Here is a 55,901-nt window from a genome sequence, read left to right on the forward strand (position 1 = left end):
CAGGAGCGCCTGTTCGGTGTGCAGCGCCTGCTGGCGGTGCTGGCCGACAACCGCGACCCGGTGCGGTTGTTCGACGAAGTGATGCAGGCCCTGGCGCGCTTTGGCGGGCACCCGCGCGACGACATCAGTTTGTGTGACATCCGCATGTTCGGCGCCGAAGAGCGGGTGCCGGCACCGATGATCTACGCTGATAGCGGTCGCTTCAGCCCGCAGGACTGGTCGCTGGGCTTCGAAGTGCGGGGCGAGAGCCTGAAGTGCTTTAACCCGATTCCTTACCTGGTGCAGTTGTTGCAGGAGATTCATGGGCTTCGTGCGCGTACCGGCAGCTTGCACAGCGTCCTCAGCGAGTTGTATTCCAATGCTCTGGAGCATGGTGTGCTAGGGCTGGACTCGCAGCTCAAACGCGATGTGCAGGGTTTTGCCGACTATTATCAGGAGCGCGCCCGGCGCCTGGGCGTGCTGACAGACGGCTTTGTGCGCATCGATTTCAAGGTTGAACCGCTTGCCGATGGCGGGCGTCTGAGTATCGAGGTCCGCGACAGCGGTGCGGGTTTCGATGTGCAGCGGGTACTGTCGCGGCCTTCGCTGGACCAGGGGCTGAGCGGGCGTGGCCTGAACCTGGTGCGGCGGTTGGCCAGCGATGCGCGCTGGAGTGAAGGCGGGCGTTGCGCGCATGTGGCGTTCGTATGGTGAGCCACTGGCTGGCTCGGGCATAATCTGGCTTGATCAAGGAGTGAGCAAGTGACTGACATGCATATTGACCACAAGGTACTCAGTGACCTGCGTGAGGTCATGGAGGATGGCTACCTGCAGTTGGTGCAGACGTTTCTCGACGATTCCGAGCGGCGGCTGGGCCAGTTACACGCGGCCAAAAGCGCCGAAGAGCTGGGTGCGGCCGCCCACAGCTTCAAGGGTAGCAGCAGCAACATGGGGGCTATTGCCCTGGCCGGCCTGTGTCAGCAGCTGGAAGAGCGTGCACGGCGCCCCCCGCTGTACGGTATCGAAGACTTGATCAGCCGTATCGACCAGGAGTTCGTCGAGGTGCAGCGCTTCTACCGTGGTGAGCAGCAACGTATTTCAGCAGGCTGATACACAACTTGGCGCGAGTCTTGCCTGTTTCTGGGCGGATTATTCTTTTGTTTCTGGCGCGGAGACCGCTCGATGCCTGTCGCACCCAACCCTTTGTTGCAAGCCAACGCCATTGCCAGTGCCTCGCGCTCTGCCACCGCACAGGCGGACAAACCGCTGCAGGCGCTGGGCGACAAGGGCGACGGCTTTGGCCAGGTGATGGCACGGCAGGGGCGTGACAAGGCAGCCTCGCAGGACGACAAAGTCGCCCAGGCAAAGCCCAAGGACAAACCTGAGGCGCCAGCGCACGGCAAGAAAGACCCGGCTGACAAAACGGCTGTTGCCGATGACGGCAACAAATTGCCAGCAGACGATGCGTCCCAGGCCGATACCGGGGTGCGTGATGCCAACCTGGTGGCCGGCCAGGTCACTGACGCCCAGCCCGGTGCGCAACTGATCCAGGCCCAGGCCGAGGCGGTAGCGCCGGTGCTGCAGGCCGCCACGGCGCAGGTTGGCGCGCTGCCCGAGGAGCCTTCCGCCGAAGAGGCTTTCGACCCGGATGCAGACCCTCTGGCCAACCTGCCAACCTTGCGCCTGGCGCTGGAGCAGAGTGCTCAAGCCAAGGGGGCTACATCGGCGCATGCCCTTGACCCTTCCCAGGCGCAGGGGGAGGAGGGCCGGGTAGCCGTCAATACCTTGGCGAATCTGATCGAGAGTGCCGAGGGTGAGGCGGGAGAGTCTGGCGACAAGGCCTTTGGTGCCTTGCTGGAGGATGGCCTGAAGGACACCAAGAGCGCCAGCAGCGACACCCGTGTCGATGACTTCGCCAACCGCCTGGCCAGCCTGACCCAGGCTGCCACGGCCAAGACCGCCAGCGCCGTGCCGGCCAGCGCCAGCCCGTTGCACCAGCCGTTGCCGATGAACCAGGGTGCGTGGGCGGAAGGTTTGGTCAACCGGGTCATGTACCTGTCCAGCCAGAACCTGAAATCTGCAGACATCCAGCTGGAGCCCGCAGAGCTGGGCCGCTTGGACATTCGCGTCAATGTTGCGGCGGACCAGTCGACCCAGGTCACCTTCATCAGTGGCCACGCCGGTGTGCGTGACGCCCTCGACAGCCAGGTACACCGCCTGCGCGAGCTGTTTGCCCAGCAGGGGCTGGCCCAACCGGATGTCAACGTCGCCGACCAGTCGCGCGGGCAGCAACAGCAGCAGGGGCAGGCGCAGGGCAGTAACCTGTCCGGCGTGGCCGCGCGGCGGGGGGAGCAGGGTGGGGGTGAGGTTGTAGACAGCGCCCGTCCTGTGGAGCAACAGGTCGTTATTGGTGACAGTGCGGTCGATTACTACGCCTGATGCAGGGGCACGCCTTGGTTCTTCGGGTGCCTGTGAGATCGAGCGCCGCCCGCGCGGCGCTCGATCTCGCAGGCGACACACCTCCCAAGACGAACCCATGCCGGCCCCACTCTTTCTCAAGCCAAAACTGGCATAACACTTGCTCAAGCCAAGCAATCCTCCCTTGAACCCCCGATGGACGACGGATTATTGGCATGGCGAAGAGCGAAGCAGTCAAAGACCCCGCCACTAAAGGCAAACTCAAGCTGATCCTGCTGGCTGTCGCCGGCCTGTTGCTCGCGATCGGCCTTTCGGTGGGCGCTACCTGGTTCATCATGCACAAGAGCGAGTCGGCCCCGGCCGCCGAGCCTGCGGCCAGCAACGTCAAGCCTGCGGCCATCTACGAGGCGCTGACCCCGGCCTTCGTGGTCAATTTCAACCAGAACGGCCGCCAGCGCTACATGCAGTTGAGCATCACCCTGCAGGCGCGCAACCAGGCCGACCTGGATGCGCTGAAGGTGCACATGCCGGTGATTCGCAACAACCTGGTGATGATGTTCTCCGGACAAGGCTTCGACACCCTGGCCAGCAGCCCGGTCGGGCAGGAGATGCTGCGTCAGAAGGCCACTGCGGTGGTGCAGGAAGTGGCTCAGAAGGAAGTCGGCAAGCCGGTCATTGACCAGTTGCTGTTCACCAATTTCGTATTGCAGTAGGAGTCCGCAATGGCCGTACAGGACCTGCTGTCCCAGGATGAAATCGATGCCCTGTTGCACGGCGTCGACGACGGGCTGGTGCAGACCGAGAGTGCATCCGAGCCTGGCAGTATCAAAAGCTACGACCTGACCAGTCAGGACCGTATCGTACGGGGTCGCATGCCGACCCTTGAAATGATCAACGAGCGCTTCGCCCGTTACACCCGTATCAGCATGTTCAACCTGCTGCGCCGTTCTGCCGACGTGGCCGTGGGCGGTGTGCAGGTGATGAAGTTCGGCGAATACGTGCACTCGCTGTACGTGCCCACCAGCCTCAACCTGGTCAAGATCAAGCCGCTGCGTGGCACCTCGCTGTTCATCCTCGACGCCAAGCTGGTGTTCAAGCTGGTGGACAACTTCTTCGGCGGCGATGGCCGCCACGCCAAGATCGAAGGCCGTGAATTCACGCCGACCGAGCTGCGCGTGGTGCGCATGGTGCTGGACCAGTGCTTCGTCGACCTCAAGGAAGCCTGGCAGGCCATCATGCCGGTCACCTTCGAGTACATGAACTCCGAGGTCAACCCGGCCATGGCCAACATTGTCGGCCCCAGCGAGGCGGTGGTGGTGTCCACTTTCCACATCGAGCTGGACGGCGGCGGCGGCGACCTGCACGTAACCATGCCGTACTCGATGATCGAGCCGGTGCGCGAAATGCTCGACGCCGGTTTCCAGTCCGACCTGGACGACCAGGACGAGCGCTGGGTCAAGGCCCTGCGCGAAGACGTGCTGGACGTGGCGGTGCCCATGACCGCCACGGTCGCCCGGCGCCAGTTGAAGCTGCGCGACATCCTGCACATGCAGCCTGGCGACGTGATCCCGGTGGAGCTGCCCGAGCACCTGGTGTTGCGCGCCAATGGCGTGCCGGCGTTCAAGGCGCGGCTGGGTTCGCACAAGGGCAACCTGGCCCTGCAGATCATCGACCCGATCGAGCGCCGCTGACGGCGTGCCGGTCGCTCATAACGAATTGAATGCCTGTCGAGGAAACCATGGCTAACGAAAACGAGATCACCTCCCCAGAGGACCAGGCGCTGGCCGACGAGTGGGCTGCGGCCCTGGAAGAAACCGGCGCGGCCGGCCAGGCCGATATCGATGCACTGCTGGGCGGTGACACTGGCAGCACCAGCGGCCCGGGCCGCCTGCCGATGGAAGAGTTCGCCAGCTCGCAGAAGCCGAACGAAAACGTCAGCCTCGAAGGCCCGAACCTGGACGTGATCCTGGACATCCCGGTTAACATTTCCATGGAAGTGGGCAGCACCGAGATCAATATCCGTAACCTGTTGCAGTTGAACCAGGGTTCGGTGATCGAACTCGATCGCCTGGCCGGCGAGCCGCTCGACGTGCTGGTGAACGGTACGCTGATCGCCCATGGCGAAGTGGTGGTGGTCAACGAGAAGTTCGGCATCCGCCTGACCGACGTGATCAGCCCCAGCGAACGTATCAAGAAGCTGCGCTGAGTGAAGGGCACAATGCGCGCCCTTGCGGCGTTGGCGGTGCTGCTGGCCAGTAGCGCGTGCCTGGCCGCGGCCACGCCGGCAGCTACCCCGGCGACACCGCCTGGCAGCCTCGGCGGGCAGCTGGCGCAGATGGTTTTCGGCCTGTTGCTGGTGGTGGGCCTGATCTTCTTCCTGGCCTGGATGCTGCGGCGCCTGCAGAGCACGGCAGTGAAGGGCGGGCAGGTGATCGAGATTGTCGGCAGCCGGGCCATTGGCCCGCGTGACCGCCTGTTGCTGGTGCAGGTGGGGAAGGAGCAGATCCTGATCGGCCATACCCCGGGCAGCATCGAGGCCCTGCATGTTATGGCCGAACCCGTGGATGTGCCGGATGGCGCTCGTCAGGCGACGCCGGAGTTTGCTCAGCGGCTGATGGAGCTGATGGGCAAAAACCCTAAGGACAACAAGTGATGAGCGGCGCGCTGCGTACGTTGTTGACTCTGGCGCTGCTGCTGGCTGCGCCGCTGGCCCTGGCTGCCGACCCGCTGTCGATCCCGGCCATTACCCTGTCCAATACCCCGGACGGGCAGCAGGAGTATTCGGTCAGCCTGCAAATCCTGCTGATCATGACTGCGCTGAGCTTCATCCCGGCGTTCGTCATCCTGATGACCAGCTTCACCCGCATCATCATCGTGTTCTCGATCCTGCGCCAGGCCCTGGGCCTGCAGCAGACGCCCTCGAACCAGTTGCTCAACGGCATGGCGCTGTTCCTGACCCTGTTCATCATGGCGCCGGTGTTCGACCGGGTGAACACGGATGCCCTGCAGCCGTACCTGAAGGAGCAGATGACCGCCCAGCAGGCCATCGAAAAAGCCCAGGGGCCGCTCAAGGACTTCATGTTGGCGCAAACCCGGCAAAGCGACCTCGACCTGTTCATGCGCCTGTCCAAGCGCACCGACATCGCCGGCCCCGATCAGGTGCCACTGACCATTCTGGTGCCGGCGTTCGTCACCTCCGAGTTGAAGACCGCGTTTCAGATCGGCTTCATGATCTTCATCCCGTTCCTGATCATCGACATGGTGGTGGCCAGTGTGCTGATGGCCATGGGTATGATGATGCTGTCGCCGCTGATCATCTCGCTGCCGTTCAAGATCATGCTGTTCGTGCTGGTGGATGGCTGGGCGCTGATCATGGGCACCCTGGCCAGCAGTTTCGGCGGCGTCTGACGCCGTCAAGGAGAGACGCCGATGACACCTGAAGTTGCTGTCGACCTGTTCCGTGATGCTCTGTGGCTGACCACTTTACTGGTCGCGGTGCTGGTTGTGCCGAGCCTGTTGGTGGGCCTGATGGTGGCGATGTTCCAGGCCGCCACGCAGATCAACGAGCAGACCCTGAGCTTTCTGCCACGCCTGCTGGTAATGCTGATCACGCTGATCATTGCCGGGCCGTGGCTGGTGCAGAAGTTCATGGAGTACATCACCAGTCTCTACACCAGCATCCCGCAGCTGATTGGTTGACGCAGCGATGCTGGAACTGACCGATACGCAGATCGGCACCTGGGTCGCCACCTTCATCCTGCCGCTATTCAGGGTAACTGCGGTGCTGATGACCATGCCGATTTTCGGCACCCGCATGTTGCCGGCGCGGGTGCGCCTGTACGTGGCGGTGGCGATTACCGTGGTGATCGTGCCGGCATTGCCGCCGCTGCCCGAATTCGACCCGCTTAGCCTGCGTGGTTTGCTGCTGTGCTTCGAGCAGATCATCGTTGGTGCGCTGTTTGGCATGGCCTTGCAACTGCTGTTCCAGGCCTTCGTGATTGCCGGGCAGATTGTTGCGGTGCAGATGGGTATGGCCTTCGCCTCGATGGTCGACCCTGCCAACGGCGTCAACGTCACGGTAATCAGCCAGTTCATGACCATGCTGGTGAGCGTGCTGTTCCTGTTGATGAACGGGCACCTGGTGGTGTTCGAGGTGCTGACCGAGAGCTTTACCACCTTGCCGGTGGGGAGTGCGCTGGTGGTCAACCACTTCTGGGAGCTGGCCGGGCGCATGGGCTGGGTGTTCGGTGCCGGTCTGTTGTTGATCCTGCCGGTGATCGCTGCGCTGCTGGTGGTGAACATCGCCTTTGGCGTGATGACCCGCGCGGCGCCGCAGTTGAATATCTTCTCGATCGGCTTTCCGTTGACCTTGGTCATGGGCATGGCCATTTTCTGGGTCGGCCTGGCCGATATCCTCTCCCACTACCAGGCATTGGCCAGCGAAGCGCTGCAATGGCTGCGTGAATTGGCGAGGGCGCGCTGAGCATGGCGGAAAGCGAGAGCGGTCAGGACAAGACAGAAGAACCCACTGAAAAGCGCAAGCGCACAGCCCGCGAGAAGGGCGAGATCGCGCGCTCCAAAGAGTTGAACACCGTGGCGGTGACCTTGGCTGGCGCAGGTGGCTTGCTGGCGTTTGGTGGGCATCTGGCCGAGACCTTGCTGGCCATGATGCACATGAACTTCAGCCTGACCCGCGACATCATCGTCGACGAGCGCGCCATGGGCGCCTTTCTTCTGGCCTCGGGCAAGATGGCCATCTGGGCGGTACAGCCGATACTGATCCTGTTGTTCGTGATCGCCTTTGTCGCACCCATCGCCTTGGGTGGTTTTCTGTTTTCCGGCAGCCTGTTGCAACCGAAGTTCAGCCGCATGAACCCGTTGTCGGGGATCAAGCGCATGTTCTCGGTGAATGCCCTGACCGAACTGTTGAAGGCGCTTGCAAAGTTTTTCGTGATTCTGGTGGTGGCGATAGTGGTGTTGGTCAACGACCGCCAGGCGTTGCTCTCCATTGCCAACGAGCCTTTGGAGCAAGCGATCATTCACAGTGTTCAGGTGGTCGGCTGGAGCGCGCTGTGGATGGCGGCCGGGTTGTTGCTGATTGCGGCGGCGGATGTGCCGTTCCAGTTATGGCAGGCGCACAACAAGCTGAAGATGACCAAGCAGGAGGTGCGCGACGAGTACAAGGACACCGAAGGCAAGCCCGAGGTCAAACAGCGTATTCGCCAGTTGCAGCGCGAGGCTTCGCAACGGCGCATGATGGCGGCGGTGCCGGATGCGGACGTGATCATCACCAACCCGACGCACTACGCGGTGGCCCTGCAATACGACCCGGAGAAGGGCGGAGTGGCGCCCCTGTTGCTGGCCAAGGGTACCGATTTCATTGCCTTGAAAATCCGCGAGATCGGCGTGGAGCACAAGGTACAGATCCTCGAGTCGCCAGCACTGGCGCGGGCGATCTATTACTCGACCGAAATTGAGCAGGAAATCCCCGCAGGCCTTTACCTGGCGGTAGCGCAGGTGCTGGCCTATGTGTTCCAGATCCGCCAGTACCGTGCGGGCAAGGGCAAACGGCCAGAGCCGCTGAAAGACGACCTGCCGATCCCGCCGGACCTGCGGCGTGATAGTTGACAGGTATTCGCCACAACGCATTCTGTGCCTGTGAAATCGAGCGCCGCCCGCGCGGCGCTCGGTCTGACAGGCGCTAAATCCCTCAAGGCATACAAAGTTGGAAGGCTTCTTGCAAAGCCACGCCCAGGCGCCCCCTGTGCGTCAAAGTTTTGCATCAAGAGGACTCGCGGTGGATCGCACTCAGTTAATCAGCAACGCCCGTAACAACCTGGCCGGGCTCGGCCGGGGCAACCTGGGTGTGCCGCTGTTGCTGCTGGTGATGTTGGCAATGATGATGTTGCCGATTCCGCCGTTCCTGCTCGACGTGTTCTTCACCTTCAACATCGCGTTGTCGATCGTCGTGCTGCTGGTGTGCGTGTACGCCCTGCGCCCGCTCGACTTCGCCGCATTCCCGACCATCCTGCTGGTGGCCACGCTGTTGCGCCTGGCCCTGAACGTGGCCTCCACGCGTGTGGTCATGTTGCACGGCCAGGAGGGTCACGGCGCCGCCGGTAAAGTGATTCAGGCTTTCGGTGAGGTGGTAATCGGCGGCAACTACGTGGTCGGTGCCGTGGTGTTCGCCATCCTCATGATCATCAACTTCGTGGTGGTGACCAAGGGTGCCGGGCGTATCTCGGAAGTGAGTGCGCGTTTCACCCTCGACGCCATGCCCGGCAAGCAGATGGCCATCGATGCCGACCTCAACGCCGGCCTGATCGACCAGGCCCAGGCCAAACACCGCCGTGCCGAGGTGGCGCAAGAAGCCGAGTTCTACGGCTCGATGGACGGTGCCAGCAAATTCGTCCGTGGGGACGCCATCGCTGGCTTGCTGATCCTGTTCATCAACCTGATCGGCGGCATGCTCATCGGCATGCTGCAGCACGGCATGAGCTTCGGTGACGCCGGCAAGGTGTACGCCCTGTTGACGATCGGTGACGGTTTGGTGGCGCAATTGCCATCACTGCTGTTGTCCACCGCCGCCGCGATCATGGTCACCCGTGCCTCGGGCTCCGAGGACATGGGCAAGTTGATCAACCGGCAGATGTTCGACTCGCCCAAGGCCCTGGCGGTGTCCGGCGCGCTGATGATCGTCATGGGCCTGGTGCCGGGCATGCCCCACGTGGCATTCCTCAGCCTCGGCTTGTTGGCCGGTGGTGGCGCCTACCTGGTGTGGAAGAAACAACAGAAGACCAAGTTGCAGGCGCAGCAGGAAGCGCAACGCCAGCAGGACCTGCTGCCCTCGCCTCAGCGTGCGCTGGAGACCAAGGAACTGGGCTGGGATGACGTCACGCCGATCGACATGATCGGCCTGGAAGTCGGCTACCGGCTGATTCCGCTGGTCGACCGCAACCAGGGCGGCCAGTTGCTGGCACGGATCAAGGGTGTACGCAAGAAGCTGTCGCAGGACCTGGGTTTCCTCATGCCCACCGTGCACATTCGTGACAACCTCGACCTGCAGCCCAGCGCCTATCGCCTGACCCTGATGGGGGTGATCCTGGCCGAAGCGGAGATCTATCCGGACCGGGAGCTGGCGATCAACCCCGGGCAAGTGTTCGGCACCCTGAACGGCATTGCCGCGCGCGACCCGGCGTTTGGTCTGGAGGCGGTGTGGATCGACGTCGGCCAGCGTTCCCAGGCACAGTCGCTGGGCTACACCGTGGTTGACGCAAGTACCGTGGTTGCCACCCACCTCAACCAGATCCTGCAGAAGCACTGCCACGAGCTGATTGGCCACGAAGAGGTTCAGCAACTGCTGCAGGTGCTGTCCAAGGCATCGCCTAAACTTGCAGAAGAGCTGGTGCCGGGTGTCATTTCCTTGTCGGGCCTGCTGAAGGTGCTGCAAGCGCTGTTGTCGGAACAGGTGCCGGTGCGCGATATTCGCAGTATTGCCGAAGCCATCGCGAACAACGCTGGCAAGAGTCAAGATACCGCCGCGCTGGTAGCGGCAGTGCGCGTCGGATTGTGTCGCGCCATCGTGCAAAGCATTGTAGGCGTTGAGTCGGAGCTGCCAGTGATTACCCTGGAGCCAAGGTTGGAACAGATTTTGCTCAATAGTCTGCAAAGGGCCGGGCAGGGTCAGGAAGAGGGTGTTCTTCTGGAGCCTAGCATGGCCGAGAAGCTGCAACGTTCGCTGATCGAAGCGGCCCAGCGCCAGGAAATGCAGGGCCAGCCGGCCATTCTTCTGGTCGCCGGCCCGATCCGCGCCATGCTGTCGCGTTTCGGTCGCCTGGCTGTACCGAATTTGCATGTTCTGGCGTATCAGGAAATACCTGACAACAAGCAAGTCACCATCGTTGCCACCGTGGGCCCTAACGGCTGAGGTAGTGGATAATGCAAGTTAAGCGATTTTTCGCCGCCGATATGCGTCAGGCCATGAAACTGGTCCGTGATGAGCTGGGCGCCGATGCCGCGATCATTGGCAACCGCCGTATTGCCGGTGGTGTCGAACTGACGGCCGCGCTGGACTACAAGCTGTCCGCCCTGGCCCCACGCGTGCCCAACGCCGAGCTGGAAGAAGAGCTGCGCAAGACGCACACGCGCATCGCCACCGCTCAGGCCGAGCTGGACCACCGCCAGGACAGCAGTGACAACAACCGCCAATTGTTCGCCGGGCAGTCGCTGACCGCCGCCGAGCCGTTGATCGAGCCGCACGTCGATGCCCCCGAGGCGGCGACTGCTGCCCCGGCCGCTGCGCCAGTAGACCCGCGCCTGTTCGATGCCATGCGCTCCGAGCTGTCGGGCCTGCGCGAGTTGCTGGAAGTGCAGCTCGGGTCGCTGGCCTGGACCCAGTTGCAGGGCAGCAAGCCGCAGCAGGCCAACCTGTGGCGGCGCCTGCAGCGCATCGGCCTGTCCGGCCCGATTGCCCGCGAACTGCTGGACCTCACCACCGAGATCGAAGAGCCACGCCAGGCCTGGCGCATGCTGCTGGCGCACCTGGCGCGCATGATCGAAATCCCGGAAATCGAGCCGATCGAAGAGGGCGGGGTGATCGCCATGGTTGGCCCGGCCGGCATGGGCAAGACCACCACCCTGGCCAAGCTTGCCGCCCGCTACGTGCTCAAGTACGGCGCGCAGAACCTGGCGCTGGTGAGCATGGACAGCTTCCGCATCGGCGCCCAGGAGCAGCTCAAGACCCTGGGCCGCATCCTCAACGTGCCAGTGACCTACGTCGACCCGGGCCAGTCGCTGGCTGCGGCGCTGGAGCCACTGCTGCGCAAGCGCGTGGTGCTGATCGATACCGCCGGCCTGCAGGCCAGCGACCCGGCGCTGCGCATGCAGCTGGAAACCCTGGCCGGGCGTGGCATTGCTGCGAAGAACTACCTGGTGCTGGCCACCACCAGCCAGAAGCAGGTGCTGACCGCCGCCTACCACAGCTACAAGCGCTGTGGCCTGGCCGGCTGCATCCTGACCAAGCTCGATGAAACGGCAAGCCTTGGCGACGTGTTGAGCCTTGCCATCAGTCATGAACTGCCCGTGGCCTACCTCACCGATGGCCCGCGCATTCCTGACGACCTGCACCTGCCGCGTGGTCACCAACTGGTCTCCCGCGCAGTCAATGTGCAGCAGCAGGACGAGCCCAGCGAAGAGGCCATGGCCGACATGTTCGCTGATCTCTACCACAACCCACGGCGAGCGGGTTGACCATGAAGCGTGTGCAAAGTAGCTATGCCAAGGGGTACGCAGAATTGCCCCACGTGTGGCCTGAGTCCCAGCGAGACAAGGTAAAGAACAGACATGGGTAGCATGCATCCCGTACAGGTGATCGCCGTGACCGGTGGCAAAGGTGGCGTCGGCAAGACTAACGTTTCAGTGAACTTGTCCCTGGCGCTGGCCGAGCTTGGCCGCAGGGTCATGCTGCTTGACGCCGACCTGGGCCTGGCCAACGTCGACGTGTTGCTGGGCCTTACCCCCAAACGTACCCTGGCCGATGTCATCGAAGGGCGCTGCGAGCTGCGTGACGTGATGCTGCAAGGCCCTGGCGGTGTGCGCATCGTGCCGGCGGCCTCGGGCACCCAGAGCATGGTGCACCTGGCCCCGGCCCAGCATGCGGGCCTGATCCAGGCGTTCAGCGAAATCGGCGACAATCTCGACGTGCTGGTGATCGACACGGCTGCGGGTATCGGTGACTCGGTGGTCAGCTTCGTTCGCGCTGCCCAGGAAGTTCTGCTGGTGGTGTGCGACGAACCCACCTCGATCACCGACGCTTACGCCCTGATCAAACTGCTGAACCGCGATTACGGCATGAACCGTTTCCGCGTGCTGGCCAACATGGCACAGAGCCCGCAGGAAGGGCGCAACCTGTTCGCCAAGCTGACCAAGGTCACCGACCGCTTCCTTGACGTTGCCCTGCAGTACGTAGGCGCCGTGCCGTACGACGAGTGCGTGCGCAAGGCGGTGCAAAAGCAGCGTGCCGTCTACGAAGCCTTCCCTCGCTCCAAGTGCGCGCTGGCCTTCAAGGCGATTGCCCAGAAGGTCGACAGCTGGCCGCTGCCGGCCAACCCGCGCGGCCATCTGGAGTTTTTCGTCGAGCGCCTGGTGCAGCCCACCAGCGCGGGACCTGTGCTATGAACGCCAGCGGCTTCAAGATGTACAGCCGGGCGGCCAAAGACGCCCAGTGCGAGCTGATCGAGCGTTATGCGCCGCTGGTCAAGCGCATTGCCTACCACTTGCTGGCGCGGTTGCCAGCCAATGTGCAGGTCGAGGATCTGATCCAGGCCGGCATGATCGGCCTGCTGGAAGTGGCCAGCAAGTATGACGCCAGCAAGGGTGCCAGCTTTGAAACCTACGCCGGCATCCGCATTCGCGGGGCCATGCTGGATGAGGTTCGCAAAGGCGACTGGGCACCGCGTTCGGTGCACCGCAACACCCGTATGGTCAGTGACGCGATGCGTGCCGTAGAGGCCAGAACGGGCCGGGACGCTAAAGATCATGAAGTTGCTGCCGAACTCCAGTTGAGTCTCGATGATTACTACGGGATCTTGAACGACACCCTGGGCAGCCGACTGTTCAGCTTTGACGACCTGTTGCAGGACGGCGAGCACGAAGGGCTTCACGAGGATGGTGCCAGTGGCCATATCGAACCTGCGCGTGGCCTGGAGGACGAGCGCTTCCAGGCTGCCCTGACCGAAGCCATTGCCAACCTGCCGGAGCGCGAGCGCCTGGTGCTGGCGCTGTACTACGACGAAGAGCTGAACCTCAAGGAAATCGGTGAGGTGCTGGGTGTCAGCGAATCGCGGGTCAGCCAGTTGCACAGCCAGTGTGCCGCACGTCTGCGCAGCCGCCTGGGGGAATGGCGGGCACGTTGAGCCCGCTGTCGTTGCAGCCGTTTTCCACATGCGTTTTCCATGTTGCACCGAATTGATTGAATGCGCGCTCGGGGCCGAGCGCGTTTGAGACTGCTTGGAGGTCTACTTGAACAAAGACATGAAAATCCTCATCGTTGACGACTTTTCGACGATGCGGCGGATCATCAAGAACCTGTTGCGTGACCTGGGCTTCACCAACACCGACGAAGCCGATGACGGCACCACGGCGCTGCCGATGCTGGAAAACGGCCACTATGACTTCCTGGTGACCGACTGGAACATGCCGGGTATGTCCGGCATCGACCTGCTGCGTAAAGTGCGCGCCAGCGACAAGCTGAAAAGCATGCCGGTACTGATGGTGACCGCTGAAGCCAAGCGCGACCAGATCATCGAAGCGGCTCAGGCCGGCGTCAATGGTTACGTGGTCAAGCCGTTCACCGCCCAGGTGCTCAAAGAAAAGATCGAGAAGATCTTCGAACGCGTCAACGGCTGAGTCACGTCAGGGGGCGCGCCATGGATTCATCACAAACCTCTTTGGGCGAGTTCGAATCGACCCTGAAGAAACATGCCCAGGAGTTGGTCGAAAGCCTGGAGCGCGGCCGCTTCGGCGAGGCGGTGCAGCTGATTCACGAGCTGAACCAGACCCGCGATCGTGGCCTGTACCAGGAAGTCGGCAAGCTGACCCGCGAGCTGCACAGCGCCATCGTCAGCTTCCAGATCGACCCGACCATGCCGCAAGCCGAGGAGGTGTCGCAGATTACCGACGCCACCGAGCGCCTGTCGTACGTGGTCAAGCTGACCGAGGGCGCGGCCAACCGCACCATGGACCTGGTCGAGGAAAGCACCCCGGTGCTCAACGACCTGGCCAGCGAGGCCAAGGCCCTGAGCACCGACTGGCAGCGCTTCATGCGCCGCGAAGTGGCTGCGCCGGAATTCCGTGATCTGGTCAAGCGCGTCGACAGTTTCCTGACGCACAGCGCCGAAGGTAACCGCAAGGTCGCCGGCCACCTCAATGACATTCTGCTGGCTCAGGACTATCAGGACCTGACCGGTCAGGTGATCAAACGCGTCACCACATTGGTGACCGAAGTCGAAAGCAACTTGCTCAAGCTGGTGTTGATGGCCAGCCAGGTCGACCGGTTTGCCGGCATAAAACATGACCACGATCAACTGCGCGCAGAAAAAGATGCAGAAAAACATCCGACTCGGGGTGAAGGTCCGCAGATTCATGCCGATAAGCGTGAAGACGTCGTGTCCGGTCAGGACGATGTCGATGATCTGCTGTCCAGCCTGGGTTTTTAAGGAGCACGTTTGATGAGCTTCGGCGCCGATGAAGAAATCCTCCAGGATTTCCTGGTAGAAGCCGGCGAAATTCTTGAGCAACTGTCCGAGCAACTGGTCGAGCTGGAAAGCCGGCCCGACGATGCCGACCTGCTCAATGCGATCTTTCGCGGTTTCCACACTGTTAAAGGGGGCGCCGGCTTCCTTCAGCTGAACGAGCTGGTGGAGTGCTGCCATATTGCCGAGAACGTGTTCGACGTCCTGCGCAAGGGTGAGCGCCGGGTCGATGCGGAACTGATGGACGTGGTGCTCGAGGCACTGGATACGGTCAACAGCATGTTTGGCCAGGTGCGCGAGCGCGCCGAAGTGACCCCGGCCACCCCCGAGCTGCTGGCGGCGTTGTCACGCCTGGCCGAGCCCGGTGGCACCGAAGTGGCTGCGCCGTCTGCTGCTGTGCCCGAGCCGGTTGCCGAGGCGCCCGCCGCAGCCCCGGTCGAGGACCAGGACATCACCGACAGCGAGTTTGAACAGTTGCTCGACTCGCTCGATGCGGTCAAGGCGCAAGCGGCGGCCGACGAGCAGATGCAGGGCGAGACCATCAGCGGCGAGGGTGACGAAATCACCGATGCCGAGTTCGAGTCGCTGCTTGATCAGTTGCACGGCAAAGGCCAGTTCAGCACCGAGGTGGCAGCCGCGCCGGTAGCCGCGTCTGCCGAACCGCTCAGTGATGAAATCACCGACGCCGAGTTTGAATCGCTGCTCGACCAGTTGCATGGCAAGGGCACCTTCCAGGCTGATGCATTGCCAGCCGCCAAGGCGCCCGCCGTGGAGGGCAACCCCGCAGCGACCAGCGACGAAATCAGCGAACATGAGTTCGAGGCGTTGCTGGACCAGCTGCATGGCAAGGGCAAGTTCGGCGGTGAAGTTGCCGCAGTCGAAGCGCCTGCTGCAGCCAAGGTGCAAGCACCTGCCGCAGCCAAGGCCGACAGCCAGCCGGTTGCCAAGCCTGCCGCTGCAGCGCCGGCCAGCAAGCCAGCAGCGGCACCCCGTGCGCCGGCCCCGGCCGCCGACAAGCATGCTGTCAGCGAAGCGGAAACCACCGTGCGTGTGGACACTGCGCGCCTGGACGAGATCATGAACATGGTCGGCGAACTGGTGCTGGTGCGTAACCGCCTGGTGCGCCTGGGCCTGAACAGCGGCGACGAGGCCATGTCAAAGGCCGTGTCCAACCTCGATGTGGTCACTGCCGACCTGCAGACGGCGGTGATGAAAACCCGCATGCAGCCGATCAAGAAAGTGTTCGGCCGCTTCCCGCGGCTGGTGCGCGACCTGGCCCGCCAGCTGAAAAAAGAGATCAACCTGGAGCTGGTCGGCGAAGAGACCGACCTGGACAAGAACCTGGTTGAGGCCCTGGCCGACCCGTTGGTGCACCTGGTGCGCAACGCTGTCGACCATGGTGTCGAGATGCCTGATGAGCGTGAAGCGTCTGGCAAGGCGCGTACGGGCCGCGTGGTGCTGTCTGCCGAGCAGGAAGGCGACCACATCCTGCTGTCGATTTCTGACGACGGCAAGGGCATGGACCCTAACATCCTGCGTGCCAAGGCCGTGGAAAAGGGCCTGATGGACAAGGATGCCGCCGAGCGCTTGAGCGAGTCGGACTGCTACAACCTGATCTTCGCGCCAGGGTTCTCGACCAAGACCGAGATTTCCGACGTGTCCGGGCGTGGCGTGGGCATGGACGTGGTGAAGACCAAGATCTCCCAGCTCAACGGTTCGATCAACATCTACTCGGCCAAGGGCCAGGGCTCGAAGATCGTCATCAAGGTACCACTGACCCTGGCGATCATGCCCACCCTGATGGTGATGCTGGGCAACCAGGCGTTCGCCTTCCCGCTGGTCAACGTCAACGAGATCTTCCACCTCGACCTGTCGCGCACCAATGTGGTCGACGGCCAGGAAGTGGTGATTGTGCGTGACAAGGCGCTGCCGCTGTTCTACCTCAAGCGCTGGCTGGTCCAGGGCCAGGTGCACGAAGAGCAGCACGAGGGCCATGTGGTGATCCTGTCGGTCGGCACCCAGCGCATCGGGTTTGTCGTCGATCAACTGGTTGGCCAGGAAGAAGTGGTCATCAAGCCGCTGGGCAAGATGCTGCAGGGCACCCCGGGCATGTCCGGGGCCACCATCACCGGTGACGGGCGCATTGCGTTGATTCTCGACGTCCCGAGCATGCTCAAGCGTTACGCCGCGCGGCGTATTTGATTTCGGTGGCGCACCCTGGCGGGCTGCGCCGCCTAATGGAGTGTTTATGGCAGTCAAGGTCCTGGTGGTGGATGATTCCGGTTTCTTCCGCCGCCGCGTCTCGGAAATCCTCTCGGCGGATCCGACGATCCAGGTAGTGGGTACCGCGACCAACGGCAAGGAAGCAATCGACCAGGCGCTGGCGCTCAAGCCCGATGTCATCACCATGGACTACGAAATGCCCATGATGGATGGCATTACCGCAGTGCGGCACATCATGCAGCGCTGCCCGACGCCAGTGTTGATGTTCTCCTCGCTGACCCACGAAGGCGCCCGCGTCACCCTCGATGCCCTGGATGCCGGGGCGGTGGATTACCTGCCGAAAAACTTCGAAGACATCTCGCGTAACCCCGAAAAGGTCAAGCAGATGCTGTGCGAGAAGGTGCACACCATCTCGCGCAGCAACCGTCGCCTGGGCAGCTATGCCCGCACCGCGCCGGTCGCTGTGCCTACGCCGGCCAGCAGCCCTGTGCCGACAAGCAGCTTTGCCAGCCCGACGCCAGCCCGCGCTGCGGCGCCTGCCCGAGCGGCGGCCCCGGCCCCTGGCCCGGCGGCATCGCATTCGCCTGCCCCCAAGCGCAAGCCATACAAACTGGTCGCCATCGGCACCTCCACGGGTGGCCCGGTGGCCCTGCAGCGGGTGCTGACCCAGTTGCCGGCCAATTTCCCGGCGCCGATCGTGCTGATCCAGCACATGCCGGCGGCGTTCACCAAGGCCTTTGCCGAACGCCTCGACAAACTGTGCCGCATCAGCGTCAAGGAGGCCGAGGACGGCGACATGCTGCGTCCGGGCCTGGCCCTGCTGGCCCCGGGTGGCAAGCAGATGATGATCGATGGCCGTGGTACGGTGAAGATCCTGCCTGGTGACGAGCGCTTGAACTACAAGCCATGCGTGGACATCACCTTCGGTTCGGCGGCCAAGTCGTATGGCGACAAAGTGCTGTCGGTGGTGCTCACCGGCATGGGCGCCGATGGCCGTGAAGGTGCACGCCTGCTCAAGCAGGGCGGCAGCACGGTGTGGGCCCAGGATGAAGCCAGCTGCGTGATCTATGGCATGCCCATGGCCATCGTCAAGGCCAACCTGGCCGACGCGGTGTACAGCCTGGACGAAATCGGCAAACACTTGGTGGAGGCCTGCGTCTGATGGACGTCCTCAGCCTGATCGGCCTGATCCTCGCCTTTGTCGCCATCGTCGGTGGCAACTTCCTCGAAGGCGGCCATGTCGGTGCCCTGATCAATGGCCCGGCGGGGCTGATTGTGCTGGGTGGTACCCTGGCGGCCGCTTTGTTGCAGTCGCCGCTTTCATCGTTCAAGCGTGCCTTGCAGATTTTGCGCTGGATCCTGTTCCCGCCACGGGTCGACCTGGCGGGTGGCATTGACCGCGTGGTGAACTGGAGCCTGACCGCACGCAAGGAAGGCCTGCTGGGCCTGGAAGGGGTGGCCGACAGCGAGCCCGACCCGTATGCGCGCAAGGGCCTGCAACTGCTGGTGGACGGCGCCGAGCCGGAAGCCATCCGCAGCATCCTTGAAGTCGACTTTTTGACCCAGGAAAGCCGTGATATCCAGGCCGCCAAGGTGTTCGAAAGCATGGGCGGCTATGCGCCGACCATCGGCATCATTGGTGCGGTAATGGGCCTGATCCACGTCATGGGCAACCTGGCCGACCCGTCGCAGTTGGGCAATGGTATTGCCGTGGCCTTTGTCGCCACGATCTACGGTGTGGCCAGTGCCAACCTGATCTTGCTGCCGGTCGCCAACAAGCTCAAGGCCATTGTCATGCGCCAGTCGCGCTACCGCGAAATGCTGCTCGAAGGTCTGCTGTCGATTGCCGAGGGTGAGAACCCGCGCTCGATCGAGCTGAAGCTGCAAGGCTTCATGGAGTAACTCATGCGTCGCCGCCGTCATACCGAGGAACACGAAAACCACGAACGCTGGCTGGTGTCGTATGCCGACTTCATCACCTTGCTGTTCGCCTTTTTCGTGGTGATGTACTCGATTTCCTCGATCAACGAGGGCAAGTACAAGGTCATTTCCCAGGCTTTGCTCGGGGTCTTCAATGACCCTGAGCGCAGCATGAAGCCGATCCCCATCGGCGATGAGCAGCCGTTGAGCGTGCGCCCGGCAGAGCCGCTGGTGAAGGACAGCGAGCAGACCGAGGCGGGCCTGGCGGCAACCAACGTCGACCCGCTGAAAACCATCAGCGAGGATGTACGGGATGCCTTTGGCGACCTGATCAACAGCAATCAGATGACCGTGCGCGGCAACGAGCTGTGGATCGAGATCGAGCTGAACTCGTCGCTGCTGTTCGGCAGCGGCGATGCCATGCCCAGTGACAAGGCGTTTGCCATCATCGAAAAGGTGGCCAACATTCTCAAGCCGTTCGCCAACCCGGTGCACGTCGAGGGCTTTACCGACAACCTGCCAATCCGCACCGCGCAGTACCCGACCAACTGGGAGCTGTCGTCGGCACGGGCGGCGAGCATCGTGCGCCTGCTGGCGATGGAAGGGGTGAATCCGGCGCGCATGGCGTCGGTGGGCTATGGCGAGTACCAGCCGGTGGCCAGCAACGACACCGCCGACGGCCGCGCGCGCAACCGCCGTGTGGTGCTGGTGATATCGCGCAACCTTGAAGTGCGCCGTAGCCTGACTGGCTCGGGCAGTGCCAATGCCACGCCGGATGCTGCACTACGGCGCGCTGGCACACAAAGTGCACCTGCAACGCCAGCAACGGTGGCGGGGCAGTAACTCGTCAATTCTCCGTCACTGAATTTCACACCGTTCCCGGCAGGGCAGGCGGCCATACCGGGAGGAAGCAACGCACGATGAGAGTCTGGGCAGTAGCCAATCAAAAAGGTGGCGTCGGCAAGACCACCACGACCATCGCCCTGGCCGGCCTGCTGGCAGAGGCCGGCAAGCGCGTGGTCGTCGTCGACCTCGACCCGCACGGTTCGATGACCAGCTATTTCGGGCACAACCCCGATGCTCTGGAGCACAGCTGCTACGACCTGTTCCTGCACAAGGGTGCGGTACCCGAGGGCTTGCCTGGGCAATTGCTGCTGCCCACCAGTGACGAGCGCATCTCGCTGTTGCCGTCGAGCACCGCGCTGGCCGTGCTGGAGCGCCAGTCGCCGGGGCAGAACGGCCTGGGTCTGGTAATCGCCAAGAGTCTGGCGCAGCTATGGCAGGATTTCGACTTTGCCCTGATCGACAGCCCACCCTTGCTCGGCGTGCTGATGGTCAATGCCCTGGCCGCCAGCCAGCAGCTGGTGATCCCGGTGCAAACCGAGTTTCTCGCGGTCAAGGGCCTGGAACGCATGGTCGGCACCTTGGCCATGGTCAACCGCTCGCGCAAGCAGGCGCTGCCGTATCAGATCGTGCCAACCCTGTTCGACCGCCGTACCCAGGCCTCGCTGGGCACGCTCAAGCAGTTGCGTGACAGTTACGGCCAGCAGGTGTGGCAAGGCTACATCCCGGTGGATACGCGCCTGCGTGACGCCAGCCGCAAGGGTGTCACGCCCTCGCAGTTCGACAGCAAGAGCCGTGGGCTGGTTGCCTACCGGGCGCTGCTCAAACACCTGTTGACCTACAAGACTGCGGCGCAGGTGGCCTGATGACCCAGATACAGAAAACCGGCACCCGCCCGCAGTTGGCCTTGCAGTCGTACCTCGATGGCCTGCTTCAGGAGGCTACCGAGGCCGAAGGCCTGTTCGAGCCGCCGGTTGTAACGGACGATTTCGCCGAAGCGGTGCGTGAGGAACAGGCGCGTGATGCCCGGCAACCGACCGTGCCGGCGCCGGCCGAAACTGCCGCAAGCTTCCCGCCGCGGCCTTTTGCCGAGCCAAAGCTGGCGGTGCTGCCTGCCGTCATGCCGGTGGAAGCGCCTGTGGTGACGGTGGTCGAACAAGCGGTAGTCGCCGAGGCCAGTATTCCGGTACTGGTTGAAGAGCAGACCGTGGAGCTGGCGGTTCCGCTGGTGGATGTGCACTTGCCGGCACCGGACCTGCCGGTGCCGCCAGCCAGCGTCGACGGCCGTCCGGTGTGGGCCGCCGAGCCGTTCGAATGCCTGCTGTTCGACGTGGCTGGCCTGACCCTGGCGGTGCCGTTGGTGTGCCTGGGCTCGATCTACAACCTGGCCGGCCAGGAGTTGACGCCGCTGTTCGGCCAGCCCGACTGGTTTCTCGGCATCCTGACCTGCCAGGCGGGTAACCTGAAGGTGCTGGACACTGCGCGTTGGGTGATGCCCGACCGTTATCGCGATGATTTTCGCCAAGGCCTGAATTACGTGATTTCCGTGCAGGGCTACGAATGGGGGTTGGCCGTGCACCAGGTTAGCCGCTCGTTGCGTTTGGACCCGTCCGAAATCAAATGGCGCAGCCAGCGCGGCCAGCGCCCGTGGCTGGCCGGCACCGTAATCGAACACATGTGTGCACTGCTTGATGTCGCCGCGTTGGCCGAGCTGATCGCCAGCGGCGCGGTCAAGCAGATGCACGCTAAACAAAAATGACCGAACACACCGCCAATGGCGGATTTTGAGGGCTAGGGGAATGAAAAAGTCGTCTGCACAAGGTTCCGAAGATCCGATCCTGCAGTGGGTTACCTTCCGTCTGGACAACGAGTCCTACGGCATCAACGTGATGCAGGTACAGGAAGTGTTGCGCTACACCGAGATCGCCCCGGTGCCGGGTGCGCCAAGCTACGTGCTGGGCATCATCAACCTGCGCGGCAACGTGGTGACGGTGATCGACACCCGCCAGCGTTTTGGCCTGATGCCGACCGAAGTCACTGACAATACCCGCATCGTCATCATCGAGGCCGACAAGCAAGTGGTCGGCATTCTGGTCGACAGCGTGGCGGAGGTGGTGTACCTGCGCCAGTCCGAAATCGAGACCGCGCCAAACGTGGGTAACGAAGAGTCGGCCAAGTTCATTCAGGGCGTCTGCAACAAGAATGGCGAATTGCTGATTCTGGTCGAGCTGGACAAGATGATGACCGAGGAAGAGTGGTCCGAGCTGGAGAATATCTGAGTTGATCCTACAGGGTGCTGTCATCTTCCTGGCGCTGTTGTGGGCGCTGAGCCTGTGGTTCTTCCTTAACTACAGCAAGCGCCAGCGCGAGCTGGCTTCGCAGCAGGCCGAAGGCGATGCGCTGCGTGACCAGCGCATCAAGGACCTGGCCAAACGCCTGGACGACTACCAGAACGGTACCGTGCGCATGGGCGAGGCGTTGCACGAGCTGAGCGTGGCGATGGCGCCACTGCCCGACAAGATTCAGCAGCTGGAACAGCGTGACCCCAACAACGTCACCTTCTCTCAGGCCGCCAAGCTGGTGGGCATGGGGGCAAGCGTGGCGGAGTTGACCGAGAGCTGCGGCCTGACCCAGGCCGAGGCGGAGCTGATGAGCAAACTGCACCGCAGCGGGTGAAAGCACAAAGGCGACCATGATGTCGCCTTTCTTTCAGGTGCTGCTTCAGGTAGTTGCCCAGGAATGCATGCCACCCACTCTGGCCACGCGGGACAGTGGCAGGCGCTGGTGCTGTAGCGTCTTGAAAGCGTCCAAGTCAACGTAGAGGAAGCTGTTGATGCGCGGCATCATGTACAGGTTGTGAACCTGCCGCAGGCAGTAGAGGTCTGGCAGCACCCGGTCTACCACGGCATTGAACATTCCCGGGCCGGTCAGCTCGCTGAGCCGGTTGGCGTAGCGATAGAAGCCAGCAGGGTCATCTGCCAGCGTGGGACGTACCTGGTAGAAATCCGCATTGGCCAGATAGCGGGCATGCATTTCTTCGGAAATGGCCAGCAGTGTCGGGTTGCCGGCGTGGCTGCCGATCATGCTGGTGTTGAACTGCGTGTTCATGCCCAGCTTCTCGTTTTGCATGGGTGGGTGTAACAGCAGCCCGTCATCGGTGGCGACCAATTCTACGGTATCGATAGCCGCAGTGTGATGAGCGGCACTCGCAGCCGCACCCAGCAGTTGGTCATCGACATCCATATACAACCCGCCTTCAGCATGCAGCATCGGGTAGCGCAATACATCCGATGCTGAGGAGAAGTTGGTGGCTACACCGCCATTGCCATCGATTGCTGCTTGGTACTGGGCAAAGTACTGGCTTTGTTCGAAAGCGGTGAAGAAAGGCTGGTCTTCCAGTGTTAATACCTGCATACCGGGAACTCTTGCCTCTAGCATGCGCAGGTTTTGCGCAAAGACCTCGGGGTTTGCTTTTGACAGGAATAGCCGATATCGATACGCACTGTCGCGTAGTTTTAGTGCGTTGGCAGCCAGTGTGCCAAGCAGCTCGTCGCTGAGCGTTTTATTGCCGACCCAAAGCGATGAAATCAGCTTGGGGATCGGGTGAGCACCTGGCGGGACGGACACTGGTAAATGTACGGGAAGCTGCACATCGATACCCAGCGCTCGCAGGGACGACATGCGCATCTGGTCTGTTACGTGGCGCCCTTCAGGGTTGACGATGCGCAAGTTACCGGTTCCGGGCTCGGCTTCGTAGTAAACCGGTTCTACCTCATTGGCACCTTCCTCGGTGATGAACAGATCGGCTTCCATGTCGTAGACCAGGTCGAGCACTTCTGCATAGTCGGGCACTGCTTCGTAGTAGCCGATCAGTTGGTCCACATCGCCGTTGTACCGAGGAAAGCGCCTTACCGAGTTGGCCACGACGGCATCAGCGTCCGCCAGGGGCGCTATGCGCGCCGGGCGGTGAAAATAGGGGGCTACTTCCACCTCCGGCAAATGGGGCGGACTTACGGGACTCAGGGGGTATCCCCATTGATCATTGATTTTGCGCGGGAGAACGAAGCCGTCTTCCTGATAGCGAAACAGCGCAGTGCTTTTGATCATGGCCTCAGCGGCCAAGGGGGTTGCATTCAAAAGGCCATAAGCGATATCGCCCAGCCCTTGCTGTTTTTCGCTCAGGGTTTTCCCGTTGATGGCCTGGTCAAGGCCAAGCGCAAGTTGCGCTATACCGCCCAGCGCAAGCAGCGGGGCCAGGCCCGGCACCACGAATGTTAGCGGCGCCACAAGGGTGAGGGTGCTGTTCAGGTAGCTGGCCCATCTGGATTTTGTTATTTGCGCATTGCTGGTAATGAGGAAATCGGCATCGTCGTAACAGCGTTGGCGCTGACGCTCGGCCATGGCCTGGAACAGATCGCCGGTAATACGTGGGTTGTACTTGCCTGGGCGATAGTTGACGTACTTGCGTGGCGGCCATGTACCGTCGTCGTTGAAAAAGCCATGCTCCGGTGGCAGGCGATGGCTGCGCGGGTAAACGCCCAAGCCTTCCAGTGCTGTATCCAGGCCACTGAAGTCTATTCCCTGTGGGCCGTCGGCCAAGCGGAAGTGTTGCTTGAGTGCCTGGCGCCCGGCGGCGTCCTTGCACGTTTTGCCAACCCAGTCTTTCAGCAGGTTTTCGCTGGCGAACTCCAGCAGTGGCGAACTGTTGCCCGGCGCGTAGAGCAGGGTCAGGTCGGTCTTGGTGTCGTTGATGTACAGCAGGTCGGTGGCGGTATAGCCGTAGATGCTCAGCGTGCTCAGGCGTAAACCTTCGCCGCGCGGGATCAGCTCGGCTGCCCGCCAGGCCAGCTTGCGTGCGGCGTCGCTCAGCCTGCCTTGCGCGATCTGTTTGTTGCAGGCCGCGATGAAGTTGAGCTTGCAGCACTGTCGATAGGTTGACAGGTGTTCGTGCCAGTAGGTGTCGAGTGAAGCCCTGTATTCTGTGTGGAAGTCTATTGCCTCGATATGGTGTTGCAAGGTTTCGGCTCGGATGTCGAGCAGCGTGGAGTGATCGTAGCGGGCGGGTGTGGTACGCCTGAACAGGCCATTGAACACCTCGTACCAGGCGCCGTTGTCGTAAATGGGCTGTGGGGGAAAGTGGTCGACCAGCGTGATCGGGCCATCGCCCGGCAACGTGCCGGCCCAGGGTTGCCTGAACAGCCCGCCGAAGAAGTCGTTGCTGGATTGGCCTTGCCAGTTCATCAGCACTGCTTGGGTGAGGCTGACGCGCTGTACGACTTTGGCCTGGTAACTGGCGATGCCTTCAGGGTGAACATGCAGCGTGACGACATCGATCAGGTCTGGGTCCTGGTGTACCCCTTGGGTGGCAAGCCAGGCAGCAATTGCCCGCTTGGCCTCGCGGTCGGGTCGGGGAAGGGTGGCGAGGTGGTTGCGTACGAATTGCACGCCAGCAGCATTGATGTGCGTGGTGGGCATGTGGGTCTCCGTGGGGTGGGAAAACCACAGCATTGACCGACTGCTCGGCAGGGGAGTGGTAAATAGTGCTGGCCCTGAGGCTCAGCCTGGCGGGCCAGTCAGGCGCGCAAGCACCTCTGTCACGTCACGTTCGTCTGTCGGTGAATCATCGAAGCCGTACGGGACTTTACCGCGCAGTTGCCAGGCGAACGCGATGATTTCGGCGATGGTCAGGTACAAAGCCTCCGGGATCTGCTCGCCCAGCTCCAGGCGCGCCAGCAGGCGCACCAGCTCGGCATTCTCGTAGATTGGCACCTCGTGTTCACGGGCCAGGGCCAGGATGGCTTCGGCCAGCGCATCGTCGCCCTTGGCACTGAGGGTGGGGGCCTGCTGGCCGTCGTAGCTCAGGGCAATGGCCTGGCGTGTGTGCTTCTGGCTCATGCGTTTTCATCCACCCAACGTTGTTCTACCCGCGTGCGCGGGCCTTGTGGCGGTGTGCCAGGGTGGCACTCCAGGTCGCCGACGTCCAGGCCACGTGCCAGCAGGCGCTCGCGCAGGGCGCCGAGCTGGGTGTCGATCAGCCTGGCAGTTTGCTCACGCTCTGCCCACAGCTGCCCGCTCAGGCGGCCTTGGCTCAGTTGCGCCTGTACCTGTAGTGGGCCGAGTGGAGACAGGTCGAAGGCCAGCTCGATGCGCCACAGGGCTTGCAGCGGGTCTTGTGCTTCATGCTGGCGGTCGGCTTGCTGCTGCGGGGTTTCTTCGCGCTGCAGTTTGACCTGCAACGGGATAAATTCCTGGCCGTGGCGGATCGGCACTTCGGTTTGCCAGGTGGTCTGCAGGTTGCCGTTTTCCAGCGTTCCGGTCTGTTGCAGGCTGCTCATTGCATGGCTTTGCAGGCGGGAAATTGCCGCAGCGGCAAGGCGCAGCAGTTGTTGCACGTCGCCTTCGTCTTCCAGGGCCTTGAGCAGGCGCGAAGGCAGCGGGAACGCGCCCGGCTGCGGCCTGGGGCTGACCCGTTCGAGCATGCCCAGTGCACTGCGGGCCAGCGCCGGCATGGTCACGGCCAGGCTGGCCGGCGCAAGGTTGGCAGCGCCGGCCGGTGAGATCGAGGCCTGGGCGACCAGCCGCAGCAAATGCGCCTTCAGATCGGTGGCGACGCTGGCAGGAAAGCCACCCAGCAGTTTCGCTTCAAGGAAAGCGCCACTGTTGTTCAAGGCCTGGGCAACCGCTTTCGCATCGCCCAGCTGGCGGGCATCTGGCAGGCTGACCAACAGGCGTTCGGCGCTGGCGCGCAGGTCGCCATCGATGCCAGGGTCCCGGGTCATCTGTTGCAGGGCGTTGAGCAGGCCAGGCAACGACGCTTGGCGGTTCTGCTGGGTTAGCAACTGCTGGGCGATGTTGAGTTGGTCCTGCCTGCCGCTAAGTGGCACGAAACGCAGTGACTGGTCACCCTGCACCAGCGCACTGAGCAGGCTGCCGATAGCCAGTGGGCGGGGGCTGTCCACGGTCAGCGTGGCGCCGGCCTGGGCGCTGTTGAGCAGGCTGATCAGTGCCCGGTAGGCCGCAGGCTGGCCAGCGGCCTGGGGCAGTAGCTGGTTGGTCATGACCTTGCCTTGCAGCAGGGTGCCGACGGGGACCTTGCTGGTGTCCAGGCGGGTGAGGGTGGCGAGCTGGCTGGCGCTGGCCTGCTGCAGCATGATCGCCAGATGATTGCTTTCGGTCTGGCTGACGGTGACCTGGCTGCCTTGGGGCAGGGGCTGGCTGGTGCTGGCTTGCAGTTGGGTCTGAAGGCCGTTGGCCTGCATCAGCCGAAGCACCAGCTGAAAGTCGCTGCCCACCTGCCGCATCGCAACCACTTCTGCCTGTGCGGTCTCGCCAGGGGCCATCAAGCCAGGCTGCGGTTGCGTCAGGCGCAGCAGTTCGCCGGTCATGCCCGCCTTCATGGCTTGGGTATTGACTGCGGTTTGTGCAGCGAGACTATTGATTTCAGTCATGATTGTATACAACCTGTCGAACCCGGCCTCTTGGCAGCGCGGCGGCGCATGTAATAATGCCGAGCGCCCGTGGTTGCCATTATAACGGCAGCGCTGGGGGCGACTTGAGACACAGGGCTTCAGGCGACGCCGCACTGAAGCCCTACAAAGATAAGGCGAAACCGTGACCCTTCACCTCCAAGCCGCAGGCCTGGCCTGCGAGCGCGACTGGCGCCTGCTGTTCGAGCAGCTCGATTTCGAGCTGGGTGCCGGCGACATGCTGCAGATCAGCGGCCCCAACGGTAGCGGCAAGACCAGCTTGCTGCGTCTGCTGGCCGGGCTGATGCAGCCGACGGCCGGGCAGATCCTGCTGGGCGGTAAGCCATTGGCCGAGCAGCGCCATGCCTTGGCCAGCATCCTGTTGTGGATCGGCCACGCTGCCGGCATCAAGGACCTGCTCACCGCTGAAGAGAATCTCACCTGGCTGTGCGCCTTGCACCAGCCGGCCAGCCGCGAGGCGATCTGGGCAGCGTTGGAGGCCGTCGGCCTGCGGGGTTTCGAAGACGTACCCTGCCATACCCTGTCAGCCGGCCAGCAGCGGCGCGTGGCCTTGGCCCGGTTGCACCTGGCCTGCCCGCCGTTATGGATTCTTGACGAGCCGTTCACGGCCCTGGACAAGCAAGGCGTGGCACAGCTGGAAGCACACCTGGCGGCCCATTGCGAACAGGGCGGTACGGTGGTGCTGACCACCCACCACACGCTGGAACGCAAACCCTCCGGTTACCGTGAGCTGAACCTGGGGCAATGGGCGGCATGAGCGTATTCGTCTTGTTGTTGCGCCGCGAAGCGCGCCTGCTGTTCCGCCGTCCGGCCGAGCTGGCCAACCCGCTGGTGTTCTTCGCCATCGTCGTGGCGTTGTTCCCGTTGGCGGTCGGCCCGGAAAGCCAATTGTTGCAAACCTTGTCGCCTGGGCTGGTCTGGGTGGCGGCATTGCTGGCGGTGCTGTTGTCGCTGGACGGCCTGTTCCGCAGTGATTTCGAGGACGGCTCGCTGGAGCAATGGGTGTTGTCGCCGCACCCACTGGCGCTGCTGGTGCTGGCCAAGGTGCTGGCGCACTGGATCTTTTCCGGGCTGGCGCTGGTATTGTTGGCGCCGCTGCTGGCGCTGATGCTGGGGCTGCCGAGCCATTGCCTGCCGGTGCTGCTTGGCTCGCTGCTGCTGGGTACGCCGGTACTGAGCCTGCTGGGTGCGGTGGGCGCGGCGCTGACGGTTGGCCTCAAGCGCGGTGGTTTGTTACTGGCGTTGCTGATTCTGCCGTTGTATATCCCTGTATTGATCCTGGGCAGTGGTGCGTTGCAAGCGGCGTTGCAAAATATGCCGGCAACCGGCCACCTGCTCTGGCTTGCCAGCCTCACGGCCCTGGCCGTGACCCTGGCACCCTTTGCGATAGCGGCCGGCCTGAAGATCAGCGTTGGCGAATAACGAGTCCCGGGCTTTCAAGCCCGGCCAATACCCTGGATGTACCTGATGAAAATAAGCTGGACGTGGTTCCACAAGCTGGGCTCCCCCAAATGGTTCTATGCCATCAGCGGCCGCATGCTGCCATGGCTGGCCGGTGCTGCCGTGCTCCTGCTGCTGCTCGGCATCACCTGGGGCCTGGCCTTCGCCCCACAGGACTACCAGCAGGGCAACAGCTTCCGCATCATCTACATCCATGTGCCGGCGGCAATGCTGGCCCAGTCCTGCTACGTGCTGCTGGCGGTGGCCGGGGTGGTGGGGCTGGTGTGGAAAATGAAAATCGCCGATGTCGCCTTGCAATGCGCCGCGCCGATCGGCGCCTGGATGACTGCCGTGGCGCTGGTCACTGGCGCCATCTGGGGCAAGCCGACCTGGGGCAGCTGGTGGGTGTGGGATGCCCGCCTTACGTCCATGCTTATCCTGCTGTTCCTGTACTTCGGCATTATTGCGTTGGGCCAGGCGATCAGTAATCGTGACAGTGCGGCCAAGGCCTGCGCGGTGCTGGCGATTGTCGGCGTGGTTAACATCCCGATCATCAAGTATTCGGTGGAGTGGTGGAACACCCTGCACCAAGGCGCCACCTTCACCCTTACCGAAAAACCGGCGATGCCCGCCGAAATGTGGCTGCCGTTGCTGTGCACGGCGCTGGGTTTCTACTGCTTCTTCGGTGCCGTGCTGCTGTTGCGCATGCGCCTTGAAGTGCTAAAGCGCGAGGCGCGCGCCAGTTGGGTCAAGGACGAAGTGTTGAACAGCCTGGGGCGGAGGGCCGCACAATGAGCTTTGCCACCTTTGGTGACTTTCTCGCCATGGGCCACCATGGCCTGTACGTGTGGTCGGCCTATGGCATCTGCCTGGCCGTGCTGGCGCTGAACGTTGCTGCGCCGCTGCTGGCCCGCCGTCGCTACCTGCAAGAAGAGGCGCGCCGTTTGCGCCGGGAGAACAACCAGTGAATCCGCAGCGCAAGAAACGCCTGTTGCTCATCGTCGGCCTGCTGGTCGGCGTCGGGGTTGCCGTCGGCTTTGCCTTGAGCGCACTGCAGCAGAACATCAACCTGTTCTACACACCCACCCAGATCGCCAATGGCGAAGCACCGCTGGACACCCGCATCCGCGCAGGCGGCATGGTCGAGAAAGGCTCGGTGCAGCGTTCGTCCGACTCGCTGGATGTGCGCTTCGTGGTCACCGACTTCAACAAGTCGGTACCGATCACCTACCGTGGCATCCTGCCCGACCTGTTCCGCGAAGGGCAGGGCATTGTCGCCCTGGGCAAGGTCAACGCCGACGGTGTGGTGGTGGCCGACGAAGTGCTGGCCAAGCACGATGAGAAGTACATGCCGCCCGAGGTCACCAAGGCCCTCAAGGAAAGCGGCCAGGCCGCCACGGGCGGGGAGGCCAAGCCATGAACGCGGCGCTGATAATCCCCGAACTGGGCCAGCTGGCGATGATCCTGGCCATCTGCTTTGCCGCCGTACAGGCCAGTGTGCCGCTGCTCGGCGCCTGGCGTGGCGACAGCCTGTGGATGAGCCTGGCGCGGCCGGCGGCGTGGGGGCAGTTCGCCTTCCTGGCGTTTGCCTTCGCGTGTTTGACCCATGCCTTCATGACCGACAATTTCTCGGTTGCCTACGTAGCCAGCAACTCCAACAGCGCCTTGCCCTGGTACTACAAGTTCAGCGCTGTATGGGGCGCCCACGAAGGTTCGTTGTTGCTGTGGGCGCTGATTCTCGGCGGCTGGACCTTTGCCGTGTCGGTGTTCTCGCGCCAGTTGCCGCAGGTAATGCTGGCCCGCGTGCTGGCGGTGATGGGCATGATCAGCGTGGGCTTCCTGAGCTTCCTTATCATCACCTCCAACCCGTTCCAGCGCCTGCTGCCGCAAGTGCCCACCGATGGCCGTGACCTCAACCCGCTGCTGCAGGACTTTGGCCTGATCGTTCACCCGCCGATGCTGTACATGGGTTACGTGGGCTTCTCGGTGGCCTTCGCCTTCGCCATCGCTGCCTTGCTCGGCGGACGCCTGGACGCTGCCTGGGCGCGCTGGTCGCGGCCGTGGACCATCGTTGCCTGGGCCTTCCTTGGCGTGGGCATCACCCTGGGCTCGTGGTGGGCCTACTATGAGCTGGGCTGGGGTGGCTGGTGGTTCTGGGACCCGGTGGAAAACGCCTCGTTCATGCCCTGGCTGGTAGGCACCGCGCTGATCCACTCGCTGGCAGTGACCGAAAAACGCGGGGTGTTCAAGAGCTGGACCGTGCTGCTGGCCATTGCCGCGTTCTCGCTGAGCCTGCTGGGGACCTTCCTGGTGCGTTCCGGTGTGCTGACTTCGGTGCACGCCTTTGCCGCCGACCCGTCGCGGGGCATTTTCATCCTGATCTTCCTGCTGTTCGTGGTCGGTGGTTCGCTCACCCTGTTCGCCCTGCGTGCCCCGGTGGTCAAGAGCCAGGTCGGCTTCGCCCTGTGGTCGCGCGAAACGCTGCTGCTGGCCAACAACCTGGTGCTGGTGGTGGCCGCGTCGATGATTCTGCTGGGCACCTTGTACCCGCTTGTGCTCGATGCCCTCACCGGGGCCAAGCTCTCGGTCGGCCCGCCGTACTTCGATGCCTTGTTCCTGCCGCTGATGGCGCTGTTGATGGTGGTGCTGAGCGTGGGCGTGGTGGTGCGCTGGAAGGACACCCCCGGCAAATGGCTGGCCAGCATGATGACCCCGGTGCTGATCGGCAGCGCCATCCTGGCCCCTGTGGCCGGCTTTATCGTCGACGACTTCGACTGGCCGACCCTGACCGCCTTTGCCCTGGCCGCCTGGGTAGTGCTCGGCGGGCTGCGCGACATTCTCGACAAGACCCGCCACAAAGGCCTGCTCAAGGGCCTGCCCGGCCTGGGCCGCAGCTACTGGGGCATGCAGCTGGCCCACCTGGGCCTGGCGGTGTGTGCGTTGGGCGTGGTGCTGTCGAGTAACAACAGCGCCGAACGCGACCTGCGCATGGCCCCGGGCGAAAGCGTGGAGCTGGGCGGTTACCACTTCCTGTTCCAGGGCGCCAAGCACTTCGAAGGGCCGAACTTCATCTCTGACAAGGGCACCGTGGTGGTCAGCCGTGATGGCCGTGAAATCACCACCCTGCACCCGGAGAAGCGGCTGTACACCGTGCAGCAGTCGATGATGACCGAAGCCGGCATCGATGCAGGCTTTACCCGCGACCTGTACGTCGCCCTGGGCGAGCCGCTGGAGAACGGCGCGTGGGCCGTGCGCGTACATATCAAACCTTACGTTCGCTGGATCTGGCTGGGCGGTCTGCTGACTGGCCTGGGTGGGTTGCTGGCGGCCCTCGACCGGCGTTACCGCGTCAAGGTCAAGACCCGGGTGCGTGATGCCCTGGGCGTGTCTGGAGCAGCTGCATGAAGCGTTGGATCATGGTAGTCCCCCTGGCAGTGTTCCTGCTGGTGGCGGTGTTCCTCTACAAAGGGCTGTTCCTCAAGCCCGACGAGCTGCCCTCGGCAATGATCGGCAAACCGTTCCCGGCGTTTTCGCTGGCCTCGACCCAGGGCGACCGTACCCTGACCCAGGCCGACTTGCAGGGCCGCCCGGCGCTGGTCAACGTGTGGGCCACCTGGTGCCCGTCGTGCAAGGTCGAGCACCCCTACCTTAACCAGCTGGCACAGCAGGGCGTGGTGATTCACGGGGTCAACTACAAGGACGACAATGCCGCCGCGCAAAAATGGCTGGCTGAGTTCCACAACCCTTATCAGCTGGATATCCGCGACGAGCAGGGCAGCCTGGGCGTGGACCTGGGCGTGTACGGCGCGCCGGAAACCTTCCTGATCGACGCCAAAGGCATCATTCGCTACAAACACGTGGGCATTGTCGATGCCACGGTGTGGCGCGAACAGCTGGCCCCGCTTTACCAGGGCCTGGTCGATGAGGCCAAACCATGAGGCGTTGGCTGGCGGCTGTCGTGCTGGGCATGAGCCTGGCCGGCGTGGCCAAGGCGGCCATCGACACCTACCAGTTCCGCGACGAGGCCGAGCGCGAGCGCTACCAGCAACTGACCAAGGAGCTGCGCTGCCCCAAGTGCCAGAACCAGGACATCGCCGATTCCAATGCGCCGATTGCCGCCGACCTGCGCCGGGAAATCTTCCGCATGCTCGGCGAGGGTAAGAGCAACCAGCAGATCGTCGACTTCATGGTCGACCGCTATGGCGACTTCGTGCGCTATAAGCCGGCGCTCAGCGGGCGCACCTGGCTGCTGTGGTTCGGCCCGGGGATTTTGCTGGCCGGCGGTTTCGTGGTGTTGGCGGTGATCGTGCGCCGGCGCCGCAGTACGGCTGTGCAGAGCGGCAATGAATTGTCTGCCGAAGAACGCGAGCGTCTCGCCAAACTGCTGGAAAAAGAACAGACCCATGATTGAATTCTGGCTTAGCGCGGGCCTGCTGCTGCTCGCTGCCCTCAGCTTTTTGCTGATCCCTATCCTGCGTGGCCGTCGTCGTCAGCAGGAAGAAGACCGCACCGCCCTGAACGTGGCCCTGTACCAGGAGCGTGTTGCCGAACTGGCCGCCCAGCAGGCGGCTGGCGTGCTTGATGAGGTGCAGATGACCAAGGGCCGTGACGAGGCTGCGCGCGAATTGCTGGCCGATACCGAAGGCGCCGAGGCACCGCGCCAGGGCCACTTGGGCAAGGCCCTGCCGCTGCTGGCGGCTGTGCTGGTACCGCTGATGGCGCTTGGGCTGTACCTGCATTTTGGTGCGGCCGACAAGGTGGCCCTGACCCAGGAATTCGCCGAGGCGCCCAAGTCGATGGAAGAAATGACCACGCGTCTGGAGCGCGTGGTGCAGGCCCAGCCGGATTCGGCCGAGGCCATGTACTTCCTGGGCCGCGCCTACATGGCCGAGCAACGCCCGGCTTATGCGGCGCGCACCTTCGAGCGGGCCGTGGCCCTGGCCGGCCGCCAGCCCGAGCTGCTGGGACAATGGGCTCAGGCCCTGTATTTTGCTGCTGACAAACAGTGGAGCCCGCAGTTGCAGGCGCTGACTGACGAAGCCTTGAAAGCCGACCCCAACGAAGTGACCAGCCTGGGCCTGCGCGGCATTGCTGCCTTCGAAGGTGAGCGTTACCAGGAAGCCATCGACTACTGGAAGCGCCTGCTGGCGCAGCTGCCGGAAGGTGACGCATCGCGTGACGCCCTGCAGGGCGGTATCGACCGCGCTGTCGAGCGCCTGGGGGGGGCTGTGGCAGAAGCTTCACCCGCACCTGCGGCGGCTCGCCTGAAAGTGCGGGTGGAGCTGGCGGCGTCGCTGAAGGACAAGGTCAAGCCGGACGACACCGTGTTCATCTTTGCCCGCGCCAGCAATGGCCCGCCCATGCCGCTGGCGGCCAAGCGGGTGACGGTGGCGCAGTTGCCGATCGAGGTGGAGTTGTCTGATGCTGACGCGATGATGCCGCAGATGAAACTGTCGCAATTTGCCGAAGTCCAACTGGTTGCACGTGTATCGCGCGCTGGCCAGCCTACTCACGGCGAATGGATTGGCCAGGGTGCCCCACTGCCCAGCGCCACCCAGGCTACCCAGCGCCTGACCATCGACAGCCCCGACCAGTAAGAGAGCAATGCCATGCACAGCACCGTCCGCCTGACCCTGATTACCCTGGCCCTGGGTTTGTCTGCGTGTACGGTGCATCAGCCGTATGAGCAGCCTGAACCCCCGATTGAACGCGTGCCGCCACAGGGACCGGTGGTCAAGCCGTTGCCGGGCGGGCAGCCATCGACCCAACCGAGCAAGCCGGCGGCGATTCCCAAACCGATGCCGCGTACCTCGGCCAGCTTTGCGCCACCGCCTGGCGGGGCCAGCCATTGGGACCCGAAGCTGGGTGTTTATGTATTGGAGAAACAGCCCAATACCTTCTACCGGCAGCGTACTTATTACCGGTTCAACAACGGCTGGAGCTGGTCGCTGAGCCCGAATGGTCCTTGGCAAGAAACGGATAGCAGTGGTGTTCCAGGCGGGTTAGGTCGCGCATTCGCCCAGTAACACCAACCTCGAAGTTGCCGTTGCCGTTGCCGTTGCCGTGGCTTTTGCTTCTAAGCGCGCGATAGATCAGGCGCCGCCGATTGCGACTTCAGCAGGCCGAGCGTAGGGATTGCGGAGGGAGGTGACGGGCATGGATGCCCGTCAAGCGCTGAGGCCCCATGGATGGGGCCTGCAGCGCGTGCTCCCGGGAGCAAGCCCGTAGCGAGGGAACCCCGGAGCGCAGCGTAGGGGCCGTATGATAGGAGCCAGCGTTTTTTGGTTACTTTTTGTCGCGTTTGACAAAAAGTGACCCGCCGTAAGGGCGGAAAGGTGAGTGTGCGCCACCCTCGGGAATGAATGTCTACTCGATGTGAATGCCCACATCCAAGAAGCAAGAAGCAAGAAGCAAGAAGCAAGATTCGTCTGTTTTGAATCAGTGAACAGTCCATTTGCGATGGCGACGCTGATTCACCTTTTCGCCCTTACGGCGAGTCACTTTTTGTCAAACGCGACAAAAAGTAACCAAAAAACGCTGCGCTCCCATCATCCGGCCCCTACGCTTCGCTCCGGGGTTCCCTCACTCCGGCCTTGCTCCCGGGAGGACCGCGCTGCAGGCCCCATCCTGGGGCCCAGCGCTTGACGGGCATCCATGCCCGTCACCTCCCTCCGCAAGGCCTGCGTTCGGCCTCCTGAAGTCGCGAAGATCAAGATCAAGATCAAGATCAAGAGCGGGAACGGTGTGGGCGGTACAGTGCAGTTTTGACTTGATATTTCTATTGACTGTACTGGTTGCTAACTCCGCATAATGACCTATCGAATTGACCGGAGGTGGCATGCGCAAAACAGTCCTGGTACTGGTGGAAACCGTCGACAATTACCTGTCCTTACTAGAGCAGGCCGGTTACTGCCTGATTCGCGCCCCCTCGCCGCAACTGCGCTCCCATGCCATTCAGCAACACGCCAGTGAAATCGATGCCGTACTCACTCGCGGTCCGCTGGGCCTGACTGCCGCCGAAATCGATGCCTTGCCCAACCTGCAGATCATCTGTGTGATCGGCGCCGGCTACGAGCAAGTCGACCTGGCCGCCGCGGCTGCCAGAGGGATCACCGTCACCAATGGTGCCGGTGCCAATGCCAACGCAGTCGCCGACCACACTCTGGCTCTGGTGCTGGCACTGCTGCGCGACATTCCTCGCGCCGATGCCAGCACCCGTCGCGGCGAATGGAACCGCGTCATCAGCCCCTCGGTGAGTGGCAAGCGCCTGGGCATTCTTGGCCTCGGCGCAGTCGGGCAGGCGATTGCCAAGCGTGCCAACCTGGGCTTCGACATGCCCGTCAGCTACCACAGCCGCACGCCGCGTGAAGAAGTGCCTTACACCTGGCACGACAGCCCGCTGCACCTGGCCGCTGCCGTCGACATTCTGGTCGTGGCCACCCCCGGTGGCGCCAACACCCGGCATCTGGTCGATGCCAACGTGTTGGAAGCGCTAGGGGTCGAGGGCTATCTGGTGAACATTGCCCGCGCCAGTGTAGTTGACACCGATGCACTGGTAACTGCATTGCAGCAAGGCCAGCTGGCAGGTGCCGCGCTGGACGTGTTCGATGACGAACCGGCCGTGCCCGACGCCCTCAAGACGCTTGGCAACACCGTGCTCACGCCCCACGTGGCCGGCCAGTCGCCGGAGGCCGCACGCGACACGGTAACCCTGGTACTGCGTAACCTGCAGGCGTTCTTTGCAGGTGAGCCCGTCTTGACCCCGGTTCGCCCGTAAACCTATATCAGCCATCTGCCTGGCAACACCCGGGCAACAAGGAGTGTGTGCATGCAACTCGACATCTTCCAGGTCGATGCCTTTTCCGCCAAACCGTTCGGTGGCAACCCGGCCGCCGTGATTCCGCTGCAAAGCTGGCTGCCGGACGATGTGCTGCAGCGCATCGCCGAAGAGAACAACCTGTCGGAAACCGCCTATTTCGTGCGCAATGGTGAAACCTACGACCTGCGCTGGTTCACCCCGACTGTAGAAGTTGATCTGTGCGGCCATGCCACGCTTGCCTCGGCCTATGTGCTGTTCGAGCAACTGGGCGAGCAGGCCCAGGTGCTGCGTTTCAACACCCGCAGCGGCGAGTTGCGCGTCAGCCGTGGCGCTGACGGGCTGCTGGCGATGGATTTCCCGGCCAAGCGGCCGGTTGCAGTGGATATCCCGGCAGGGTTGCTGCAAGCGTTGGGTTTGAACCAGGCTCAGGCGTTGTACCAAAGCGACGACTATGTGGTGGTGATCGATGATGCGTTGATCCTCGACACCCTGAAGCCGGACTTCGTTGCGTTGAACACGTTCGACGTGCGTGGTATTGCCGTGACGGCGGCAGGGCGTGGTTTTGATTTTGTCACCCGCTGGTTCGGCCCGCGGGTTGGCGTGAATGAAGACCCGGTAACCGGTTCGGCCCACACCTCGCTGGCACCGGTGTGGGCGGAGCGCCTGGGCAAGCGGGTACTCAGCTGCGAGCAGGGCGGGGCGCGCAAAGGGCAGCTGCAGTGCGAAGTGCCGGGCAATGGCCGGGTAATCATCAGCGGGCGGGCAGCGTTGTACCTGCGCGGTACCGTCTACTTCTGAGGCCCGTTCAGGCATCTATACTGGCTGGCTCTTTCCCTGTTCAAGGAGCCAGCCATGGCCCTGGAAAAACAAGGCACTTGCCTGTGTGGCGCCACCACGCTCAAGGTTACTGTAGACAACACCCATGTCAGTGCCTGCCATTGCAGCATGTGCCGCAAATGGACTGGCGGCCCGCTGCTGGTTGTGGAATGCAGCCGGCCCCCGGTGATCGAAGGGCGTGCGCCCTCGGTGTATGAGTCGTCTGACTGGGCTCAGCGCGCGTTTTGCGGCCAGTGCGGCACGCACCTGTATTACCGGCTCAAGGCCAACGACTTCCATGCCGTGCCGGTCGGCCTGCTCGACTGTGACCAGGCGTGGGATTTCAACCTGCAGATTTTCGTGGAAGAAAAACCCGCCTGGTACTGCTTCGCCAACCAGACCAAGGAATTGACTGGCCAAGAGGTGTTCGAGCAGAACAGCTGATTGCTCATCGCGTCCCGGTTCGAATCGGCGGCATGAAACACCGTGCAAACTTGCAAAACCGGTGCATTCCTGAGAAAAGGGCGGCTTTGTTTTCCCGCGTTGGAGCGTGCCCATGAGCCAAGAATTGCAGATCATCGACCTGGTGGAGGGTGATGGCAAAGCCGCCGTCAAAGGCGCCCTGATCACCACCCAGTACACCGGCTGGCTGGCCGACGGCAGCGAGTTCGATTCGTCCTGGTCACGCGGCAAGCCGTTCCAGTGCGTGATCGGCACCGGCCGGGTGATCAAAGGCTGGGAGCACGTTCTTCGTATGTGGGTCTTGTGAGCGGTGCCACTGCCGAGGCCGGGTAAAGGCCGCTGTTCCCGAAAACACTGACTTACCCCTGAAAGTGCTGAAAACTTTATTTTCTCAAATGCATGCCTGAGCTATTGACAAATACAGAAATCTGGTATAATGGGCGCCATGAGTTTGGTAAAGCAGCCAACTTCCCATCGAAGTATTCCCGCCTGTTCCCATCTTAAATGCCAATACACAGTTAGACTTGGAATGGTCCTACTGGGTTACCCCGTTTTCTCAGTCCGGGGCATATGACCGAGAATTTGAAAATCGAGGATAGTTGTACTGGCTTGCTAATTACATAGGGTCATTAGCATCAAGGTTATACCCACGGCCAGTGGGAGCAGCGAAACTGGCCACTTACTTGTTAGCTTGCCCGCAAGGGGCGGCACAATACTTGTTCACGCAAGTACACAATACTACAGCTCAAGACGCAATTAGCCCGAAGCTCATCACCGAGTGACGGGTTTATTTTGCTCGCTGAAAACTCTTAATTCATTAAAGGTAACATCATATGCAAAGACCGCTACGCCGTAACACCTGTGAAGCCTGTGGAAGAACCCACTATTCCAGAAGTCCGCTAACTCGCTTTTGCGGGTCAACTTGCCAGTCACGTACTTGGCGCCAGAACAACCGAGCCACACAAGAAGAGCTTGAGCGGCTTTACTTGGTTCAAGAGCAAGAAGAACAAGCCAAGGATGCAGCTTGATGTCCAGCGACAACATATACCTAGAAGTTTTGAAGGGGAGCGGGGCAATCTTGAGTTATTTCCTAGAGCTTCCAACAACGCAATCAATTGCTGTGGATTACGTCGAAGCAACAAGGGAAGAGCTTACTTACCTGTCAGCGTTGGCTGATCACATCCTTCCTGCCGGGACGGTAGTTTCTCTGGCCCACCTAGAAGCCCACCGGAGCCGCGTTAAGGAGGCGAAAGCAACTAAGGCGACCCAATATATAGCGGCAACTCGCAAGGCCACTCAGAAGCCTTCCCTGAGCGTTACAGCTGCAACCAATAAACAACCCGCAAACAAAGCAGCAAAGTTCAAAGCCGGATTCAAACCGGTTCCCAATCAAAGGAAATAATCATGATAACAGAATACCAATACGGCGTTAATGTCGTTGAATTTTATCCCCCATTCCGATCAAGACTTGCAGAAGCTGATTGTAGCCAAACAAGATACCTACAATAGAGGCACCGAAACTCTGCACTACAAAGACAAAGCGGCTCATGTCCACTGGCAACGCAGTAAGCCATTAGAGCCTGCCGTCATGGAACTTTTCGAAGAGATGGCGAAGGGGTATACGCTGGTGAAGCTGGCATTCAACCCACCGCTGGATGTTTTTGCTGTGCTACGCAAGCCAGAGAAGACCATCAAAGCCGAACTTGCTGAAGTTGCAAAGTCTGCTCACAAAGAATATGACCAGTCTCGCTTTGAATTGAATCTGGCCGAAACCAAGCGTCAGGTGAAGTTCAGCGTAGATCAAGTGAAGCGTGCACAAGATGCAGCGGCAGTAGAAGCAGCAGCCAAAGCAGCGGCAGCACTTAAACAAGATCAGGAAGCAGCCGCCTTGGCTGACCTGCTTAAAGCCTACGCCGCACAGGAAGTGGCCACAGTAGAAGGTAAGGCAGCATGAACGACGAGTACGTACATGGCGAGGGCATGCGACTAACGTTCACCCCAGCCGAGTTTGAAGTTCTTTGTACCCAGGCACGCAAGCACAAGATGCCAGTTCGCAAGTTCGTGAGCTGGATGGTGAAGTGCTTCATCAACTCTGTGCCAACTGAAGACACGGATCGGGCGAAGTAGTCGCCCCTTTCGATTCAACGGTAAAAGAGTCGGCACGAGGTAGGTGCATCTTTGTCGCAATATCAGGCTGTAGCCCTAGTGCCACGCGGCCTCGCCACTTTCAACTCTTACGCAATTCCCTTTCTTGGAACCAGAAACATGCGGATTTCACTGAATGAAACTGCTAGTGCCCGCCTGCTCGCTTTCATGGCGTCGCGTGGCATTACCAACCCAACCCACGGCCTGAACGTTCTTATCACACTGGCCAGCCTTAACAACTTGATCCCAGCAAGCGTGGACACTCATGGCAGCAGCCGAGAACAGCAACAACCAACTTGAGTACGCCTGCACCCATTGCGGGACGATGTTCAAACGCAGACCGGGTGGACGAGATACATGCACCCGCACTTGTGCCAAAGCAGCAGAGCGGAAGCAGAAGACCCCCAAGCTCACAGCCAAGCAACGGAAAGTAGAGCGGCGTAAACAGCGGCTACTTGAATGCGCCTTTGGCTACTGGCTACTTGAACAGGCCGTCCGAGCTGGAACGGTACAAACTTACCACGGCATTACCGCTGCAGGCCTTCACCGGCTATACGACCAACACAACTACCGCAAGATGCGGTTAGGCTGGCTGGATAGCGGACACGGTAAAGATGTGTACCACCTCTGCCATGTACAGCCTTTGAAGGGCCGTGATGGCAGCACCGGCTTGACCATCTCAGAGAACTTGTTCACCGGTATTGCAGACCTGAACCAACGGCAAGGTAACAAACCAGTGAACACTTGGGCTGGCGCCTCGCTTCCTGCCACCGCCCGCAAGCGGAAGTGGAACATCACCAAAGAGATGACCCGCGATCAGGTGCTACAGAAGTTGGCTGACTTCATCGGGCCTGAGCTGGACACCTTTCTTGATGAGCTGGACAAGATACCCCAGCGAACATATCGGCTTCGACTTGCCAAGACTGTGTTCAACCAGCAGAGCAACGAGCTGTGCGAGCCGCTGGACCGCCGCTACACACTGGCCGAGCTAGAGGTGGAATCGGTAGAGCGACTAGAGACTTTGAACGCTATCCAGCACGGTATGACCAGCACCACCGGCTTTGCTAGTAGGGGTGGTAAGACTGATTCAAAGCTGGGCGTACTTCATGACGAACTGGTGCGGTTCTCTGCTGTGTTGTCGGAAGGGCAGCACCGGGACAACTGCCTGTTCATGTTAAAGCTGGTGCGGGTAATGGGCATCTACCTCGCCCAGATTGGCCGTGAAGAAGGTAAAGCACACAGCCGATTCCTTGCCCAGGGCAATGCTAGTTGGGCGCCACTGTCGCACTTGTATCAGGGCCAGCCGTGGCGTACACCGCCCCACCTGCTAGCTGACGACTTAGACGGGTTGCTTAATGGTATATATGACGCGAAGGGCCGGGAGCTGAAGCCGGGCATTGTTCCAATGGCCCAAGCTGCACTACAGGGGCTGGACATAGACCGTGACTACATCAGCAACCGACTGACGAAGCGACTTACCGTCAAGACGCTGAACCCGGTAGTGACCGCCCCCAATGATTGGAGCTGGGAAGAGAGCGGGTCAGACTGGCTGGCTTATATCGACAACTTGTACGCCTCGCTTGAACCAACATGGCAAGCCCTGCTGGATGTCGGCCTTTGCAATGAAGAGCAGGTGCTTGATGCACATGACGCGGTGCTGGTGAACCTTGTTGATGCCGTCGAGCAGTCCAGAAAGCACTATCGCGAGCAACGTCAGTTCACGGTTTACCACGTGCCTTTTACCCGCTACCCGGCACACCTTGAGTTCCCACCCGTGGTAGCAGAGCCTTTACCGCTGGCGGCATAGGCGTCAGCAGATCTGCTGATACCCCTGTAAGAACGCTCCCGGAAAGTTGGGGGCGTTAATCGGTTTCCAATATCCCCCAGTGGGGAAAGTTGAAATCGCTCCCGATCACACGCACCAAGGCGAGCTTGGACGTCACTTTCCTTCAGTTTTGAGGGAAAGTAACAGACGCCAGATAACTAATGGAAAACTAACGGCGTAACTAATCCAGTTGGCCACCTTCCCGAGCCGTCTAGGTGCCACTACACGGCCACAGCCTAGTGTTTCCGGGGGCTTGCACTATACGGGGTCAAGCGAACAGCCACTTTCCCGTATATCCCGCAAGATTTGTATGGGAATAGCACCAGCCACCGTTATCACCCGAACTCAAATTGGAGTCGGGGTGAGCCAGTATCAGCGGCTTCAGCTGGTATCAGCAAACGACCGTTAAACGATGCCATCAAATCCGGCCCTTATTGGTATCATTAAAATAGGGTTTACATTATATGGTGATACCGATACTATGATCCCACGTTAAGTGATCCCTTGGGTGATGCCGATGTCTCGTACCTTCCTTTACTGCCGTGTCAGCACTTCCAACCAGTTCACCGAGAACCAAGTCCAGGACGTGAAGAACGCCGGCTTCGATGTGCAGGCCAGCCGGGTAATCGAAGAGACCATTTCCGGCAGCGTCCCTGCCAGTGAGCGTCCCGGCTTCCAGAAGTTGCTTGAGCGGATGGAATCGGGTGATGTGCTGATCGTCACCAAGTTGGACCGCCTAGGCCGCAACGCTATGGATGTACGGCAGACCGTCGAGCAACTGGCAGCGACCGGCATCCGCGTTCACTGCCTCGCCCTTGGTGGCGTAGACCTGACCAGTGCAGCGGGCAAGATGACGATGCAGGTGCTTGGCGCTGTCGCAGAGTTTGAGCGTGACTTGCTGATCGAGCGTACACAGTCCGGTCTGAAACGTGCCAAGGCTGAAGGTAAGAAGTTGGGACGGCCTGAAGCGGTTGATACCACCAAGGCGGTGCAGAAAGCCAAGGCCAAGAACATGACACAGGCGGAAGTGGCAGCCGAACTCAACATCGGTATCGCCACGGTCAAACGGCACTGGAACAAGGCGCTGTAAGGCCCTACGCTGCGGTATCTGCCCTATAACGAGAGCGCCACATGGATGATAAAGCCACGGCTGATTTCTCAGCTACAGCCGACGCCCTAGAGCTGCTGCATATGAACCAGACAGCCTTGAGAGCAGCCATTGAAGAAGTAAGTACATGGATTAGACAGCGTGGGTCTGTAAATGCCCACGAAAACACCATGACCTGCCTACAGGCACTTGACGCCAACGCTGATGCCATCACTTCAGCGATAGAACGCCTTCGCACGTAGCCGCCTTCGGGCGGCTTTTTGCTGCCCTTGATATTCTGAAATCGTACTGTGCGGCTCGCTGTGGGCCGGGCTGTAGCATTAAGCACTGCCCGACTAATGAACCGGATTTGGTTCATCTCAGCTGATATTCCCGCCCCGGCTCATGGACGATATTCGGCTGTGGGTGATGGTCTGTTTAGAAAATTTTGGGGGCAGTTCTTTAAGCGGTCATCCGGCTTTCAGCCAACCGAAAGACGATACCGTCCCAGACGACGCCCTGCTTCCTACCCTTCAACAACTCATCCCACACCAGCTTCCAGCTCTGGCTGACAGTATTGAAGGTGCTGTAGGTAGCGGACATCGACTTCGCTAAAGCATCGACTTTATGCCGGGCATTTCTCTGCTTCCACTTTTGCCAGCAGACACCAGCCGCATAAGCCACGCCTAGCGGGGGCCATAGCCACGCAAGACCAAGCACTAGGGCGATAATCAGACAGAGCACAGCAAAGCTAGTGCCGGACTTCACCTTGCCGCCAGTGCGAAGCGAGACATAATCTTCCAGCCGCATAGTCCTGGATCGTACCTGGTCCACAAATGCTTGGTACTCGGCATAAGTAAGAACGTTCAAGATGAGCCAATCCATCTTGCTGCACTGCATCCAAGGCCGCTCTAGATAGCGTTCAGCGGCATTTCTCAAGCCTTCACGATCAAACTCAAGGTACTTCCAGTCGCTTTCAAAATCGTGCGGCTGCCTATGATGCCATTCCGTTATGCTGTCCTTGGACTGGATGGTTCCGTCAGTAACCGTGGTCCATGTCATGTACGCAAAAAAGTCCTCGACGATATCTGCCGCTTCACAGACAAGGTCACTGGCGGCATAGCCGCTCAGGCCGCGAGATTTCGCTTCGGCAGTGGCCTTTTCTTCCATCGTTTTCTGAAGAACTAGCTTAGCAACCATCCAATCCCGCCCCCCCCCTTTCTGGTAGTACCCAGCTGCCACCGTTCGCTGCCGGGGTCAGTTTACTTGCACGGGTACGCTTCTTGGATGGCAAACATCGCTTGTGTGGCGTCGTCGATTTCGGTCATCTCGCTTTCTTTAAGGTAAGCGACGACAACCCTTACAGCTTCTGCGACGGGTATTTCCCGGCGAGGGAAGCAGGTTTGAAACTCTTTTGGTAACTTCGAGTTCAGAACAAACATCGTTTTCAAGACGCCCTCAATCATCCCCACGCACAAGCCGTCACTTACCGTAACCCGGTCTTCAATTCTCGGGTTGTCCAGATGCTGCACCACCCCCTTGCACTGAGCGAGCAGGCCAACTTCTTCCTTGGCGTGGGCTTGGGCACCTGCTATTAACCCTACCAGCCCGATACACACCATAGCTTGTAGCCTCATGATCCACCCCGCATAAAACGCAAAGGACATCCGATGATCGTCAAATCAACATGGACGCCAATGATAGCCGACGCCTACGCCAACAAGTACGGCGAGGTGGCTCAAGACTTCCTTTCGCTCGTGGTGATTCCGTCCCTAGCAGCCCTGGAGCAGAAAGGTGTCGAAATTGCAGCACAGGAAGATCAAGTGCTTGCCGCTTTCCATCTACACGACCATCGCCACCTGATTACAAAGACAAGCATGGCGCTGTGCTTAGGCATCCAGTCGCTGTGGGAGCAGCAACTGCGCGACTACCTTTGCAATTGCCCAAAGGCGGGCGGGATCACGTGGAAGGTGATTAGAAAAGCCAGCTGGGGCTTCTCGCCCAAGGCGCCCACGCTCAACGAGCTGTTTAGCGAAATACGCGGCTTACCGATTGAAGGGTTTGAGTCGTATAGACGCCTCGACAAGCTCCAGCTGTTGGGGAACGTATGTCGGCACGGGGCGGGGGATTCAGCGGATAAGCTACAGGCGCGATACCCTGAACTATGGCCACAGGTAATGGTTGAGGCCATACAGACTGGGAGTTCCCTACTAACTTCACTGCCTTTAGGTGCGATACAGATTACCGTTGACCTGCTGCGAGACTTGGTGAACGCAGTAGTGCTGTTCTGGCTGGATATGCGTATAGCGTGTACCGAAGCCCTGATTCCAAATAACGCGGCGATGATCGAAGAAGTGGCAAGATTGCGCGCCAAGCGGGAACTGCTTTTATGAGCAATTCCCCGAGTGATTGGCGGTCCGCGACCGCGTTAAGGCTGTCGCCGGTTCGCTCTTCCGAGCAGCGGCAATATTGGGCTTTGCTGGGCCATCTCAACCAATGTCTGTGCCCGGTCCGGGGCAAGATAAGGCTTCGGGTGCAGCTTTATCATTTCGTCCATTGGCTTCCACTTCAGGCCTAGTGGGTTGGACCACCCTTCAGGTTCCGGGGAAGGGTTGGCCTCATAGTTACGCAGCAAGTAGTAACCTGATGACCGCTCAACCCCTTTGTACGCCCATACAGAGTTTTCTTCACCGGGCCAGTTGACGGTCATCCGTCCATCAACGAAGACATTGATGGAATAGCCTACGCCCTTCAGCAGTGCGTTCAGCTTAACGGTGTCGCTCTCTAGCAAGTCATCTTCGACACGCATAGCACCGAACGTATCTACCGGGCTTTCGGTGCGTTCCAGTAGCACATGTTCAGCGTTCAGTTTTTCCCGCTCAGCTTTCAGCTCTTTGATCTTTGCCGTGATTTCGTCTAGGTCCCCGGTCCCGTCAACCAGCTGTATTAGCGCTGTTATTTTCTGACCAACTGTTTCTAGTTCGCCCTCGATGGCGAGTATTCGTTTCTGGTTGACGGTCAGTTGCTGACGCTGGAACGCGGCTTCGACAGCAGCTAGCGATGTATTGACGCGGATGTGGTCAAGTACTGGCTTGGGGATTGTCCGTGTGTTATCACAACCGATGGCCTTCAGCCGCTGCCTGTTCAAGCACCGCATGCTGTGTGGGCGCCCGTCCTTGTTTTGCATAATGTAGTTGCCGCCGCAATGCCCGCACTTCACCAGTCCTACCAGCATATGCTTCGCAGTCTTAGAAGGGCGGGTGGTCTTCGCCTCTTTACCGCGTTGCTGGGCGAGTACGAAAAGTTCGGGTTCGATGATCGCCGGGTAAGCGTTCGGGATGTCGTTCCAGTAGCCGATGGCAGTTTTGTTCCGAAGCCACCCTTCGACGGTCGGGCCGGAACAGGTCGCCAACTCGGGTTCACCGGTCTCTCGCATCCTGACGCTAATAGTGGCCTTGCCCACACCTGCTGTGTACAGCTCGAAAGCGGTTTTAACGTGCTTGGCGATACGGTCGATTACAGCACCATCCGTGGTGAGCCAGACGGGCGTCCAGCGCTTTACCTGCGTACCAGCTAGTGCTTTTGTGCGGCGTAGTTTGTAGGAAAGGCTGGTCAAATTAGACAACCGTGCCGACTGTTGGTTGGCCGTCTGGATCTTGCCTATAAGCAGGTAGATGCCCGAGCCGTTGCAGCTATCGCGGTTGTAGACGTGGCCGTCGTCGAGCGTGATCAGAGAGATGCCAGCTTTCAGGATCGGTGTAAGCAGATCCAGCATGTCTACGGTTTCCATTCGGCCTGTTCGGTCGATGGCTTCCACCAGCACGACATCTCCCGCCTTGATGGCCCCAGCTTCGATGGCGCCCAGCAGCTTACGAAAGCCGCCGCCTTCCTTCACGTGTTCACCGTGGTAGCCGGACTTCGCCAAGTCCTGGAACTTCAAATCGCTCAACGTGTAGTCGGGATTAGCGGTCAGCCATTCCGCGATCAGCAGTTGTTGGCGCTCTATAGAGTTCGAGCTGTATTGGCGGATGCTGGAAAAGCGGACGTACGAGATAGCTAGCGGCATGTGGCCTCCTTGATGGCGGGAAGCATAGCAGGGTCAGGGTCACATTCAAAGAATCTGGGATCAAGGCCTGATGGGCATGCGCGTTGGCGGCAAGCGCAAGCTGCTGGTACCGGCGCACCTGGGTTATGGCGAACGCAGCGTGGGGGCGATTCCGCCGAATTCGGATTTGACCTTCGAGATCGAATTACTGGAAGTGCTGACGCGGGATGATTGAGCTGCTGCATTGCAACCCCAGGTTCTTGCAGCTTACACAATTGCGCAACACCCATCCCCTAACCTAGGCCTTGCCTAGGGAACGGCATCTACCTCCAGGGAGGAACCAAACGGGTTCAGGGCACTCTGACCCTCACTCGTTGCCAAGGATGGCATTCACTACAAGGGCGCCCTGCAGCTGATGGGGCGATGTGGCGGGTTGACGCGATTTTCTTTGCCACACGAGCCTGCCTTGATGAAGTTGCCAACATTCTTCCGCCGTCGCCGTCACTTGCTGCTGAGCCTGGTGCTTACGGCTGTTGCCGTACCGCTGGCGCTGGAGGCTGTCGAAAGCCGTGCGCAACCGGTGGATGGCACCCAGACCCTGGTGTTCCTGCGCCATGCCGAGAAGCCGGGCGAGGGGCTGGGCCAGTTGAACTGCCAAGGCCTGAACCGTGCGCTGGACCTGGCCACGGTGTTGCCCGAGCGCTTTGGCAAGGCCGATTACGTGTTTGCTGCCAACCCTTCGCGGCATGTCGAAGAAGGCAGCAAGGACGAAAGCTACAGCTACATCCGCCCGTTGATGACTATTACCCCCAGCGCCATCCGTCTGGGCCTGCCGGTGAACATCGACTATGGCGCCAACGACACCGCCGAACTGGCTGACGAGCTGCTGAGCGACAAGTACCGCAATGCAACCATCTACACCGCCTGGTCGCATGGTTACCTCCCGGAGTTGATCAATACCGTGGCCGGCAAGGCGCTGGGGGAAGAGCGGGTGATTACCGATGACTGGAACGGCGATGACTTCGATACCCTCTATGTACTGACCCTGACCTGGCACGACGGCAAGGCCAGCCTGCTTAGCCGCAATGTGCGCCAGGGTTTGAATGACGGTGCGCAGAGCTGCCCGACATGAGGTTGTAGTGCAGCGTTGGCCCGAATGATGAGTTGGCCTTTACCGGCCTGTTCGCGGGTTTACCCGCGAACAGGCCGGTACAGGCAGCTAAAGATTCAGCGCCCGAAACGCATCGGCCAACCCACCACCTTCTTCGCCCGTGGGGTGGCATAGGTGCGTACCTTGGAGGTGCTCAAGCCCATGCGTACCAGCGACTCGGCAATGGTCACCGCCGCGCTAACCCCATCCACCACCGGCACGCCGGTGCGTTGGCGAATCTGCTCGTCGAGCCCGGCCATGCCGCCGCAACCCAGGCAGATCACCTCGGCCTTGTCATCACGCACGGCTCGCTCGGCCTGCTCCACGATGGCTTCCACCGCACGCTGCGGGTCTTCTTCCAGTTCCAGCACGGCCAGGCCGCTGGCCCTTACCGAGGCACACCGGTCGTACAGCCCGGAGAGCTTCAAACGGTCCTCGATCAGCGGCACGGTGCGGTCCAGGGTGGTCACCACCGAGTAAGCATGGCCCAGGTACATCGCCGTGCTGGCGGCTGCATCGGTAATGTCCACTACCGGTACGTTCAGCAGCTCCTGCAAGCCTTCACGGCCGTGTTCACCATAGCCGGCCTGGATCACGGCGTCGTAGGGGCCTTCATAGGCCAGCACCCGGTCCATCACTGCGATGGCAGCCAGGTAACTCTCGAAATTGCCTTCCACCGACTCGGCGCCAAACCAGGGGGTGAGGCCAATGATCTCGGTGCCGGGGCTGGCGACACTGCGCGCTTGTTCGGCAATGGCCCCGGTGATGGCTTCGGTGGTGTTGACGTTGGCAATCAGAATACGCATGGGCTGTCTTCCTTGATCAATGGCTGCTGTGGTCGACGGCGATACACTCGCCGCTGACGTCGTGGTAGTGACGGTTGCGAGGTGCGATCAGCAGGTACAGGGCGGCGGCGATGCCGGCACCGATCAGCCAGGAGAACGGCGCCACATGCTGGAAGTGGGGGACCAGCGCCAGGACGATGGCCAGCAGTGCGGCCGGCACGAAGGCTGCCACGGCGCGCAGGTTGATGCCCTTGGTGTAGTGGTAGGCACCGGCCGGGTCTTCGCTGTAGAGCTGCGGCACGTTGATGCAGCCTTTGCGCAGCAACCAGTAGTCGGACATGATCACCCCGTACAGCGGGCCGAGCAGGGCGCCCAGGCCCGACAGGAAGTACACGATCACCAATGGGCTGTTGTACAGGTTCCACGGCAGGATCAGCACCGCCACGGTGGCACTGATCAACCCGGCGCGGCGGAAGTTGAGGTGACGCGGCGCGAGGTTGCTGAGCACGAAGGCCGGGGCGACGAAGTTGGCCATGATGTTCACCGCCACCGTGACGATCAGGAAGGCCAGGCAGCCGAGTACCAGGAAGGGCGTGCTCGGGATGGCAGCGACGATCTGCGTCGGGCTGTCGATGATCTGGCCGTTGATCTGGAACTGCGCGCCGCTCAGCACCACGGTGATGATGGCGAATACCAGGATGTTCACCGGCAGGCCCCAGAAGTTGCCCACGCGAATGGTCTTGCGGCACGGCGAGGAGCGGGCGAAGTCACAGAAGTTCAGCACCAGGGTGCCGTAAATCGCCAACCACAGCGCACCGCCGGCAAAGATGTTGCGCCACATCTCGTAGCCAGTCAGCGGTGTAGCCACCGACCAGGCGATGCGCGTGTCGGCCTGGAAGTACATGAACACCGCCAGGGCCGAGACGGTCAGCAGGATCACCGGGCCGGCGAAACTCTCGTAGCGGCGCACCATCTCCATGCCGTAGGCCAGGATCACCAGCTGCACCAGCCAGATCGACACGAAGCACACCCAGCCCAGGCTTGAAAGGCCGAGGATGCTGTCATGGTCGTAAGCTGCCATGTGCGGCCACACCGCTGTCAGTAGCACGCGCAGCACCACGGAGGCGAGGTAGGTCTGGATGCCGAACCAGGCGATGGCGATGACTGCGCGAATCAGCGCCGGGATCTGTGCACCGTGGATGCCGAAGGCAATGCGGCTGATGACGGGGAAGGGAACGCCGGTTTTCTGCCCCATGTAGCCGGACAGGTTCATGAAGACGTACACCAGCGCTGCGCCAATGGCCAGCGACAGCAGAATCTGCCAGCCGCCCAGACCGAGGGCGAACAAGCCCATGGCAAACGAGTAGTTGGCGATATTGTGCACATCGTTTGTCCACAACGCGAAGATGCTGTATCCACCCCAGCGGCGGCCTTCGATACGGGTAGGCGCAAGGTCGCGGTTATGCAGACGCGGGCTCAGGGCCAGCGCGGACTGGCTGCCGTCAAGTGTGGAAGCAGGGTGGGTGCTGGCGACGGATAGTTCAGGGGCAAGGTCGAGGCTGGTACTCATTCCGGCGGGCTCCTGATGCACATGGACTGCGATGAGCGGGCATGCGCACGGGCTCGCCATCTCGTCAGTGCAGCTTGGCATCACAGGGTTCTGGGCGCGGCGGCCGGTTTTGGTCCGGCGTCGCGGGTTCTTGTGTATTTATGTTTTGTTTGGTTTGTATACAAAACACGAGGACACAAAAGCGAGTTCCATGCCAAGGAAAGAGCAAGCGCTAAAGGGCTATCATTTCTAATCTAGGGCTTCGAAAGATAACTTCATGAAATTCAGGCATTATAAGTTGACCACATAAACAGGTTTAAATTTTTGGCCTGATAATTAGTTGATCAAATGGTCAAAATTAGTTGCAAGGTGGTGTGTAACGTATTGGGGCGTTACCGGGGAAAGTGCACACAAAAATGGCACTTAAGGTGACATTCTTGTGTACAAAAAATAGTCAGGTTTTCCTGTGGCGATTCTCAATCCATCGGCGGCAACCGCCGCTTCACCGGGCTTTTCTTGATGATCGCGGTGTTGGTGTCAGCCAGCACATTGATGCGGTCGAGCAAGGTGTCCAACTGTTCCATGGAGCGTACATGCAGGCGGGCAATAAAGCAGTCCTCGCCGGTGACCTTGTCGCACTCGGTGAACTCGGGGATGGCAATGATCTGCCGCTCCACCTCCTGCAACTGCCCCGGCAGCGGGCGAATGCGCACGATGGCCTGCAACTGGTAGCCAAACGCGCGTGGGTCGACCTCCACGGTGTAGCCGCGCAGCACGCCACGTTCTTCCAGCCGGCGCAGGCGCTCACTGACGCTGGGTGCGGACAGCCCGCTCACCTGCGCCAGGGCCTTCAGCGAGCGGCGCGAATCCTCCATCAGTGCATTGATCAAGAGTTGGTCGATAGCGTCAGTCATGCTCACCTCAATAGGGAATTCGCGTTATTTGCCTTGATAGTAAAGGCATGTATGCCAATCTGCCTTCGTTATCCGCTGGATGGCACACCGGTATCCTTTGCATACTGTTGCCATCGTCAACGGGAGGTGTGAGATGGACAGTTCATTGCGCCGTGGCTCGCTGGAAATGGTCGCTGCCATGCTGATTTCCGGGACCATCGGCTGGTTCGTGCTGGTGTCCGGCCAGCCCGTGCTGGAGGTGGTGTTCTGGCGCTGCGTGTTCGGCGCCGTGACCTTGCTGGTGATCTGCGCCGTTTTTGGCTTTCTGCGGCCGGGAGTGATCAGCCGTACGGCGTTCTTGTTGGCGATGGCCAGCGGTGTGGCGATTGTCGGTAACTGGTTACTGTTGTTTGCCTCGTACTCACGGGCGTCGATTGCCATTGGCACGGCGGTGTACAACGTGCAGCCGTTTCTGCTGGTGGGGCTGGCGGCGCTGTTCCTGGGCGAGAAGATTACCTTGGCCAAGGTGACCTGGCTGAGCGTCGCCTTCCTCGGCATGTTGGCCATCGTCAGTGCCCATGGCGCGGGGCAGGGTGGCGGTGAGGATTATCTGCTGGGGATTGCCCTGGCGCTGGGGGCGGCGTTCTTGTACGCAATCGCTGCACTGATCATCAAGCGCCTGAGTGGCACGCCGCCTCACCTGATTGCATTGATCCAGGTAACCACCGGTGTGCTGATGCTGGCACCCTGGGTCAGGCCTGGCGGGTTGCCCGGAGAAGTGCCGGCGTTGGCCAGCCTGCTGGCACTGGGCATGGTGCACACCGGCCTGATGTATGTGTTGCTTTACAGTGCCATCCAGCGTCTGCCCACGGCGTTGACCGGGGCGCTGTCGTTCATCTACCCGATTGCGGCGATTCTGGTGGACTGGGTGGCGTTCGGGCATCGGCTGGCGCCGCTGCAGTGGCTGGGCGTGGGTTTGATCCTGGTGGCGGCGGCGGGGATGCAGCAGGGCTGGTGGTTCCGTTCTGCACAAGTGGCGGTCAAGGGTTAGAATGGCGGCCTTTTCATTTGTTTGCGACCCACCATGACTTCGCCGATCCACACCCTTGAGCAACACCTGCTCGCCGCGTTCGACCCTGCCCCGCAGGAAACCCGCCGATTGTTTCACGGCCGTGGCCGCTGCTGGCTGGGCCTGGAGCAAGTGACGGTCGACTGGTTGCAGGGTGTGCTGTCGGTGGCCTTGTTCCGCGAGCCACCCGAAGGCCAGCTGGCTGAACTGGAGGCCATGTTGCGTGCCTTTGCCGAACGCCCGCAGTGGTCTGGCCAGGCGATCCTCATTCAGCACCGCTACCTGCCCGACAGCCCGGGCCAGTGGCTGCTGGGCGAGCCGTGCCAGCAGCGTGAAGTGGTCGAGGATGGCCTGAGCTACCTGCTGGACCTGGGCGTGCGGCAGAACAATGGCCTTTTCCTCGACATGCGCTACGGCCGGCGCTGGGTACGCGAGCAGGCAGCGGGCAAGCGAGTGTTGAACCTGTTCGCCTACACCTGCGGTTTTTCGGTAGCGGCGATTGCCGGTGGCGCCGAGCAGGTGGTGAACCTGGACATGGCCAAGTCGGCGTTGTCCCGTGGCCGTGATAACCACCGCCTGAATGGCCACGATCCATCGCGGGTGGCCTACCTGGGGCATGAGCTGTTCAAATCGTGGGGCAAGGTGCGCAAGTACGGGCCTTATGACCTGATCATCATCGACCCGCCCACCTTCCAGCGCGGCAGCTTTGTGCTGACCCAGGATTACGCGAAGATCCTGCGGCGGTTGCCGGAGTTGCTGAATGCGGGGGGCACAGTGCTGGCGTGTGTGAACGACCCGGGGATCGGGCCGGAGTTTCTGATCGAGGGGATGGCGGAGCAGGCGCCGACGTTGGCGTTTGTCGAGCGGTTGGAGAACCCGCCGGAGTTTCCCGATGTGGACCCGGCGGGGGGCTTGAAGGCTTTGGTGTTCCGCCAGGTTTGATGTTGCTCTTGCCGGCCTCTTCGCGGCTAAAGCTGCTCCCACAGGGATCGCGATGAGGCCGGTAAGGCTTACCCGGGTTATTGACCGCTATAGATCTGGTCGAACACGCCACCGTCATTGAAGTGGGTCTTCTGCACGGTGCGCCAGTCACCAAAGGTTTTCTCCACCGACAGGAAGTCCACTTTCGGGAAGCGGTCGGTGTACTTGGCCAGTACCGTCGCATCACGTGGGCGCAGGTAGTTATTGGCGGCGATCTCCTGGGCTGCTGGCGACCACAGGTACTTCAGGTATTCCTCGGCCACGGCCTGGGTACCCTTCTTGGCCACCACCTTATCCACCACGCTCACAGGGGGCTCGGCCTCGGCCGACACGCTTGGGTAAACCACTTCGAACTGGTCGCGACCGAACTCGCGCGCGATCATTTCGGCTTCGTTCTCAAAGGTGACCAGCACGTCGCCGATCTGGTTGGTCATGAACGTGGTGGTGGCAGCACGGCCACCGGTATCAAGCACCGGCGCTTGCTTGAACAGCTTGCCAACGAAGTCACGGGCCTTGGCCTCGTCACCGCCTTGCTTGAGCACATAGCCCCAGGCGGACAGGTAGGTGTAGCGGCCGTTACCCGAGGTTTTCGGGTTGGGCACGATCACCTGCACACCGTCCTTGAGCAGGTCGGGCCAGTCTTTCAGGGCTTTCGGGTTGCCCTTGCGCACGATGAACACGGTGGCCGAGGTGAACGGCGCGCTGTTGTTCGGCAGGCGGGTTACCCAGTTGTCCGGTACCAGCTTGCCGTTGTCGGCCAGGGCGTTGATGTCGGTGGCCATGTTCATGGTGATGACGTCGGCCGGCAGGCCATCGATCACTGCACGCGCCTGCTTGCTGGAGCCACCGAAGGACATCTGCACGTTGACCTTCTCTTTGTGCTCGGCTTCCCAGTGTTTCTGGAAGGCTGGGTTGTAGTCCTTGTAGAAGTCGCGCATCACGTCGTAGGAAACGTTCAGCAGGGTAGGGGCGGCCTGGGCGAGGTTGCCCAGGGCCAGGCCTGCGGCGAGCAGCGAGGCGGTGAAGAGTTTTTTCACGTTGCTTCCTTGTTATGGTTCAGATGTTTGGCAGTAAGCCCGCGACTATAGCGTTTGGTTCCTGGGGCTTTAAAGACGAAATGGCTCTTTGCTTATTCGGTTTTCGGGAACAGCACATTCCCACACCGGGAACAGAATGCCGCGCCATGCTCATGGGTCTTCTTGCGGCAAGTCGGGCAATCATGCTGCAACTGCTCCCCGCGCATGGCATTGGCCAGCTCGGCGGTAAAGATCCCGGTCGGCACGGCAATAATCGAGTAACCAGTAATCATCACCAGCGACGACAGCACCTGGCCCAGGGGCGTCTTCGGCACGATATCGCCAAACCCCACGGTAGTGAGCGTGACGATGGCCCAGTAGATACCCTTGGGGATGCTGGTAAAGCCATGCTCCGGCCCTTCGATCACATACATCAAGGTGCCGAACACGGTTACCAAGGTCGAGACCGTGACCAGAAACACGATGATCTTCTGCTTGCTGCCGCGCAGTGCCTCCATCAGGTAATGGGCCTGCTTGAGGTACGGGCTGAGCTTGAGCACGCGGAAGATCCGCAGCATCCGGATCACCCGGATGATCAGCAGGTACTGGGCGTCGCTGTAGTACAGCGCGATGATCCCCGGCACGATTGCCAGCAAGTCGACAAGACCATAGAAACTGAAGGCATAGCGCAGGGGCTTGGGTGAGCAGTACAGGCGGGTGAGGTACTCGGCCAGGAAGATCGCGGTAAAGCCCCATTCGATGGCAGCGAGCAGGCCGGCGTAGCCTTGGTGTATTTCGTCGATGCTGTCGAGGATCACCGTGACCAGGCTGGCGAGGATGATCAGCAGGAGGATCTTGTCGAAGCGTCTTCCAGCCACGGTGTCGGTCTGGAAGACGATAACGAAGAGCCGTTCACGCAGGCTCGCAGGGTTATTCATTGGCTCGGTCCACAAAAGCGATGAGCTGAGCCTAGGGGTTGCGTTTCAGCTGTGCAAGCGGCTGGCATTGCGCTGTCTGGGCTGGGTCAGATGCTTGCCCGCGTGCATCAGCCAGCAGGCGGCGACAAAGGGCGCGGTCAGACCTGCCACAGGCAGCAGCGTGAACACCGGTTGCAGCAGCAGGGCCAAGGCAATTGCCAGCAATGTCACCCACGGCTTTTCACCTTGCCTGCTAAAGGCGAGCGCCGCCAGCGCGGCATTGAAGCCATACAGGCCCAGCCAGGTGGCTTGCACCTGGTCAGCGAGCAGTGCCACGCCGCCGCCGATGGCCGAGCCGATCACGGCCCACATCGCGGCATAAGGGTTGGCGATGAACATGCCGACCATGATCAGCAATCCGGCCAAAGGTTGGTCGAGCAGGAAAATCTGGCCCACACCTCGCGCCAGGGCATACAGCGGATCGGCCTCGACGAAGCCGCTGGGCGAAGGGCTGGCGAACAGCAGCGTGCCCCAGCCCAGCAACACGAACGGAGCCGTGTAGGCGATCAGCAGCTTGCCGCCGCGTTTGCGCCACTGGTGGGTGATGATGCTGGACAGGCCGCCTGCAGCAATGATCAGCGGTGGCAGCATGACCGACCACGGCAGCACGGCGCTGATCAGCAGGCCAATCAGCACACCGTTGTAGCAGTACAGCCCGGCCTGGCGGTCGGCGCGGTCGTAACCACGGGCCTGGGCGGTGAGCAGGCCGGCCAGGGCACCG

60 protein-coding genes and 1 pseudogene (2 of these 61 cut by a window edge) are annotated in these 55,901 nt (G+C 61.2%); 49 read left to right on the forward strand and 12 right to left on the reverse strand.

The genetic code is table 11. The features are described from left to right. From FHW75_RS14880 to FHW75_RS15000, 25 genes are all read left to right on the forward strand, one after another. A protein-coding gene (locus FHW75_RS14880) for a fused response regulator/phosphatase (RefSeq protein WP_019099662.1) crosses the window boundary here: on the forward strand, window positions 1-693 show its 3' portion. 999 nt of this gene lie to the left of the window's left edge; the window shows 693 of its 1,692 coding nt (coding positions 1,000-1,692); the start codon falls outside the window, past its left edge; its stop codon occupies window positions 691-693. A gap of 48 nt (window positions 694-741) precedes the next feature. Continuing rightward, on the forward strand, window positions 742-1,089 hold the full coding sequence (locus FHW75_RS14885; protein WP_019099663.1) for an Hpt domain-containing protein: 348 nt from the start codon (window positions 742-744) through the stop codon (window positions 1,087-1,089). A gap of 72 nt (window positions 1,090-1,161) precedes the next feature. After that, complete coding sequence (locus FHW75_RS14890; protein ID WP_019099664.1) at window positions 1,162-2,418, forward strand: flagellar hook-length control protein FliK; 1,257 nt, start codon at window positions 1,162-1,164, stop codon at window positions 2,416-2,418. A 194-nt stretch (window positions 2,419-2,612) separates the two neighbouring features. Beyond that, on the forward strand, window positions 2,613-3,110 hold the full coding sequence (fliL, locus tag FHW75_RS14895) for a flagellar basal body-associated protein FliL (protein ID WP_019099665.1): 498 nt from the start codon (window positions 2,613-2,615) through the stop codon (window positions 3,108-3,110). A 9-nt stretch (window positions 3,111-3,119) separates the two neighbouring features. Beyond that, complete coding sequence (gene fliM / locus FHW75_RS14900; protein ID WP_012273501.1) at window positions 3,120-4,088, forward strand: flagellar motor switch protein FliM; 969 nt, start codon at window positions 3,120-3,122, stop codon at window positions 4,086-4,088. A 47-nt stretch (window positions 4,089-4,135) separates the two neighbouring features. Next, window positions 4,136-4,603, forward strand: coding sequence for a flagellar motor switch protein FliN (fliN, locus tag FHW75_RS14905; RefSeq protein ID WP_159266538.1), 468 nt, complete (start codon window positions 4,136-4,138; stop codon window positions 4,601-4,603). A 12-nt stretch (window positions 4,604-4,615) separates the two neighbouring features. Further along, the gene (fliO, locus tag FHW75_RS14910; RefSeq protein WP_016711781.1) at window positions 4,616-5,050 is read left to right on the forward strand and encodes a flagellar biosynthetic protein FliO; all 435 of its coding nucleotides are present in this window, start codon (window positions 4,616-4,618) and stop codon (window positions 5,048-5,050) included. Then, window positions 5,050-5,805, forward strand: coding sequence for a flagellar type III secretion system pore protein FliP (gene fliP / locus FHW75_RS14915; RefSeq protein ID WP_019096540.1), 756 nt, complete (start codon window positions 5,050-5,052; stop codon window positions 5,803-5,805). Before fliO ends, fliP begins: the two co-directional genes overlap by 1 nt. Before the next feature lie 21 nt (window positions 5,806-5,826). Next, window positions 5,827-6,096 carry a flagellar biosynthesis protein FliQ gene (fliQ, locus tag FHW75_RS14920; RefSeq protein WP_016711779.1) on the forward strand — a complete coding sequence of 90 codons (270 nt, stop codon included), beginning with the start codon at window positions 5,827-5,829 and terminating at the stop codon, window positions 6,094-6,096. A gap of 7 nt (window positions 6,097-6,103) precedes the next feature. After that, window positions 6,104-6,880 (forward strand): flagellar biosynthetic protein FliR, encoded by a 777-nt coding sequence (gene fliR, locus FHW75_RS14925; RefSeq protein WP_027609440.1) that lies wholly within the window; start codon window positions 6,104-6,106, stop codon window positions 6,878-6,880. Window positions 6,881-6,882: 2 nt separating this feature from the next. Beyond that, window positions 6,883-8,025 carry a flagellar biosynthesis protein FlhB gene (gene flhB / locus FHW75_RS14930; RefSeq protein WP_027609441.1) on the forward strand — a complete coding sequence of 381 codons (1,143 nt, stop codon included), beginning with the start codon at window positions 6,883-6,885 and terminating at the stop codon, window positions 8,023-8,025. Window positions 8,026-8,194: 169 nt separating this feature from the next. Continuing rightward, entirely contained in the window at window positions 8,195-10,324 is a 2,130-nt protein-coding gene (gene flhA / locus FHW75_RS14935; RefSeq protein WP_019096543.1) for a flagellar biosynthesis protein FlhA, read from the forward strand. Between the two features lie 11 nt (window positions 10,325-10,335). Then, window positions 10,336-11,646, forward strand: a complete 1,311-nt coding sequence (gene flhF / locus FHW75_RS14940) for a flagellar biosynthesis protein FlhF (RefSeq protein WP_016711775.1) — start codon at window positions 10,336-10,338, stop codon at window positions 11,644-11,646. A 93-nt stretch (window positions 11,647-11,739) separates the two neighbouring features. Continuing rightward, on the forward strand, window positions 11,740-12,573 hold the full coding sequence (gene fleN, locus FHW75_RS14945) for a flagellar synthesis regulator FleN (RefSeq protein ID WP_003254408.1): 834 nt from the start codon (window positions 11,740-11,742) through the stop codon (window positions 12,571-12,573). Continuing rightward, window positions 12,570-13,310, forward strand: a complete 741-nt coding sequence (gene fliA, locus FHW75_RS14950; RefSeq protein WP_019096544.1) for an RNA polymerase sigma factor FliA — start codon at window positions 12,570-12,572, stop codon at window positions 13,308-13,310. Before fleN ends, fliA begins: the two co-directional genes overlap by 4 nt. Window positions 13,311-13,428: 118 nt before the next feature. After that, window positions 13,429-13,803: a chemotaxis response regulator CheY gene (locus tag FHW75_RS14955; RefSeq protein WP_010955070.1), complete on the forward strand. Its 375-nt coding sequence runs from the start codon at window positions 13,429-13,431 to the stop codon at window positions 13,801-13,803. Window positions 13,804-13,823: 20 nt separating this feature from the next. Next, window positions 13,824-14,612: a protein phosphatase CheZ gene (locus tag FHW75_RS14960; RefSeq protein ID WP_016711773.1), complete on the forward strand. Its 789-nt coding sequence runs from the start codon at window positions 13,824-13,826 to the stop codon at window positions 14,610-14,612. 12 nt (window positions 14,613-14,624) lie between these two features. After that, window positions 14,625-16,850 (forward strand): chemotaxis protein CheA, encoded by a 2,226-nt coding sequence (locus FHW75_RS14965; RefSeq protein ID WP_027609442.1) that lies wholly within the window; start codon window positions 14,625-14,627, stop codon window positions 16,848-16,850. 46 nt (window positions 16,851-16,896) lie between these two features. Beyond that, window positions 16,897-18,033, forward strand: a complete 1,137-nt coding sequence (locus FHW75_RS14970; protein ID WP_025753827.1) for a chemotaxis response regulator protein-glutamate methylesterase — start codon at window positions 16,897-16,899, stop codon at window positions 18,031-18,033. Then, on the forward strand, window positions 18,033-18,773 hold the full coding sequence (locus FHW75_RS14975) for a flagellar motor protein (protein ID WP_016711770.1): 741 nt from the start codon (window positions 18,033-18,035) through the stop codon (window positions 18,771-18,773). The genes FHW75_RS14970 and FHW75_RS14975 overlap by 1 nt, the downstream gene beginning before the upstream one ends. Before the next feature lie 3 nt (window positions 18,774-18,776). Further along, window positions 18,777-19,634: a flagellar motor protein MotD gene (gene motD, locus FHW75_RS14980; RefSeq protein ID WP_019096405.1), complete on the forward strand. Its 858-nt coding sequence runs from the start codon at window positions 18,777-18,779 to the stop codon at window positions 19,632-19,634. Window positions 19,635-19,711: 77 nt separating this feature from the next. After that, window positions 19,712-20,500, forward strand: coding sequence for a ParA family protein (locus tag FHW75_RS14985; RefSeq protein ID WP_016711768.1), 789 nt, complete (start codon window positions 19,712-19,714; stop codon window positions 20,498-20,500). After that, window positions 20,500-21,393: a CheW domain-containing protein gene (locus FHW75_RS14990; protein ID WP_016711767.1), complete on the forward strand. Its 894-nt coding sequence runs from the start codon at window positions 20,500-20,502 to the stop codon at window positions 21,391-21,393. The genes FHW75_RS14985 and FHW75_RS14990 overlap by 1 nt, the downstream gene beginning before the upstream one ends. Before the next feature lie 40 nt (window positions 21,394-21,433). Then, entirely contained in the window at window positions 21,434-21,913 is a 480-nt protein-coding gene (locus FHW75_RS14995) for a chemotaxis protein CheW (protein ID WP_003254393.1), read from the forward strand. Between the two features lies 1 nt (window position 21,914). Further along, complete coding sequence (locus tag FHW75_RS15000) at window positions 21,915-22,310, forward strand: DUF2802 domain-containing protein (protein WP_019096404.1); 396 nt, start codon at window positions 21,915-21,917, stop codon at window positions 22,308-22,310. Between the two features lie 45 nt (window positions 22,311-22,355). On the opposite strand, the gene FHW75_RS15005 is transcribed toward FHW75_RS15000, so the two are convergent. From FHW75_RS15005 to FHW75_RS15015, 3 genes are all read right to left on the reverse strand, one after another. Beyond that, entirely contained in the window at window positions 22,356-25,109 is a 2,754-nt protein-coding gene (locus tag FHW75_RS15005) for a dermonecrotic toxin domain-containing protein (protein WP_183673999.1), read from the reverse strand. 81 nt (window positions 25,110-25,190) lie between these two features. After that, entirely contained in the window at window positions 25,191-25,529 is a 339-nt protein-coding gene (locus tag FHW75_RS15010; RefSeq protein WP_019096402.1) for an EscU/YscU/HrcU family type III secretion system export apparatus switch protein, read from the reverse strand. Continuing rightward, a complete protein-coding gene (locus FHW75_RS15015) occupies window positions 25,526-27,082 on the reverse strand; it encodes a flagellar hook-length control protein FliK (RefSeq protein ID WP_019096401.1) in 1,557 nt (518 codons plus the stop codon). The genes FHW75_RS15010 and FHW75_RS15015 overlap by 4 nt, the downstream gene beginning before the upstream one ends. 163 nt (window positions 27,083-27,245) lie before the next feature. Between FHW75_RS15015 and ccmA the strand changes: the two genes are divergently transcribed. The 19 genes and pseudogenes from ccmA (at window position 27,246) to FHW75_RS15110 (ending at window position 42,978) form a co-directional block, all read left to right on the forward strand. Beyond that, window positions 27,246-27,878, forward strand: coding sequence for a cytochrome c biogenesis heme-transporting ATPase CcmA (gene ccmA, locus FHW75_RS15020; RefSeq protein WP_012273478.1), 633 nt, complete (start codon window positions 27,246-27,248; stop codon window positions 27,876-27,878). Next, entirely contained in the window at window positions 27,866-28,543 is a 678-nt protein-coding gene (gene ccmB / locus FHW75_RS15025; RefSeq protein ID WP_016711760.1) for a heme exporter protein CcmB, read from the forward strand. Before ccmA ends, ccmB begins: the two co-directional genes overlap by 13 nt. Window positions 28,544-28,588: 45 nt before the next feature. Further along, complete coding sequence (locus FHW75_RS15030; RefSeq protein WP_025753824.1) at window positions 28,589-29,356, forward strand: heme ABC transporter permease; 768 nt, start codon at window positions 28,589-28,591, stop codon at window positions 29,354-29,356. Next, window positions 29,353-29,529: a heme exporter protein CcmD gene (ccmD, locus tag FHW75_RS15035; protein ID WP_012273475.1), complete on the forward strand. Its 177-nt coding sequence runs from the start codon at window positions 29,353-29,355 to the stop codon at window positions 29,527-29,529. The genes FHW75_RS15030 and ccmD overlap by 4 nt, the downstream gene beginning before the upstream one ends. Further along, complete coding sequence (ccmE, locus tag FHW75_RS15040; protein WP_016711758.1) at window positions 29,526-29,981, forward strand: cytochrome c maturation protein CcmE; 456 nt, start codon at window positions 29,526-29,528, stop codon at window positions 29,979-29,981. The genes ccmD and ccmE overlap by 4 nt, the downstream gene beginning before the upstream one ends. An 11-nt stretch (window positions 29,982-29,992) precedes the next feature. Continuing rightward, the gene (locus FHW75_RS15045; protein WP_174244701.1) at window positions 29,993-31,966 is read left to right on the forward strand and encodes a heme lyase CcmF/NrfE family subunit; all 1,974 of its coding nucleotides are present in this window, start codon (window positions 29,993-29,995) and stop codon (window positions 31,964-31,966) included. Then, window positions 31,963-32,499, forward strand: coding sequence for a DsbE family thiol:disulfide interchange protein (locus FHW75_RS15050; RefSeq protein ID WP_025753823.1), 537 nt, complete (start codon window positions 31,963-31,965; stop codon window positions 32,497-32,499). The genes FHW75_RS15045 and FHW75_RS15050 overlap by 4 nt, the downstream gene beginning before the upstream one ends. Continuing rightward, the gene (locus FHW75_RS15055) at window positions 32,496-32,972 is read left to right on the forward strand and encodes a cytochrome c-type biogenesis protein (RefSeq protein WP_025753822.1); all 477 of its coding nucleotides are present in this window, start codon (window positions 32,496-32,498) and stop codon (window positions 32,970-32,972) included. The genes FHW75_RS15050 and FHW75_RS15055 overlap by 4 nt, the downstream gene beginning before the upstream one ends. Beyond that, window positions 32,965-34,158, forward strand: coding sequence for a c-type cytochrome biogenesis protein CcmI (gene ccmI / locus FHW75_RS15060; protein ID WP_183674001.1), 1,194 nt, complete (start codon window positions 32,965-32,967; stop codon window positions 34,156-34,158). The genes FHW75_RS15055 and ccmI overlap by 8 nt, the downstream gene beginning before the upstream one ends. A gap of 12 nt (window positions 34,159-34,170) precedes the next feature. Then, on the forward strand, window positions 34,171-34,587 hold the full coding sequence (locus tag FHW75_RS15065) for a hypothetical protein (protein ID WP_019096395.1): 417 nt from the start codon (window positions 34,171-34,173) through the stop codon (window positions 34,585-34,587). A gap of 812 nt (window positions 34,588-35,399) precedes the next feature. Then, on the forward strand, window positions 35,400-36,338 hold the full coding sequence (locus tag FHW75_RS15070; RefSeq protein ID WP_027615289.1) for a 2-hydroxyacid dehydrogenase: 939 nt from the start codon (window positions 35,400-35,402) through the stop codon (window positions 36,336-36,338). A 51-nt stretch (window positions 36,339-36,389) separates the two neighbouring features. After that, complete coding sequence (locus FHW75_RS15075) at window positions 36,390-37,178, forward strand: PhzF family phenazine biosynthesis protein (RefSeq protein WP_025754767.1); 789 nt, start codon at window positions 36,390-36,392, stop codon at window positions 37,176-37,178. Window positions 37,179-37,232: 54 nt separating this feature from the next. Continuing rightward, the gene (locus tag FHW75_RS15080; RefSeq protein WP_019099527.1) at window positions 37,233-37,640 is read left to right on the forward strand and encodes a GFA family protein; all 408 of its coding nucleotides are present in this window, start codon (window positions 37,233-37,235) and stop codon (window positions 37,638-37,640) included. Between the two features lie 112 nt (window positions 37,641-37,752). After that, window positions 37,753-37,947 (forward strand): annotated as a pseudogene (locus FHW75_RS27185) (FKBP-type peptidyl-prolyl cis-trans isomerase); the annotation flags it as partial. A 738-nt stretch (window positions 37,948-38,685) separates the two neighbouring features. Then, a complete protein-coding gene (locus FHW75_RS15090; RefSeq protein ID WP_183674005.1) occupies window positions 38,686-39,060 on the forward strand; it encodes a hypothetical protein in 375 nt (124 codons plus the stop codon). A 36-nt stretch (window positions 39,061-39,096) separates the two neighbouring features. Then, window positions 39,097-39,612, forward strand: a complete 516-nt coding sequence (locus FHW75_RS15095; protein ID WP_183674006.1) for a hypothetical protein — start codon at window positions 39,097-39,099, stop codon at window positions 39,610-39,612. 456 nt (window positions 39,613-40,068) lie between these two features. Beyond that, complete coding sequence (locus tag FHW75_RS15100) at window positions 40,069-41,610, forward strand: hypothetical protein (RefSeq protein WP_183674008.1); 1,542 nt, start codon at window positions 40,069-40,071, stop codon at window positions 41,608-41,610. A gap of 535 nt (window positions 41,611-42,145) precedes the next feature. Further along, window positions 42,146-42,718, forward strand: a complete 573-nt coding sequence (locus FHW75_RS15105; RefSeq protein WP_183674009.1) for a recombinase family protein — start codon at window positions 42,146-42,148, stop codon at window positions 42,716-42,718. 41 nt (window positions 42,719-42,759) lie between these two features. Next, the gene (locus FHW75_RS15110; protein WP_183674011.1) at window positions 42,760-42,978 is read left to right on the forward strand and encodes a hypothetical protein; all 219 of its coding nucleotides are present in this window, start codon (window positions 42,760-42,762) and stop codon (window positions 42,976-42,978) included. Window positions 42,979-43,177: 199 nt separating this feature from the next. Here FHW75_RS15110 and FHW75_RS15115 read toward each other — a convergent pair whose 3' ends face one another. Both FHW75_RS15115 and FHW75_RS15120 read right to left on the reverse strand, forming a co-directional pair. Further along, on the reverse strand, window positions 43,178-43,915 hold the full coding sequence (locus FHW75_RS15115; protein ID WP_183674013.1) for a hypothetical protein: 738 nt from the start codon (window positions 43,913-43,915) through the stop codon (window positions 43,178-43,180). Between the two features lie 62 nt (window positions 43,916-43,977). Beyond that, a complete protein-coding gene (locus FHW75_RS15120) occupies window positions 43,978-44,382 on the reverse strand; it encodes a Rap1a/Tai family immunity protein (protein ID WP_183674015.1) in 405 nt (134 codons plus the stop codon). A 3-nt stretch (window positions 44,383-44,385) separates the two neighbouring features. On the opposite strand from FHW75_RS15120, the gene FHW75_RS15125 reads away from it, so the two are divergent. Continuing rightward, window positions 44,386-45,108 carry a hypothetical protein gene (locus tag FHW75_RS15125; RefSeq protein WP_183674017.1) on the forward strand — a complete coding sequence of 241 codons (723 nt, stop codon included), beginning with the start codon at window positions 44,386-44,388 and terminating at the stop codon, window positions 45,106-45,108. A 35-nt stretch (window positions 45,109-45,143) separates the two neighbouring features. Here FHW75_RS15125 and FHW75_RS15130 read toward each other — a convergent pair whose 3' ends face one another. Next, window positions 45,144-46,781: a recombinase family protein gene (locus FHW75_RS15130; protein WP_183674019.1), complete on the reverse strand. Its 1,638-nt coding sequence runs from the start codon at window positions 46,779-46,781 to the stop codon at window positions 45,144-45,146. 43 nt (window positions 46,782-46,824) lie between these two features. Here FHW75_RS15130 and FHW75_RS15135 point away from each other — a divergent pair, with 43 nt between their 5' ends. Next, window positions 46,825-46,995, forward strand: coding sequence for an FKBP-type peptidyl-prolyl cis-trans isomerase (locus FHW75_RS15135; protein WP_311649900.1), 171 nt, complete (start codon window positions 46,825-46,827; stop codon window positions 46,993-46,995). 234 nt (window positions 46,996-47,229) lie between these two features. Then, a complete protein-coding gene (locus tag FHW75_RS15140) occupies window positions 47,230-47,892 on the forward strand; it encodes a hypothetical protein (RefSeq protein ID WP_019099529.1) in 663 nt (220 codons plus the stop codon). A 95-nt stretch (window positions 47,893-47,987) separates the two neighbouring features. Here the strand turns inward: FHW75_RS15140 and FHW75_RS15145 are convergent, their stop codons facing one another. The 3 genes from FHW75_RS15145 to FHW75_RS15155 form a co-directional block, all read right to left on the reverse strand. Next, window positions 47,988-48,716: an aspartate/glutamate racemase family protein gene (locus FHW75_RS15145; RefSeq protein WP_161990042.1), complete on the reverse strand. Its 729-nt coding sequence runs from the start codon at window positions 48,714-48,716 to the stop codon at window positions 47,988-47,990. A 16-nt stretch (window positions 48,717-48,732) separates the two neighbouring features. Then, window positions 48,733-50,265: an NCS1 family nucleobase:cation symporter-1 gene (locus FHW75_RS15150; RefSeq protein ID WP_027615288.1), complete on the reverse strand. Its 1,533-nt coding sequence runs from the start codon at window positions 50,263-50,265 to the stop codon at window positions 48,733-48,735. Between the two features lie 455 nt (window positions 50,266-50,720). Further along, on the reverse strand, window positions 50,721-51,158 hold the full coding sequence (locus tag FHW75_RS15155) for an Lrp/AsnC family transcriptional regulator (protein WP_016711747.1): 438 nt from the start codon (window positions 51,156-51,158) through the stop codon (window positions 50,721-50,723). Window positions 51,159-51,291: 133 nt separating this feature from the next. Here FHW75_RS15155 and FHW75_RS15160 point away from each other — a divergent pair, with 133 nt between their 5' ends. Then, window positions 51,292-52,188 carry a DMT family transporter gene (locus tag FHW75_RS15160; RefSeq protein WP_019099532.1) on the forward strand — a complete coding sequence of 299 codons (897 nt, stop codon included), beginning with the start codon at window positions 51,292-51,294 and terminating at the stop codon, window positions 52,186-52,188. A gap of 33 nt (window positions 52,189-52,221) precedes the next feature. Further along, on the forward strand, window positions 52,222-53,148 hold the full coding sequence (locus tag FHW75_RS15165; RefSeq protein ID WP_019099533.1) for a class I SAM-dependent methyltransferase: 927 nt from the start codon (window positions 52,222-52,224) through the stop codon (window positions 53,146-53,148). A gap of 77 nt (window positions 53,149-53,225) precedes the next feature. On the opposite strand, the gene FHW75_RS15170 is transcribed toward FHW75_RS15165, so the two are convergent. The 3 genes from FHW75_RS15170 to FHW75_RS15180 all read right to left on the reverse strand — a co-directional run. After that, window positions 53,226-54,224, reverse strand: coding sequence for a sulfate ABC transporter substrate-binding protein (locus FHW75_RS15170; protein ID WP_016711744.1), 999 nt, complete (start codon window positions 54,222-54,224; stop codon window positions 53,226-53,228). 92 nt (window positions 54,225-54,316) lie between these two features. Beyond that, entirely contained in the window at window positions 54,317-55,141 is an 825-nt protein-coding gene (locus FHW75_RS15175) for an ion transporter (RefSeq protein WP_016711743.1), read from the reverse strand. 45 nt (window positions 55,142-55,186) lie between these two features. Then, a protein-coding gene (locus FHW75_RS15180) for an urea transporter (RefSeq protein ID WP_183674021.1) crosses the window boundary here: on the reverse strand, window positions 55,187-55,901 show its 3' portion. The gene runs 158 nt beyond the window's last position; 715 of the gene's 873 nt are visible here — the last part of the coding sequence; its start codon lies off the right edge, out of view; the stop codon is at window positions 55,187-55,189.

The sequence above is a fragment of the Pseudomonas sp. OG7 genome (genome assembly GCF_014192825.1).
Lineage (GTDB): Bacteria > Pseudomonadota > Gammaproteobacteria > Pseudomonadales > Pseudomonadaceae > Aquipseudomonas > Aquipseudomonas monteilii.

Coding starts and splice junctions, on each gene's coding strand:
- FHW75_RS14890 (WP_019099664.1), top strand. CDS start 1,162: ATGCCTGTCGCACCCAACCCTTTGTTGCAAGCCAACGCCATTGCCAGT.
- fliL (WP_019099665.1), top strand. CDS start 2,613: ATGGCGAAGAGCGAAGCAGTCAAAGACCCCGCCACTAAAGGCAAACTC.
- fliM (WP_012273501.1), top strand. CDS start 3,120: ATGGCCGTACAGGACCTGCTGTCCCAGGATGAAATCGATGCCCTGTTG.
- fliN (WP_159266538.1), top strand. CDS start 4,136: ATGGCTAACGAAAACGAGATCACCTCCCCAGAGGACCAGGCGCTGGCC.
- fliO (WP_016711781.1), top strand. CDS start 4,616: ATGCGCGCCCTTGCGGCGTTGGCGGTGCTGCTGGCCAGTAGCGCGTGC.
- fliP (WP_019096540.1), top strand. CDS start 5,050: ATGAGCGGCGCGCTGCGTACGTTGTTGACTCTGGCGCTGCTGCTGGCT.
- fliQ (WP_016711779.1), top strand. CDS start 5,827: ATGACACCTGAAGTTGCTGTCGACCTGTTCCGTGATGCTCTGTGGCTG.
- fliR (WP_027609440.1), top strand. CDS start 6,104: ATGCTGGAACTGACCGATACGCAGATCGGCACCTGGGTCGCCACCTTC.
- flhB (WP_027609441.1), top strand. CDS start 6,883: ATGGCGGAAAGCGAGAGCGGTCAGGACAAGACAGAAGAACCCACTGAA.
- flhF (WP_016711775.1), top strand. CDS start 10,336: ATGCAAGTTAAGCGATTTTTCGCCGCCGATATGCGTCAGGCCATGAAA.
- fleN (WP_003254408.1), top strand. CDS start 11,740: ATGGGTAGCATGCATCCCGTACAGGTGATCGCCGTGACCGGTGGCAAA.
- fliA (WP_019096544.1), top strand. CDS start 12,570: ATGAACGCCAGCGGCTTCAAGATGTACAGCCGGGCGGCCAAAGACGCC.
- FHW75_RS14955 (WP_010955070.1), top strand. CDS start 13,429: ATGAAAATCCTCATCGTTGACGACTTTTCGACGATGCGGCGGATCATC.
- FHW75_RS14960 (WP_016711773.1), top strand. CDS start 13,824: ATGGATTCATCACAAACCTCTTTGGGCGAGTTCGAATCGACCCTGAAG.
- FHW75_RS14965 (WP_027609442.1), top strand. CDS start 14,625: ATGAGCTTCGGCGCCGATGAAGAAATCCTCCAGGATTTCCTGGTAGAA.
- FHW75_RS14970 (WP_025753827.1), top strand. CDS start 16,897: ATGGCAGTCAAGGTCCTGGTGGTGGATGATTCCGGTTTCTTCCGCCGC.
- FHW75_RS14975 (WP_016711770.1), top strand. CDS start 18,033: ATGGACGTCCTCAGCCTGATCGGCCTGATCCTCGCCTTTGTCGCCATC.
- motD (WP_019096405.1), top strand. CDS start 18,777: ATGCGTCGCCGCCGTCATACCGAGGAACACGAAAACCACGAACGCTGG.
- FHW75_RS14985 (WP_016711768.1), top strand. CDS start 19,712: ATGAGAGTCTGGGCAGTAGCCAATCAAAAAGGTGGCGTCGGCAAGACC.
- FHW75_RS14990 (WP_016711767.1), top strand. CDS start 20,500: ATGACCCAGATACAGAAAACCGGCACCCGCCCGCAGTTGGCCTTGCAG.
- FHW75_RS14995 (WP_003254393.1), top strand. CDS start 21,434: ATGAAAAAGTCGTCTGCACAAGGTTCCGAAGATCCGATCCTGCAGTGG.
- FHW75_RS15005 (WP_183673999.1), bottom strand. CDS start 25,109: ATGCCCACCACGCACATCAATGCTGCTGGCGTGCAATTCGTACGCAAC.
- FHW75_RS15010 (WP_019096402.1), bottom strand. CDS start 25,529: ATGAGCCAGAAGCACACACGCCAGGCCATTGCCCTGAGCTACGACGGC.
- FHW75_RS15015 (WP_019096401.1), bottom strand. CDS start 27,082: ATGACTGAAATCAATAGTCTCGCTGCACAAACCGCAGTCAATACCCAA.
- ccmB (WP_016711760.1), top strand. CDS start 27,866: ATGGGCGGCATGAGCGTATTCGTCTTGTTGTTGCGCCGCGAAGCGCGC.
- FHW75_RS15030 (WP_025753824.1), top strand. CDS start 28,589: ATGAAAATAAGCTGGACGTGGTTCCACAAGCTGGGCTCCCCCAAATGG.
- ccmD (WP_012273475.1), top strand. CDS start 29,353: ATGAGCTTTGCCACCTTTGGTGACTTTCTCGCCATGGGCCACCATGGC.
- FHW75_RS15050 (WP_025753823.1), top strand. CDS start 31,963: ATGAAGCGTTGGATCATGGTAGTCCCCCTGGCAGTGTTCCTGCTGGTG.
- FHW75_RS15055 (WP_025753822.1), top strand. CDS start 32,496: ATGAGGCGTTGGCTGGCGGCTGTCGTGCTGGGCATGAGCCTGGCCGGC.
- ccmI (WP_183674001.1), top strand. CDS start 32,965: ATGATTGAATTCTGGCTTAGCGCGGGCCTGCTGCTGCTCGCTGCCCTC.
- FHW75_RS15065 (WP_019096395.1), top strand. CDS start 34,171: ATGCACAGCACCGTCCGCCTGACCCTGATTACCCTGGCCCTGGGTTTG.
- FHW75_RS15070 (WP_027615289.1), top strand. CDS start 35,400: ATGCGCAAAACAGTCCTGGTACTGGTGGAAACCGTCGACAATTACCTG.
- FHW75_RS15075 (WP_025754767.1), top strand. CDS start 36,390: ATGCAACTCGACATCTTCCAGGTCGATGCCTTTTCCGCCAAACCGTTC.
- FHW75_RS15080 (WP_019099527.1), top strand. CDS start 37,233: ATGGCCCTGGAAAAACAAGGCACTTGCCTGTGTGGCGCCACCACGCTC.
- FHW75_RS15090 (WP_183674005.1), top strand. CDS start 38,686: ATGTCCAGCGACAACATATACCTAGAAGTTTTGAAGGGGAGCGGGGCA.
- FHW75_RS15100 (WP_183674008.1), top strand. CDS start 40,069: ATGGCAGCAGCCGAGAACAGCAACAACCAACTTGAGTACGCCTGCACC.
- FHW75_RS15105 (WP_183674009.1), top strand. CDS start 42,146: ATGTCTCGTACCTTCCTTTACTGCCGTGTCAGCACTTCCAACCAGTTC.
- FHW75_RS15110 (WP_183674011.1), top strand. CDS start 42,760: ATGGATGATAAAGCCACGGCTGATTTCTCAGCTACAGCCGACGCCCTA.
- FHW75_RS15115 (WP_183674013.1), bottom strand. CDS start 43,915: ATGGTTGCTAAGCTAGTTCTTCAGAAAACGATGGAAGAAAAGGCCACT.
- FHW75_RS15120 (WP_183674015.1), bottom strand. CDS start 44,382: ATGTCCTTTGCGTTTTATGCGGGGTGGATCATGAGGCTACAAGCTATG.
- FHW75_RS15125 (WP_183674017.1), top strand. CDS start 44,386: ATGATCGTCAAATCAACATGGACGCCAATGATAGCCGACGCCTACGCC.
- FHW75_RS15130 (WP_183674019.1), bottom strand. CDS start 46,781: ATGCCGCTAGCTATCTCGTACGTCCGCTTTTCCAGCATCCGCCAATAC.
- FHW75_RS15140 (WP_019099529.1), top strand. CDS start 47,230: ATGAAGTTGCCAACATTCTTCCGCCGTCGCCGTCACTTGCTGCTGAGC.
- FHW75_RS15145 (WP_161990042.1), bottom strand. CDS start 48,716: ATGCGTATTCTGATTGCCAACGTCAACACCACCGAAGCCATCACCGGG.
- FHW75_RS15150 (WP_027615288.1), bottom strand. CDS start 50,265: ATGAGTACCAGCCTCGACCTTGCCCCTGAACTATCCGTCGCCAGCACC.
- FHW75_RS15155 (WP_016711747.1), bottom strand. CDS start 51,158: ATGACTGACGCTATCGACCAACTCTTGATCAATGCACTGATGGAGGAT.
- FHW75_RS15160 (WP_019099532.1), top strand. CDS start 51,292: ATGGACAGTTCATTGCGCCGTGGCTCGCTGGAAATGGTCGCTGCCATG.
- FHW75_RS15165 (WP_019099533.1), top strand. CDS start 52,222: ATGACTTCGCCGATCCACACCCTTGAGCAACACCTGCTCGCCGCGTTC.
- FHW75_RS15175 (WP_016711743.1), bottom strand. CDS start 55,141: ATGAATAACCCTGCGAGCCTGCGTGAACGGCTCTTCGTTATCGTCTTC.